At 39.9% G+C, this 57,671-nt stretch carries 49 protein-coding genes, 1 tRNA gene and 2 pseudogenes (1 of these 52 running past the window's edge); 26 read left to right on the top strand and 26 right to left on the bottom strand.

Features of this window, described 5'->3' with window-relative positions:
- The 7 genes from H6G68_RS13895 to H6G68_RS13865 form a co-directional block, all read right to left on the bottom strand.
- A protein-coding gene (locus H6G68_RS13895; protein ID WP_190907176.1) for a primary-amine oxidase crosses the window boundary here: on the bottom strand, positions 1-1,117 show its 5' portion. Its footprint begins 863 nt before the window's first position; 1,117 of the gene's 1,980 nt are visible here — the first part of the coding sequence; it begins with the start codon at positions 1,115-1,117; the stop codon falls past the left edge of the window.
- A gap of 117 nt (positions 1,118-1,234) precedes the next feature.
- Positions 1,235-1,759: a tetratricopeptide repeat protein gene (locus tag H6G68_RS13890; protein WP_190907175.1), complete on the bottom strand. Its 525-nt coding sequence runs from the start codon at positions 1,757-1,759 to the stop codon at positions 1,235-1,237.
- A 151-nt stretch (positions 1,760-1,910) separates the two neighbouring features.
- Complete coding sequence (locus H6G68_RS13885; RefSeq protein ID WP_190907174.1) at positions 1,911-2,726, bottom strand: transporter substrate-binding domain-containing protein; 816 nt, start codon at positions 2,724-2,726, stop codon at positions 1,911-1,913.
- 12 nt (positions 2,727-2,738) lie between these two features.
- Complete coding sequence (rplT, locus tag H6G68_RS13880; protein ID WP_016951338.1) at positions 2,739-3,095, bottom strand: 50S ribosomal protein L20; 357 nt, start codon at positions 3,093-3,095, stop codon at positions 2,739-2,741.
- A 21-nt stretch (positions 3,096-3,116) separates the two neighbouring features.
- The gene (rpmI, locus tag H6G68_RS13875) at positions 3,117-3,314 is read right to left on the bottom strand and encodes a 50S ribosomal protein L35 (protein ID WP_016951337.1); all 198 of its coding nucleotides are present in this window, start codon (positions 3,312-3,314) and stop codon (positions 3,117-3,119) included.
- A 103-nt stretch (positions 3,315-3,417) separates the two neighbouring features.
- Positions 3,418-4,128 carry a hypothetical protein gene (locus H6G68_RS13870; protein WP_190907173.1) on the bottom strand — a complete coding sequence of 237 codons (711 nt, stop codon included), beginning with the start codon at positions 4,126-4,128 and terminating at the stop codon, positions 3,418-3,420.
- A gap of 695 nt (positions 4,129-4,823) precedes the next feature.
- Positions 4,824-5,405 carry a response regulator gene (locus tag H6G68_RS13865; RefSeq protein ID WP_190907172.1) on the bottom strand — a complete coding sequence of 194 codons (582 nt, stop codon included), beginning with the start codon at positions 5,403-5,405 and terminating at the stop codon, positions 4,824-4,826.
- A 506-nt stretch (positions 5,406-5,911) separates the two neighbouring features.
- Here H6G68_RS13865 and lipA point away from each other — a divergent pair.
- Together lipA and psaX are read left to right on the top strand one after the other, a co-directional pair.
- The gene (gene lipA, locus H6G68_RS13860) at positions 5,912-6,820 is read left to right on the top strand and encodes a lipoyl synthase (protein ID WP_190907171.1); all 909 of its coding nucleotides are present in this window, start codon (positions 5,912-5,914) and stop codon (positions 6,818-6,820) included.
- Between the two features lie 104 nt (positions 6,821-6,924).
- Positions 6,925-7,044 carry a photosystem I protein PsaX gene (psaX, locus tag H6G68_RS13855; protein ID WP_127054883.1) on the top strand — a complete coding sequence of 40 codons (120 nt, stop codon included), beginning with the start codon at positions 6,925-6,927 and terminating at the stop codon, positions 7,042-7,044.
- Between the two features lie 102 nt (positions 7,045-7,146).
- Here psaX and H6G68_RS13850 read toward each other — a convergent pair whose 3' ends face one another.
- Positions 7,147-8,013: a branched-chain amino acid ABC transporter permease gene (locus H6G68_RS13850; RefSeq protein WP_190907170.1), complete on the bottom strand. Its 867-nt coding sequence runs from the start codon at positions 8,011-8,013 to the stop codon at positions 7,147-7,149.
- Positions 8,014-8,196: 183 nt separating this feature from the next.
- Here H6G68_RS13850 and hrmK point away from each other — a divergent pair, with 183 nt between their 5' ends.
- Positions 8,197-10,029: a hybrid histidine kinase/response regulator HrmK gene (hrmK, locus tag H6G68_RS13845; protein ID WP_190907169.1), complete on the top strand. Its 1,833-nt coding sequence runs from the start codon at positions 8,197-8,199 to the stop codon at positions 10,027-10,029.
- 438 nt (positions 10,030-10,467) lie between these two features.
- A complete protein-coding gene (gene larE / locus H6G68_RS13840; protein WP_190907168.1) occupies positions 10,468-11,310 on the top strand; it encodes an ATP-dependent sacrificial sulfur transferase LarE in 843 nt (280 codons plus the stop codon).
- A gap of 298 nt (positions 11,311-11,608) precedes the next feature.
- On the opposite strand, the gene H6G68_RS13835 is transcribed toward larE, so the two are convergent.
- Positions 11,609-12,673, bottom strand: coding sequence for an SGNH/GDSL hydrolase family protein (locus H6G68_RS13835; protein WP_190907167.1), 1,065 nt, complete (start codon positions 12,671-12,673; stop codon positions 11,609-11,611).
- A 222-nt stretch (positions 12,674-12,895) separates the two neighbouring features.
- Here H6G68_RS13835 and H6G68_RS13830 point away from each other — a divergent pair, with 222 nt between their 5' ends.
- Positions 12,896-13,108: a hypothetical protein gene (locus tag H6G68_RS13830; RefSeq protein WP_071188057.1), complete on the top strand. Its 213-nt coding sequence runs from the start codon at positions 12,896-12,898 to the stop codon at positions 13,106-13,108.
- Positions 13,109-13,848: 740 nt separating this feature from the next.
- Positions 13,849-14,133 (top strand): transposase, encoded by a 285-nt coding sequence (locus H6G68_RS27205; protein ID WP_339327863.1) that lies wholly within the window; start codon positions 13,849-13,851, stop codon positions 14,131-14,133.
- A 263-nt stretch (positions 14,134-14,396) separates the two neighbouring features.
- Here the strand turns inward: H6G68_RS27205 and H6G68_RS13820 are convergent, their stop codons facing one another.
- A complete protein-coding gene (locus H6G68_RS13820) occupies positions 14,397-14,651 on the bottom strand; it encodes a hypothetical protein (RefSeq protein WP_190907166.1) in 255 nt (84 codons plus the stop codon).
- 84 nt (positions 14,652-14,735) lie between these two features.
- Between H6G68_RS13820 and H6G68_RS27620 the strand changes: the two genes are divergently transcribed.
- The 3 genes from H6G68_RS27620 (at position 14,736) to H6G68_RS13810 (ending at position 17,707) form a co-directional block, all read left to right on the top strand.
- Positions 14,736-14,858: a hypothetical protein gene (locus tag H6G68_RS27620; RefSeq protein ID WP_277925529.1), complete on the top strand. Its 123-nt coding sequence runs from the start codon at positions 14,736-14,738 to the stop codon at positions 14,856-14,858.
- A gap of 380 nt (positions 14,859-15,238) precedes the next feature.
- Positions 15,239-17,218, top strand: coding sequence for an AMP-dependent synthetase/ligase (locus tag H6G68_RS13815; RefSeq protein WP_190907165.1), 1,980 nt, complete (start codon positions 15,239-15,241; stop codon positions 17,216-17,218).
- 39 nt (positions 17,219-17,257) lie between these two features.
- Positions 17,258-17,707 carry a YlqD family protein gene (locus H6G68_RS13810; RefSeq protein ID WP_127054890.1) on the top strand — a complete coding sequence of 150 codons (450 nt, stop codon included), beginning with the start codon at positions 17,258-17,260 and terminating at the stop codon, positions 17,705-17,707.
- A 131-nt stretch (positions 17,708-17,838) separates the two neighbouring features.
- Here the strand turns inward: H6G68_RS13810 and H6G68_RS13805 are convergent, their stop codons facing one another.
- Positions 17,839-18,363, bottom strand: coding sequence for a hypothetical protein (locus H6G68_RS13805; protein WP_190907164.1), 525 nt, complete (start codon positions 18,361-18,363; stop codon positions 17,839-17,841).
- A gap of 530 nt (positions 18,364-18,893) precedes the next feature.
- Here H6G68_RS13805 and H6G68_RS13800 point away from each other — a divergent pair.
- A complete protein-coding gene (locus H6G68_RS13800; protein WP_190907163.1) occupies positions 18,894-20,171 on the top strand; it encodes a dihydrolipoamide acetyltransferase family protein in 1,278 nt (425 codons plus the stop codon).
- Between the two features lie 271 nt (positions 20,172-20,442).
- On the top strand, positions 20,443-22,167 hold the full coding sequence (locus tag H6G68_RS13795) for a cation:proton antiporter domain-containing protein (RefSeq protein ID WP_190907217.1): 1,725 nt from the start codon (positions 20,443-20,445) through the stop codon (positions 22,165-22,167).
- Between the two features lie 128 nt (positions 22,168-22,295).
- Here the strand turns inward: H6G68_RS13795 and H6G68_RS13790 are convergent, their stop codons facing one another.
- On the bottom strand, positions 22,296-24,443 hold the full coding sequence (locus tag H6G68_RS13790; RefSeq protein WP_190907162.1) for an intein-containing RctB family protein: 2,148 nt from the start codon (positions 24,441-24,443) through the stop codon (positions 22,296-22,298).
- Between the two features lie 248 nt (positions 24,444-24,691).
- Here H6G68_RS13790 and H6G68_RS13785 point away from each other — a divergent pair, with 248 nt between their 5' ends.
- The 8 genes from H6G68_RS13785 (at position 24,692) to folP (ending at position 34,028) form a co-directional block, all read left to right on the top strand.
- A complete protein-coding gene (locus H6G68_RS13785) occupies positions 24,692-25,420 on the top strand; it encodes an HAD family hydrolase (RefSeq protein ID WP_190907161.1) in 729 nt (242 codons plus the stop codon).
- A 42-nt stretch (positions 25,421-25,462) separates the two neighbouring features.
- Positions 25,463-25,535 (top strand) — tRNA-Ala (locus tag H6G68_RS13780).
- 161 nt (positions 25,536-25,696) lie between these two features.
- Complete coding sequence (gene hsdR / locus H6G68_RS13775) at positions 25,697-28,057, top strand: EcoAI/FtnUII family type I restriction enzme subunit R (protein ID WP_190907160.1); 2,361 nt, start codon at positions 25,697-25,699, stop codon at positions 28,055-28,057.
- A gap of 49 nt (positions 28,058-28,106) precedes the next feature.
- Positions 28,107-28,721 (top strand): transposase, encoded by a 615-nt coding sequence (locus tag H6G68_RS13770; protein WP_190907159.1) that lies wholly within the window; start codon positions 28,107-28,109, stop codon positions 28,719-28,721.
- 76 nt (positions 28,722-28,797) lie between these two features.
- The gene (locus H6G68_RS13765) at positions 28,798-30,642 is read left to right on the top strand and encodes a class I SAM-dependent DNA methyltransferase (protein WP_190907158.1); all 1,845 of its coding nucleotides are present in this window, start codon (positions 28,798-28,800) and stop codon (positions 30,640-30,642) included.
- A gap of 92 nt (positions 30,643-30,734) precedes the next feature.
- Positions 30,735-32,102 carry a restriction endonuclease subunit S gene (locus tag H6G68_RS13760; protein WP_190907157.1) on the top strand — a complete coding sequence of 456 codons (1,368 nt, stop codon included), beginning with the start codon at positions 30,735-30,737 and terminating at the stop codon, positions 32,100-32,102.
- Positions 32,103-32,363: 261 nt separating this feature from the next.
- On the top strand, positions 32,364-33,089 hold the full coding sequence (gene tpiA, locus H6G68_RS13755; RefSeq protein ID WP_190907216.1) for a triose-phosphate isomerase: 726 nt from the start codon (positions 32,364-32,366) through the stop codon (positions 33,087-33,089).
- A gap of 96 nt (positions 33,090-33,185) precedes the next feature.
- Complete coding sequence (folP, locus tag H6G68_RS13750) at positions 33,186-34,028, top strand: dihydropteroate synthase (RefSeq protein WP_190907156.1); 843 nt, start codon at positions 33,186-33,188, stop codon at positions 34,026-34,028.
- Between the two features lie 14 nt (positions 34,029-34,042).
- On the opposite strand, the gene H6G68_RS13745 is transcribed toward folP, so the two are convergent.
- The 5 genes from H6G68_RS13745 to fabI form a co-directional block, all read right to left on the bottom strand.
- The gene (locus H6G68_RS13745) at positions 34,043-34,891 is read right to left on the bottom strand and encodes an SPFH domain-containing protein (protein WP_190907155.1); all 849 of its coding nucleotides are present in this window, start codon (positions 34,889-34,891) and stop codon (positions 34,043-34,045) included.
- 976 nt (positions 34,892-35,867) lie between these two features.
- Entirely contained in the window at positions 35,868-37,283 is a 1,416-nt protein-coding gene (locus H6G68_RS13740) for an SLBB domain-containing protein (protein WP_190907154.1), read from the bottom strand.
- Between the two features lie 505 nt (positions 37,284-37,788).
- Positions 37,789-38,772, bottom strand: a complete 984-nt coding sequence (locus H6G68_RS13735; RefSeq protein ID WP_190907153.1) for an ABC transporter ATP-binding protein — start codon at positions 38,770-38,772, stop codon at positions 37,789-37,791.
- A gap of 131 nt (positions 38,773-38,903) precedes the next feature.
- Entirely contained in the window at positions 38,904-39,500 is a 597-nt protein-coding gene (gene hisB, locus H6G68_RS13730; protein WP_190719167.1) for an imidazoleglycerol-phosphate dehydratase HisB, read from the bottom strand.
- A 95-nt stretch (positions 39,501-39,595) separates the two neighbouring features.
- On the bottom strand, positions 39,596-40,372 hold the full coding sequence (gene fabI / locus H6G68_RS13725; protein WP_190907152.1) for an enoyl-ACP reductase FabI: 777 nt from the start codon (positions 40,370-40,372) through the stop codon (positions 39,596-39,598).
- An 805-nt stretch (positions 40,373-41,177) separates the two neighbouring features.
- On the opposite strand from fabI, the gene ntcA reads away from it, so the two are divergent.
- The 3 genes from ntcA (at position 41,178) to H6G68_RS13710 (ending at position 44,030) form a co-directional block, all read left to right on the top strand.
- A complete protein-coding gene (gene ntcA / locus H6G68_RS13720; RefSeq protein WP_016950792.1) occupies positions 41,178-41,849 on the top strand; it encodes a global nitrogen regulator NtcA in 672 nt (223 codons plus the stop codon).
- Between the two features lie 189 nt (positions 41,850-42,038).
- A complete protein-coding gene (locus H6G68_RS13715) occupies positions 42,039-43,487 on the top strand; it encodes a DUF3084 domain-containing protein (RefSeq protein WP_190907151.1) in 1,449 nt (482 codons plus the stop codon).
- 105 nt (positions 43,488-43,592) lie between these two features.
- Positions 43,593-44,030 (top strand): pre-16S rRNA-processing nuclease YqgF, encoded by a 438-nt coding sequence (locus H6G68_RS13710; protein ID WP_190719160.1) that lies wholly within the window; start codon positions 43,593-43,595, stop codon positions 44,028-44,030.
- Between the two features lie 18 nt (positions 44,031-44,048).
- Here H6G68_RS13710 and H6G68_RS13705 read toward each other — a convergent pair whose 3' ends face one another.
- Both H6G68_RS13705 and H6G68_RS13700 read right to left on the bottom strand, forming a co-directional pair.
- A complete protein-coding gene (locus H6G68_RS13705; RefSeq protein ID WP_190907150.1) occupies positions 44,049-44,312 on the bottom strand; it encodes a DUF3146 family protein in 264 nt (87 codons plus the stop codon).
- Between the two features lie 268 nt (positions 44,313-44,580).
- On the bottom strand, positions 44,581-44,874 hold the full coding sequence (locus tag H6G68_RS13700; RefSeq protein ID WP_190907149.1) for an Ig-like domain-containing protein: 294 nt from the start codon (positions 44,872-44,874) through the stop codon (positions 44,581-44,583).
- A 145-nt stretch (positions 44,875-45,019) separates the two neighbouring features.
- Here H6G68_RS13700 and H6G68_RS13695 point away from each other — a divergent pair, with 145 nt between their 5' ends.
- Positions 45,020-45,559 carry a pentapeptide repeat-containing protein gene (locus H6G68_RS13695; RefSeq protein WP_190907148.1) on the top strand — a complete coding sequence of 180 codons (540 nt, stop codon included), beginning with the start codon at positions 45,020-45,022 and terminating at the stop codon, positions 45,557-45,559.
- Between the two features lie 271 nt (positions 45,560-45,830).
- Here H6G68_RS13695 and H6G68_RS27780 read toward each other — a convergent pair.
- The 3 genes and pseudogenes from H6G68_RS27780 to H6G68_RS13680 all read right to left on the bottom strand — a co-directional run bounded on the left by H6G68_RS27780 (position 45,831) and on the right by H6G68_RS13680 (position 49,019).
- Positions 45,831-46,250, bottom strand: a pseudogene (locus H6G68_RS27780) (putative toxin-antitoxin system toxin component, PIN family).
- Positions 46,243-46,491 (bottom strand): hypothetical protein, encoded by a 249-nt coding sequence (locus H6G68_RS13685; protein ID WP_190907147.1) that lies wholly within the window; start codon positions 46,489-46,491, stop codon positions 46,243-46,245. The pseudogene H6G68_RS27780 and the gene H6G68_RS13685 overlap by 8 nt, the downstream one beginning before the upstream one ends.
- A gap of 371 nt (positions 46,492-46,862) precedes the next feature.
- Positions 46,863-49,019 (bottom strand): polyribonucleotide nucleotidyltransferase, encoded by a 2,157-nt coding sequence (locus tag H6G68_RS13680; RefSeq protein WP_190907146.1) that lies wholly within the window; start codon positions 49,017-49,019, stop codon positions 46,863-46,865.
- Positions 49,020-49,603: 584 nt separating this feature from the next.
- Here H6G68_RS13680 and H6G68_RS13675 point away from each other — a divergent pair.
- The 3 genes from H6G68_RS13675 to H6G68_RS13665 all read left to right on the top strand — a co-directional run bounded on the left by H6G68_RS13675 (position 49,604) and on the right by H6G68_RS13665 (position 55,079).
- Complete coding sequence (locus tag H6G68_RS13675; RefSeq protein WP_190907145.1) at positions 49,604-52,819, top strand: DEAD/DEAH box helicase; 3,216 nt, start codon at positions 49,604-49,606, stop codon at positions 52,817-52,819.
- A gap of 121 nt (positions 52,820-52,940) precedes the next feature.
- On the top strand, positions 52,941-53,792 hold the full coding sequence (locus H6G68_RS13670) for an SWIM zinc finger family protein (RefSeq protein WP_190907144.1): 852 nt from the start codon (positions 52,941-52,943) through the stop codon (positions 53,790-53,792).
- Between the two features lie 273 nt (positions 53,793-54,065).
- A complete protein-coding gene (locus H6G68_RS13665; protein WP_190907143.1) occupies positions 54,066-55,079 on the top strand; it encodes a DPP IV N-terminal domain-containing protein in 1,014 nt (337 codons plus the stop codon).
- Between the two features lie 69 nt (positions 55,080-55,148).
- On the opposite strand, the gene H6G68_RS13660 is transcribed toward H6G68_RS13665, so the two are convergent.
- The 4 genes and pseudogenes from H6G68_RS13660 to H6G68_RS13645 all read right to left on the bottom strand — a co-directional run.
- Positions 55,149-55,772 carry a Uma2 family endonuclease gene (locus H6G68_RS13660; protein WP_190907142.1) on the bottom strand — a complete coding sequence of 208 codons (624 nt, stop codon included), beginning with the start codon at positions 55,770-55,772 and terminating at the stop codon, positions 55,149-55,151.
- 35 nt (positions 55,773-55,807) lie between these two features.
- Positions 55,808-55,990 (bottom strand): PCP reductase family protein, encoded by a 183-nt coding sequence (locus H6G68_RS13655; RefSeq protein ID WP_016950782.1) that lies wholly within the window; start codon positions 55,988-55,990, stop codon positions 55,808-55,810.
- 156 nt (positions 55,991-56,146) lie between these two features.
- Positions 56,147-57,535 (bottom strand): photosystem II reaction center protein CP43, encoded by a 1,389-nt coding sequence (gene psbC / locus H6G68_RS13650; protein WP_190907141.1) that lies wholly within the window; start codon positions 57,533-57,535, stop codon positions 56,147-56,149.
- Positions 57,519-57,671 (bottom strand): annotated as a pseudogene (locus H6G68_RS13645) (photosystem II D2 protein (photosystem q(a) protein)); the annotation flags it as partial. The gene psbC and the pseudogene H6G68_RS13645, both read right to left, overlap by 17 nt.

Here is a 57,671-nt window from a genome sequence, read left to right as displayed (position 1 = left end):
TACCAATTACTCCTGGCATTGTATAAGCTTCTCCTTCCCCATTAGCAAACACCGCATCAAGTAAAATACCATTTTCGGGAATTTCTTGACCTAATTCCATTTGATTCGCTAATAAACCAATGTTGTATTCACCAACATCAAAGGCATTACGAAATGACCAATTAGGATTTGTATCACCATAAGGTACTGCCATTTCTGATAAACTGGCACGATACAATACAGGACGATTTTTTTCACCGTCGTTATAACTAGCCAGGTATAAAACCAAGCCTTCACGGGGATGCATTAAATAACGAAATTTCCAACCTTGCCAAGTAATTTCATTGCCTTGAATTTGGAAACTATGACCATCAGATTGGACAATTTTTAATGGTTTGGGTGGTGAAAGTAATTTGCTAAATGACTTAATGTCATAATCCCAGTTTTCTTGGGAAATAGGAACTACACCGTTATCCACAAAACTAGCAATTTCTTCTTTATTTAAATTGACGGTAACTAAAAGCCCTTCAATGGGACGGGCGTAATAATTCCATGATTTACCTCGATAATAAGACAAGACTCGACAAAGACGATTACCTGCTTTTGTTTCTTCTTTGGTCAGTATTCCTGATGACCAACAACTGATTTGTACTTGGTTAAAATCTTTAATTCCTCTCCTGTTCATGGCTTTTTGCCAGCGAATATCAGAGGTAACTATTTCTCTAACTAGTTCATAATCTGGAGGAAGAATTGCCGGCTGAACACCCGTTTTTTCTTGCCAGGATGTTAAGCTGTTCGTGGTGAGATCAATTATGCCTTCAAAGGTTTTATTGAGTTCGCGCTCATAAACTACCAAAAAAACCTGGCGCTGAAATGGTTTGCCAGGTGTAAAATTCAAGACTTCTTTTTTATCAGGTTCTTGCAAAGCAATCATTGGGAAAAATGCTGTTTCACTCAAGGATTTTTTCTGTTTGAGTATATCTACAGCTGCGTTGATTTCAACTTCAGTTAAAGGATTTAGAGGATGAGAAATAACTGATTCCTGAGCAAATGTAGTATCAGAAAATCCTAGGGAGATTGTCAAAAAAAGAAAAATGGTAATAACTACCTTAAAAAAATGATTCAGCCTCTTAATCATTCTGCTTGACATTGTTTGATAAAAACATAGTTATTGATTCCTACGTTCTGATCAAAAAACCGCCAAATCTAAGAGGCATCTATCAATTTGAGACGTGAAATTTGAGATTGGGCAAAATTAAGCTGAAACTAAGCGGCGTAAAGATTCTGCACGGCGTTTTGCAATAGCATTGTTGGGAGAAACTTTTAGTGTTTCTTCATACATTTCTAATGCCTGAGCATTTAGTTTTTTCTTCTCGTAGGCGTGTCCAAGATTATTTAGGGCTGATACATAATCTGGTTTCAATTTAATGGCTTCTTTATATTGACGAATTGCTAAGTCATATTGCTCTTGGGCAAAGTAAACATAACCCAAAGCATTGTAAACTGGAGCAATACTCTCTTCTCCCTCTTCTTCAGCAGCTTTTAAAGCTTTTTGAAAAAGTGGTATTGCTTGAGTAAAAACTTTTTTTTCAGAATAAATACTGGCTAATTCGTAATACTCTTGTGCTGTTCCCTTTTCTTTACTTAACTTGGTTTTTAACTTAGAAAGAGAACTTTCTAGTTTGCGAGTTTTGAAAATCTGGCGAAAAACACTCACACCTGCAAATGCGAGCAACCCAACGAAGATTGAGAGATAAACTACGACTAGATTGTTATCCATTACCTACAAATACAAATATTAAAAGTGCTTTCTCTATCTATTATTCAGCTTTCTGGGACAATGGGGAAATAAAAAAATAATTCGTAATTCGTAATTCGTAATTATGCCTTCTGCCTACTGTTTTATCCTCAGGATAAATATTCACCTCTACCTATGATAATCCCCAAAATTGTGCGCGTTCTTTGAGCCAACCTGTTACTGTATAACGAGCGATCGCTTCATTCACCTTTCTTCTTAACTCATCGTACTGCAATCCCTTGGGTGTAACCACTGACAAAGGCTCGGCCGATAGCTTAGTTGGTAGTAGCCGATATTGGGAATCTTCTTGTACCCACCCACTCAAAACGCTGGTATCAGCAGCAAAAGCATCAGCACTGTTGCTTTCTATTTGCTCTCGTCCTTGAATGTAGGAGTTTACGCCTATTAATTCAGCTTTCGGGATAAAATATTTTACATAATCAATAGTGCTGGAGTTGTTGAGTACGGCTATTTTGCGTTTTTCTAAATCTTTTAGCTGATTAATTGCCGTATTTTTTGTGACTATTGCTGCACCATCAAAATAGTAAGGAACACTGAAGCTGACAATGCGGGAGCGGGACTCAGTGGCTGTGACTCTGGCAATGGTGAGATCAACTTTATTTTCTAAGACTACTGACAAGCGATCGCTATTAGCCACTGGTTGCAACTTCACAGCATCGATTTTACCTAACAAATCACCTGCCAAACGCTTGGCTAAATCAATTTCCAAGCCTTGTAAATCGCCTTTACTATCCCTAAATCCCAACGGACGCAAGTTATCTTTAATAGCTATATTTACATAGCCTCGTCGCTCAATTTCTGACAGTGGGGCAGCAGATGCAGTCAATCCTTCCCCCCCAAAGCACAGGCAGAGAATCAAAAACAAGGTAGCGGATAATACCAGATGTAACTGATTAATTTTTGACCATATGTTACATCCGTTATTCATCCGTTGCCACCTTTATCCTTTAACTGAGTTTGCCAGTTCAGCAACTTTAGCGAAACTTGTAGGATCAAGAACTGCCAATTGTGCCAACATTTTGCGATTTAGTTCCACGTTGGCTTTTTTCAGATTACCGATTAACTGGCTGTAGCTTAAGCCATGTTGTCTGGAAGCCGCGTTAATACGAGTGATCCACAGACGACGAAAATCGCGCTTTTTATTTTTGCGATCGCGGTAAGCACTGCGAAGTGCCTTCATTACCTGTTGGTTAGCGGTTCTAAACAGAGTTGAGTGAGAACCACGAAAACCTTTAGCTAGTTTGAGAATTTTATTGCGGCGTTTACGAGCTACATTACCGCGTTTTACCCGGGTCATATCTTAACTACCTGTGATGTTTTACAAATAAGGAAGCATCAAGCGTACATTGTCTTCGTCACGCTCATGTACAAGTGCAGACTGGCGCAAACCGCGCTTTTTGTTAGAAGACTTGTGTTCAAGAAGGTGGCTTTTGAAAGCTTTGCGACGGACGATTTTACCGGTGCCAGTAGCACGAAATCGCTTGGCGGCTGCTTTACGAGTCTTGAGTTTAGGCATGGGATGGCTTTGATTCGACACAATCTAATAGTATACACTAAAAAAATTGAAATGAACTAACCGCAGCAGCCCAGAGAGCGCAAAAGGAAGAAATTTAAATTTTTTAATTGTTGAACGTAGCGTTGATTTTTGGATCTAAGACAACGCTTGAGCCAGTTTTGTCAACATGGTAAGTCCAAGATTGGTTTTTCACTTTTACGGTTACTACCCAGCCTTCTACGGGATCATACTGCTGAGTACAGATTTCACCAAAGTTCAACACACAAGCATTACTGAAGGTTTTCTGGTTACTTTGAGTGATTTTTATCGCATTAATCGGTAAGCTAGAACGTTGAGCAGCATCTTTCAAAATTTTATCAGCAATACTTTTAGGTAGTTGATTAGTGCTGATTTTGGGATCTAAGATAATTTGTGAGCCAGATCTATTGACATGATAAGTCCATGATTGATTTTTTACCTTAACAACCACTTCCCAACCTGGAATCGGTCTATATTCCCTAGTGCAAATTTCTCCAAATTGAAAAGCGCAAGGATTACTAAAGGTTTTGGTTGTAACTTGAGTAATTTTCAAATCACGTGTTTTCACTCCAGAACGTTTGGATGCATCCAGTAGTAATTTTCTAGAAATACTTTTAGGTAAATTGTTTTGAGAGGTTTGTCTCTGTTCTGTATTAGGAACAGCTAACGATGGATTATGGTTAGTAATTCCCATCCCACAAGCTAGTAAACTTGTTAAGACCAGGGTGAGAATAATCCCTTGAGGTAATTTGCGGGTGCTGTTGATTTGAGTTAACAGTTTGATCATAGATTTCATGGCGATGTCAATAGACAATTAAATTAAACTTTAAGCTGTATGAACTAAGACGTTAGTTCAGAATAAAGGTTTCTTCCTATGAAATAAATCTAATACCTATCTGAAGATGAAGACGAGCAATTAATTTTTCTGCAAATGGACAGATGTGGTTTCCAAAGACGATTTTTTAATCATTCTCCTCAATGACATAAAAACCGTTAGGACAGTGTTTTTTGCTCAAAGCTTTGAAGCAACTGGGTTTATCCGGGCTAAATGACCCGCTACCGCTAACAGCACTATCAGCCGAGGCACTTTGCTATAATTAATGCCACCTTAATCTCCAGAACATTTCTCAACCCACACTAGTAGTCCGTCAAAATAAATTTGACGGGTAATGATAGGAAAAAATTCTCTTCTTCCCCTGCTTTCTTTACCTCAAGAGCGCCCCCTGCCTACCTTCACCCGTCATTTTTGGGTTGACAGACTACTAGGTGGATTTCCCCAGCCAAAAAAACCTGCCATTTTGTTAATTTATGTATAAATCGGCAGGTTTAGTCAGTCCATAACTGCTGTTATCGACCGAAGTATTTTGGAAGGCAGGGATAATAGAAAGAGCCAATAAGCTAATGTGCCTTTAATTTGCTTCCATCAGCCGCGTTGGCAAGACATTTTTACGCTCTTACGCTTCTGATGCAGTTTAATTGATGATCAGCTTACTACTTAATTTTCTGTTTAATAAATGTTACTACCTGAGTTAGCTGTTTCTTCAAGTTATCAATTTCTGCTTGCATCTTGACAATTTTTGCATTTAGTGCATCAATATCAACCGAAGAAATACTGCTCTCCACAGTAGGTTTCACCACTACTAGTTCTTTTTTAGGTGCTATCACCACTGGGGAAGCACTGTCTGTAGTACCTTTTTTAGCAGCTATAGCCATAGCTGATTTAATAGCATTAATCAGCTGTCTCTGGTCAAAAGGCTTGTTGAGAAATTCAAAATATTCAAACGGTTCAGGAATTTTTTCCGTTACCTCTTCCTTGCGACCAGACATGATCACCAAAGGAATTTTCTTTAATTCTGAGTTGGCTTGAATTTTCTGGAAAACTTCCCAGCCACTCATTTTCGGTAGTATGAAATCTAACATGATCAAGCTGACTTTTTCCTGAAGGATGAGATTATATCCTTCGAGACCGTCTTTTGCTTCCAAGACTTCAAAATTGCCCTGCTGAGGCAACATTTGTCGTACTTTTACCCTAACAACTGTGGTGTCATCAATAACTAGAATTTTGTTTGCCACGACTGATTACTCTACCAGAAAGTTTAAGTGTAGATGGCTGGTTGCCGATTGAAATGAAGAATTCTCCCACTATATACAAAATTTATGTAAATTGGGGGAGAGTATATTTCTGTATAAGTTTCAAAAACGCAAGTAGTTTATCAAACAGCTGTCTGTGCTGTGATCAATTTGTATCATAGTAATTTAATCAAGTGGAAAACTCGTACTCATGTCAGTGATCAATTATCAGTAGCTTTAAAAGTCTGATGTGACCTAAGAGGACGCGGAGAGTGTCCTGTGTCCGACGTTCGACGCAAATGGTTTCAAGCCCCCGACTACAGTCGTGGAGAAGAAAAAAGACATTCCTTGCTGGAATCCCCTGGCTTTAGACATGGGGTGTAAGAGCGTCTCCGTGTCCCCGTGTCTTCTTCAAAGGCTTTCTATCTGATTTAAGCTGATCCATTATTTCTGCCAACCTGGACTAGTATATCTTTTATCTTTATTTTTGGCTCTCACTCCTGATATCTATGATTTATTCACGACAAGCCGAACTCAAATCAGAAATTACAGCAATGCCTAGCTGGTTACGTCGTCCTCTGGGCAAAGCCAGTGAAATCTCTACTGTACAACGTATCATTAAGCAGCGGCAAATTCACACAATTTGTGAAGAAGGACGCTGCCCCAATCGGGGGGAATGCTACGCCCAAAAAACCGCTACTTTTTTACTGATGGGGCCAACTTGCACGCGCTCTTGTGCTTTCTGTCAAGTAGATAAAGGTCATGCACCAATGCCTCTAGATATGGAAGAACCGCAAAAGGTAGCAGAAGCAGTACAGATTTTGAGCTTGCAATATGTGGTGTTGACTTCTGTAGCCCGTGATGATTTGCCAGATGGGGGCGCGGGTCATTTTGTGACGACGATGGAGGCTATCCGCCAAATAAACCCAGAAACTCAAATTGAAGTCCTGACACCAGATTTTTGGAGTGGTGCAGGTGTAGCAGGACAACGCCAGCGGATAGGGATGATTATCGCCGCTCAACCAGCTTGTTTTAACCATAATGTGGAAACGGTACGCTCTCTAACTGGGCCTGTGCGCCGGGGGGCTAAGTACGATCGCTCTTTAGCAGTGCTGGCGACAGTCAAAGAAATTGATGCCTCTATTCCCACTAAATCAGGTTTGATGCTGGGACATGGAGAAACGATTGAGGAAGTAATTGAAACAATGGCGGATCTGAGGGCTGTAAAGTGCGATCGCTTAACTATGGGTCAATATATGCGCCCTTCTTTAGAACATCTGCCAGTGCAAAAATACTGGACACCAGAGGAATTTGAGGAACTGGGCAGCATAGCCAGAGATATGGGATTTAGCCATGTCCGTTCTGCCCCTCTAGTTCGTAGTTCCTACCATGCTGGGTCAGTTAACAGTGAACCGTAAACAGCCGATTCCCTGTTCTTACAAAAATATTTTTAAAGAATTTGGGCAATTGGCGCTGCTGTTTGGTATTTCTTAAAAAGTCACCAAATTTAGGAGAACTGCTAATGACAGCTAAAGGCAAAACTGCTGCTAAACCTACCTACGTCTTTCGTACAGGTTGGGCGTTGCTACTGTTGGCTATCAATTTTTTGGTAGCAGCTTATTATTTCCACATCATTGAGTAGTTAGAAGTGGACTGGTGCTGCTCAAATCAGTGAACAGTTATCAGGGATATGGTGTAGTGTTTCACATCCGCCATTTAACTGGTAACTGAAAACTGCTCACTGTTAAATCGTTCCTTTGAATAAACCTTTGGGACGAATGAGCAGCACCAAAATCATCATCAACAGGGCTACACCTTGCTTATATTGAGAACCTAGCCAAAGAGTACTCAATTCTTGTACGATGCCAATGATGAAAGCCGCTGCGATCGCACCGTAAGGATTGCCAATTCCCCCTAAAATCACAGAAGCAAATAAAGGCAAGATCAAAAACCAGCCCATATTCGGTCGTACAGCAGTAATCAAACCATACATACTGCCGCCTAAAGAAGTGAAAGTACCCGCAATTACCCAAGTCCAAAGAATTACTCTATCAACGTTGATGCCAGATACTCTCGCTAAGTCTAAATCGTCAGCAACAGCCCGCATTGCTTTACCAATTTTGGTGTTTTGGAGGAGGTAGTGTAGGAACACAATCGCCAGCACAGCTAACCCCAGTACCCATAATTGATTTTGCGGTACTTTTAATTGCCCAAATTCTAAAGCCGGGATTACAGGCAGATTATAGTCGAGGTTTTTACCGCCCCAAATGAAAATAATGCCATTGCGGAGAAATAAAGCCAGTCCAATCGAGATAATTATTAGTGTTGTCGAAGTAGCACGGATAGACCGCATTCTTGACCAGAGCAATTTTTCTGCCACTAACATCGCTGCTACTGTACCCGCAGCCGCTAAAATCATTGATAGCCAAATATTTAGACCGAGGTTATTTACCAGTAGGGTGAGATAAGCTCCCAAGGTGAGAAAGTCACCGTGAGCAAAGTTAGATAATCGTAAAATTCCATATGTAAGTGTGAGTCCAACTGCTGCCAAAGCAATAATGCTGCCCACAGCAATACCGTTAATCATTAATTGAGCTAGTTGTGTATCCATTGTTTTAAGTCTCTATTAAGAAAATTTTCGGTGTGTAATTTCCTTCAATAATGGTGCGATTAGCAGTTAAAATTGACACTATCAGTTATATTTGACAAATAGAAAAATTTTGTACGTTAATATACATAAAATCAGGTTCATATTTTCTTGCAAAGATCACTTTTTTCAGCGGTCTAGTTGACCATGCAGCAGTCTTCAAGCTTACCAGAACAGAACTCACAGATAGATAAAACGCCAGCACTTTTGACAACAATCCAGCAACTGCGGGAGCAATTGTGGTTAGAAAGCAGCTTGAACCAGTTGCAGTGTCGTCTCAACGATTGCCTGCTTTCTGCTTCTACCCAGATATCACAGACAAGACCTCCAGAAGCAGAAATTTTCCAAATCGTGGTCAACTTACTCCACAAGGCTTTAAGTGGCAGTCGAATGCAGTGTGCCGTTGGTATTGCTCTGTTTCAACCACAAGAAACAGTTGGTCAGGTCTGTTATGTTTCTGCTTCTCCCAGTTCACAAACTCTGACCTTGGAAGTAAGATCCACAAAAGGAACAAAGCTGCGATTGCGATTACACGCTGCCATTAGATTTGAAGATGTGCAGCAGATGGAGAGACAAAAACCTGCCAGCGCTTGGCCTTTGGTTGAGGATTCTAGCGGTGTGAGAGGATGGCTGATTATTGCCACAGCTAACCCCAACTCTAATTGCGAACCACTCAACCCATCCCTAAATGAACTGCGATCGCAATTAATCAAAAAAACAGTCGAGTATTGTGATCGAACCTTAGCACAACTTAAGCAAATACAATCTTGGCAACAAGATTGTCAACAGTTAGCAAGCTTCAATCAGGAACTAGAACGCACTAATCAACTCAAAAACCAGTTTCTGGCTAATACCAGTCACGAAATTCGTACCCCTCTTAGTTCTATTATTGGATTCACCCATCTGCTGCTGGCACAAGGCTACGAACCAGAGAAACAGCGTCACCAAGAGTATTTACACATCATCCAATCCAGTGGGAAGCACTTGCTAGGTCTGATTAATGATATTTTGGATCTCTCCAAAATTGAAGCTAACCAAATGGAAGTGCAATGGGATGTAGTTGATGTGCCGATACTATGCCGTAATGTTTTAGCTTTAGTCAAAGAAAAAGCCGCTAATAAAGGTTTGAAACTACGACTAGAAATAGACCCAGATGTCAAAAATTTAGTAGCAGACCCTTTGCGACTTAAACAAATGCTATTAAATTTACTCTTCAATGCCGTCAAATTTACAAATTTAGGCAGCGTCGGTTTAAGAGTAACTACGCAAGATTTATATTTACGTTTTACCGTTTGGGATACTGGGATTGGCATCTCTCCAGAAAATCAAGCTTTACTATTTCGTCCTTATAGCCAAATTGCTAACTCTGCATCTAGTAGCAATGAAGGTACTGGTTTGGGGTTAGTAGTGACTAAGCAACTGGCGGAAATTCATGGTGGTTCTTTAGAATTGGAATCGGAAGTAAATCGCGGTTCGTATTTTACCATCCTCCTTCCCCTGAAGCCAACGGGAAAGGTATTAGAAGCTATAGAAGTAAAGGCCGCAAAGGATTTAGAAATTAGTCAAGATTTAAATAATTATTCTGCATCCCTAGCTGAATCTGGTGATGTTATTAGTTCTTCAAAACAAGTTTTATTGGTAGAAGATGATTTAGCCAATGCTGAATTAATGCGAATTTATCTAGGTAGATTGGGTTATCAGGTAATTTGTGTTAATAATGCTTTTGAAATGTGGACGACACTGCCACAGATGCAACCAGCAATAATTTTAATTGATGTCAGCCTCCCAGATGCCAATGGTTTGAACTTGGTACAACAACTGCGAGAAAATTCTCAATACCAAAACATACCCATAATTGCTCAAACAGCAATGGCTATGAAAGGGGATAGAGAAACTTGTCTAGCAGCCGGTGTCAATGACTATATTTCTAAACCCATAGATTTACAACTTTTAGGTAGTATGGTAGCCAAGTATAGCTAATTGTCTGAATCAGGATTTAAGGATGTATAGGATGATGATATTTGATTATTTGTCTGAATCAGGATTTACAGGATTTAAAAATGTACAGGATGATGATTTTTGATAACTATCTGCAATCTATTAATCTTCTTGATTGATTCTTAAGTGCAAATCCTGAAAATCCTCTAATCCTGTATCCCTAACGGGAGGCGTATGGCTAACGCCACGCAAGCTAGAGCCATGCATCCTGATTCAGACAAGAAAAATTAGGCTAAAACCCTATTCCCCTCACTTAATTAAAGCTACAAATGAATCTCCTTCCGCGTAAGAGCGTCTGTCCATTTGTATCAACCTGAAAGTGAAACGGTATTACGCCCACCTACTTACCAGTTTTTTAGGGAAGATGACCTTCTGCTCTTCTAAAATAGAAGTTGTCGGGTGCTATGGGGTTTTGGCAGAATGACTTTGATAGAAAAACTAGAACAATTAAAAGCTTTATTTGCAGAAATGGAGCAGGCTTTGATTGCCTACTCTGGGGGAGTTGATAGTACATTGGTTGCCAAGATTGCCTATGATGTGTTGGGCGATCGCGCTTTGGCTGTAACTGCTGTCTCTCCTTCCCTATTACCAGAAGAGTTGGAAGACGCAAAAATTCAAGCCGCAACTATCGGGATTCACCATCAAATCGTCCAGACTCACGAAATGGAAAATCCCAATTACACTTCTAACCCTGTTAACCGCTGCTATTTTTGCAAAAGTGAATTGCACGATACACTCAAGCCTTTAGCTTTAGAGTTAGGCTATCCCTATGTGGTAGATGGGGTAAATGCCGATGATTTGCATGATTATCGCCCCGGAATTCAGGCTGCAAAAGAAAGAGGTGCGCGATCGCCCTTAGCCGAAATTAGTGTCACCAAAGCCGAAGTCCGTCAACTTTCTCAACAACTCGGTTTACCTTGGTGGGATAAACCCGCTCAACCTTGTCTGAGTTCTCGCTTTCCCTACGGTGAAGAAATTACTATCGCCAAGTTACAGCGAGTTGGTAGAGCAGAAGTTTATCTGCGAAAATTGGGTTGGGAGAATTTACGAGTGCGTTCAGCAGATGATACAGCACGCATTGAATTACCACCAGAAAAAATTAAAGATTTTGTCTTGACTACAGATTTACCCACTTTAGTTAGTGCATTTCAGAATTTGGGCTTTATCTACGTCACCCTGGATTTAGAAGGTTATCGCAGTGGCAAGTTAAATCAGGTTATAAACTACCAGATACCAAGCTTCTTGGCAAAGTCGGGTATCTGAACCTTTTGATGGCAGCAAATCAAATAGGAATGCTACGTATAACCGTGGACAGGGTGGTTAGGACATCAATTGATAATGAAACTCCCACTACAAGAGGGTTTGACTCCTGAACGGCAGTTGACGGCAGTTGCTACAAGTCGGGAAACTCTAGCCGAACACTGCCTCCTCCTGACTCCTGACTCCTGACTCCTGACTCCTGCTATATAACCTGATCATCATTTAAACTGCATCAGAGCGTTTCCTTCCGCGTCTTTCTGACACTGCGGATCATGCAACTTAAAGATATATGAGCTTAGGCTCAATTCGCCCGTTGAGCAACTCTATATTCTATTTGCTGGAGGGCTGATCGCCATACATCATATCCCTCTGGTGACAAATGCACCCCATCGGTTGTTAACTCTGAAAGTAAGTTGCCCTGAACATCTGTAAACCAATTGTGGATATTTAAATAATTAACACCTTCTTGTTTAGCAATCACACCAATTTGGGCATTGAGGTGGCGAATACGGCTGTTAGGAATTTTCGTCCGGCGAATCGGCAAAATTGATTGGACAATGATTCGACTTTTGGGGTGAGTCTGGCGTAAGCGGCGAATAATCAGGCGTTGATTATGCAAAATTGACAAGTCACTAGCACCCTTGAGTAAATCATTGATGCCCACCATCAGATAAATCACTTCCGGCTTTGTGGCTGAAAAGGCCGCTAATCTTTTGAAAACTCCTATGGAACTATCTCCAGATATGCCTTGATTTAACCACAATTTACCAGAAGGCAGTTTTTCTTTAGGAAACCACAGACTCAAAGAATCACCCACCAAGATACTCAAACGATTTGTACCTTGTCCTTGGGAAATAGCTCTGGCTTCCATAGCTAATAAGTCTTTCCAATCCTCATAACTGAGTTTCTGTTTCTTAGTGGACTTCCAGGAAGACTGTAAATCCTCATCATCCACACGGGTGTAAATTTGACCAGTTCTCAGAGACGCTAATCTCAGGTAGTAAAGTTGATTCCCAGATACGGGACTTTGGTTAGTTGGTTGGGAACTGAAGTTCAGTGATGATTTTATGGGTGTTGGCAAAACGTAGTTCTTGACTTGTGCTAACAAGATGTCAACACTAGGTATTATTTTTTTACCTGGGGTGGGCTGTAAATCCCTAGCGGAAACAGCTTGACTACTGAATTCTGGTAAAGAAATATCAACACTGGGGATAAATTTTTTACCTACTTGTAACTGTGAATCCTGTGGGAAATTCCACAAGAATTCAGTATTTTCTGGCGGGATACTCGACATCTTTGGGAGAGCCGATGCTGGTACTGCCAATCCTGTTAACAAGCTTGCTGCCAACAGATAAGGTTCCGTCATCGTTTTTTTCTTTCCTCGTAAGTACTCACTGCTTTTCCTTATGACAGCCTTCTCTGACTGAATTCAGGAAAATTTTACTTTCCTTACGCTTGTATCAAGATCCCCCGTCAGAATGGTATTTTCGCAAAACCAGTATAAATTATTACTGTAAATATTTTTATAAAAATTTTTGCTATATACAATAACTGCTTTTAACGTGCTAAAATTTATCCGAAGTCATTAATGTTTCCCTGTTCTTCCGTGGCTAGAGCTAGTACAGCAATCGGTGTAAGTCCAATTATCAAAGAGATTGTGCAAAAACAGGCACATTCTACGCGTTTAACCCTGAAAGAAGTGATTCTTATGGGGATGTTAGCAATTGATAAACTTGATGATCAAGGTCGTCAAGAGTTAGCGGATCAAGTCCATCAAATGCAGGTCAATGGTGACATATGAATTTGCCGCACCCAAGTTATTCTCAACGCTAGTTCGGGAATAGCGGCACGATCCTTTGTGCCTGTGATGGTTGATTCATTATCAATGCATTTATTTAGAAATGCCCTGCTTTAGGTAAATGTTGGTAGGTTTGTGTCAGGAAGTCTGGTAGTGTTCCTTGTCGGCTTTATCTCCGTCAAACTCGAAGTATAAATTAAATGTCTATGCTTTTTGGAACTATCTACCTTTACTAAATCCATAGCCACTACCTATTAAATAAACCTCGTTCAATTCGTTCAATTCAAAAGACATCCATTGGCATTGTTGCATCTTGGCAACAAATTCCTTTGTCTTAGAACCTGTAAAGGGATCTGAAACCAGATCCCCTTCATGACTCAGAAACTGAGTAAAAAACTCAGTTAGCCCCTAAGGATAACGTGCTGAATGGAATTTAATTCCCGCTAATTGATAGCGGTGTAAATAAAGACAAAAAAATCAGTATGGGCAATTTTTAGCAAATTCGGCGGAATTGCTCTCTGCTTATCCTTTTGGAATTTCTCCGAAATATCATGTCCACTAGGACATATTTTGGCTTTATAGCCATAGTTGTGTACTTTTTGTATACTCTGGCTATAAAGCTGTAAAATTTTTTGTTATCTGCCTTGGGATGTGATGTTTTAAATTATCACCAAATTATATTTTTTATAATTATTTAGGTTGTGAGTTAGAGAGGTACAAATCTCTATCTTTTTTTATTAAAAATTGTTATTTTAACGCAGAGGAATATAGCAGCGATTGATTTAGGCATAGATAATCTAGCAACCTTAACATCAAACCAGCCGGGATTTTTACCAGTTTTGGTTTCCGGGCGGATTATCAAATCAATTAATCGTTATTACAATCAAAGAAAAGCTAAATTACAATCTTTACTACCAAGTCATCAAAAGATACTATTCCTACTTATGGAAAAGCTGACTCGAAAGAAGTTAAATTTAGTGGTCGAAGAATCAGAACTAAGCTTTATAAAGCTGGTAATAGTAAACTGATTCACGCTGATGTGAATGGTAGTTTGAATATTTTAAGAAAAGTAGTCCCGACAGCTTTTAGCTTAGGGATAGGGGAGCCACTGCGTTGCGGGGGTTCCCCCCGTTGTAGCAAGTGGCGTGGCGTTGTAGTACGCCCTGTCGGAGTTATTCCCGGCCAACAAATAGCATGAGATATTTGTCTATGCTTTTTGGAACTATTACCCATTTCTACCAAAGCAGGTAGATGTCACATTTATGTTTCCAGCTAAAATCCCCAAATGTCACTATTCCCCTCCATTAGGAGAACACTGGGAACAGAAATGAGGGCTGAATTTACAGAACTGTCTACGAGTCAAGGCATAAGTTGTACAATAGGGGAAACTTGTGATTTCTATGTAGGTGGCTTGTAAATTAGAAACCATTGATGATGGCTCAGATAATTTAGTTTTAGGAGCCAAAAACATAGATAGAAGCTTGGGGAAAGCTAAACAAGCTGCCACATTGATGGCTGTAATTAATAATGCATCAACAAAACCCATAGGTAATCACCCCTCGATAATTAAGTGGTAACAATTCATAACTCATAACTCGCAATTAATGTCGGTAAAGAAACTTACAGCACATTGCAGGTAAATTTAGTAGAGAATATAGGCGAAAAGCCCAATATCAAACCTGTGTTACTGCTGAATCATGAAGAAATTCGGCTGGAATTGATTTCTAGAAGTCATGAACGCCAAGCGATGTGATTTTCTCTCTTCTGCATTCATGAATAGGAGAATTGCGAATTACGAATCAGCAATTATTGGGACATTGATTGGCTCTGACAGTAAAATGCATGGAACCGCCTAGAAACCAAATCATTACATTTAATCTATATAAATGCAGTTTAGCATAAATTTATGTAAATATAATCCTTGAAATTGCAGCACTGTCATCCACACAAGATGTGCAACTTTCTAAAATAGAACAAGGTTTTCAGCCTCTTTTGTATAAAATCCTGATCCTCAAAGCCTCTATAATGGTGAGCTTGAAAAAAGTTGCACATGAGGTTATACAGGGTAGACACTGTAAATATTAAATACTGTTAATACAAAGAACAACCAAATTACTTTTCAAACAACCTATTATGACAAACTCCCAACCTGCGTATTCTTCGTTATCTAATCTACCTGAGCGTGAACGTCAGGCATTAAAAAGTTTGGTAGATTATACAAATGTGGAGTCAGTGGCAGAAATTTGGCCTTTAGCTGGCAAGCAATTTGGTAGCACTGTTGCCCTTCATAACCCCCACAGTAAACCAGAAATTAAGATTACCTATAGCCAGTTAGCAAGCCAAATTCAACGATTTGCAGCGGGGTTGCAGGCCTTAGGGGTAAATGTAGGTGAATGCATTTCCCTAATTGCGGACAATAGTCACCGCTGGTTTATTGCCGATCAAGGTATCATGACGGCAGGGGCAGTGAACGCGGTGCGTAGCGCCCAAGCAGAACAAGAAGAATTACTTTTTATCATTGCTAATAGTGGTAGCACTGCGGTTGTACTCGAGGATATCAAGACATTCCAGAAACTAGAGGAACGTCTGAAAGACTTACCCATTAAACTGGTAATCTTACTTTCCGAGGAAGCAGCACCTGCGGCAGAAAATTTTCAAGTGCTGAACTTTTCCCAATTGCTGGAAATTGGTAGCAACCACACTTTAGTCGTCATCAAACAAAGCAGCGACACATTAGCAACGCTAATTTATACTTCTGGTACTACAGGAAAACCCAAGGGTGTAATGCTGTCTCACAAAAACTTGCTACATCAAGTCATAACCTTGGGAACAGTCGTACAACCACAAAAAGGAGATATAGTCCTGAGCATTCTCCCCACATGGCACAGCTACGAACGTAGTGGTGAATATTTTTTACTATCTCAAGGTTGCACACAAATTTACACAAATTTACGTGCTGTTAAAGAAGATTTAAAAAAATTTAAACCCCATTACATGGTTGGTGTACCCAGGCTGTGGGAATCAATTTATGAAGGCGTGCAGAAGCAATTCCGCTCACAACCAGCCAAAAAACAGCAATTAATTAAATTCTTACTGGAAATGAGCCAGAAGTACATCCAAGCGCGGCGAATTGCTCAGGGATTGAGTTTAGATCACATCAATGCGTCAGTCATTGAGCGTTCAGAAGCTAAAATAGCAGAATTGGCTTTGTCACCGTTTCATGCCCTGGGAGAAAAATTAGTTTATGCTAAGGTGCGAGAAGCAACAGGCGGACGCATTAAGCAGGTAATTAGCGGTGGGGGTGCGCTTCCCAGACATATAGATAACTTTTTTGAAATTATTGGGGTAGAGATTTTACAAGGTTATGGTTTGACAGAAACCTCACCGGTAACTAATGCACGTCGTCATTGGCGGAATTTGCGTGGCTCATCTGGACAACCAATTCCTGGCACAGAAGTAAAAATTGTGCATCCTGAGACTCGTCAGCCCCTAACAGTAGGAGAACGAGGTTTAGTGTTGCTCAAAGGGCCACAAATTATGCAAGGCTATTACCAAAACCCAGAAGCGACAAAAAAAGCAATAGACGCGGAAGGTTGGTTTGATAGCGGTGACTTGGGTTGGGTAACTCCCGAAAATGACTTAGTGCTGACTGGTAGAGCCAAGGACACGATTGTATTAACCAATGGCGAAAATATCGAACCGCAGCCAATTGAAGATGCTTGCTTGCGATCGCCCTACATTGATCAAATCATGCTGGTGGGACAAGACCAGCGCAGCACTGGTGCTTTGATTGTTCCCAATATTGAAGCCTTGGAAAAATGGGCAGAAAGTCAAAATCTGAATTTCAGTACCAAGGATGATAATATTACTACCTCAGGCAGTCAAAAAGTTAACATAGAGAGTAAAATAATCCAGGATTTATTTAGGCAAGAGTTGAATCGGGAAGTGCAGAATCGTCCAGGCTATCGAGCCGATGATCGCATTGGACCCTTCAAACTAATTATGGAACCGTTTTCGATGGAAAATGGTCTGATGACACAAACCCTCAAAATTCGACGACACGTTGTCACGGAACGGTATCACGATATTATTGACGGAATGTTTGCCAAATAATTCCACTTGCAAACTAGTAAGAGTGAACGTGAAATTTTTATGGATGTCTCCAACCCGCAATTGCTTTTAAAACGTGGCGTTAATGTGAAAGTTATCGTCACTCCCCTCTGGAAAGAGGAAGTGCAACAGCAGCTACAGGCTCAGATCAATCAACTAGATCAACAACTGCAACAACTAGACGTTGAAGGACAAAGAGCAGTTGCCGCAATTCAAAAGCAGAGTTTACAACCACCAGGCCCCCAGACCCTCCAACAAATTGACAATATCCAACTCCAAGTCAATCAAAAGAAAAGTGAACTGCTAGAGCAGAAAAATCAGTTACTACAAAATCTTCAGCAAGTACAGTTTTTGGAGTTAGATCAGGAAGTCAACCAATTTCAAATGGAAGGCTTTTTCCGGGTAGAACCGGGTGATAACTTAATTAGCAAAATGCAGGTTGAAGTTGTGCTGCGTGATGGCATTGTTGAAGAAATTCGCGGTGATATCTAAGATTTAGTCATTAGACATAGGAGTGAAAAAGATTGTAGAGACGAGAATCCCTATCCAGGTCACGTCTCTACAAGGGTTCTGGATAACGCATATTTAAAGAAAGGTCGATGTCTATTAGTCATGAGCAATGACTAACGACAGGAGTTACTAAATTTATTATGGGCTGGACTTCTAGAAAAACATTGTACCTGGGAGCCAGCCCAGATAATTTCCCAGATGGGGGGTGAACTCACTAAAAGCGATCGCCCAAAGCGGCTCATTTCTATGCGATATCTAATGGCACTCCCAGAATTATCTTTAGCCTGCTTGACTTGTGTAATGGTCACTAAGGCTTGATTAGGTTGAGGATAAGCCACCTCTACTTGACCTATTCTCGCCCCTGATGCCACCTCATCAAGAGCATTCAGAGCTAGAGTTGCAGGATCACTGCCTTGGAGTGCAGAATTGATACTTTCTAAAGGTATGGTTTGATAATGAGAACGCTCAGGGTAAGCCGGGAATTCTGAAGATTGCTTTTCTACAGACAATTTTTGCTGTTGCCCATTGGCAGTTCCAGTAATTAATGCTGGTGGCTGATGCTGGATTACATACACTCCAGCAGCAGTGGCAAAGACGCTGAGTATCAAAATTAAAAACAATTTGAACTTTGCCGACATAATACTATTAAAGGGGAATTTCAAACAGGTTAACGACCAATTTTGAATTCTAGATTTCGCTTTCACCCCTAGCAACTGCTAATAAGCAGCTTTTGTATCTTCCAAGTGGTGAGGAACATAGCTATTACCGCTTTGCGGAATTCGTAATAATGCCTCCGGTCCCGCTAGGGATACGTAATAGTGCTTCCGGTCTCGCTAGGGATACGTAATTCGTAATTACCATTCCGTCAGGGTTTTAGACTTTTCTAATGGGTGGCTTATTTACACCGTACTGTACTATATAGCAATAATTTTAGTTGCTATTGACTAACTATCAATAATTGCTATGTATATAGACATCACCCGACCATTTAGGTTCCAATTGGAGTCGGTGACGCTGGAATCCCTGGGCTTTTAGCCGTGGGTAGTGTCAATTGATTTGTCACCAATCCCCAGACCCGTTTATAACCTAAAATTCTCGTGCCAAGATACAATTCGATCTGGCAACAGCTGTTAAAGTCCATAAAATTATTGATTCTGAAACCACCATTATGAGCATTCATGAAGTATTTATGCCGGCGCTGAGTTCCACCATGACAGAGGGGAAGATTGTCTCTTGGGTAAAATCGCCAGGGGATAAAGTGGAAAAAGGCGAAACAGTGGTGGTTGTGGAGTCCGATAAGGCAGATATGGATGTGGAATCCTTCTATGAGGGATTTCTAGCCCATATTATAGTCCCCGCTGGTGAAAGCGCCCCAGTTGGAGCAGCGATCGCTTACGTAGTAGAAACAGAAGCTGAAATTGAAACAGCAATATCTCAAGCTAATCCAGGAAGCACTGCTGCTGCTCCTGCTACACCCGCTCCCGTACCCGTCGCCGCTGCAACTGTCGCCACACCCGCCGCAGTCTCTCAAAATGGTTCTAACCACCGGGAAGGAAGGCTAGTAGCTTCACCCCGCGCCCGCAAATTGGCAAAAGAACTGAAAGTAGATTTAAATACCCTCAAAGGTAGTGGTCCCTACGGTCGGATTGTCGCTGAAGATGTGGAAACATCTGTTGGTAAAGTTACACCAACTCCGGCTCCTGCTATTACCCCAGTGACACCTGTAGCAGATACAAAACCATCTCCTGCGCCTGTGGTCAACAGTGCTGTTCCTGGTCAGACAGTACCATTAACTACTCTGCAAAATGCAGTGGTACGGAACATGATGACCAGCCTATCTGTACCTACATTCCATGTCGGTTACACAATTACCACTGATGGATTAGACAAACTTTACAAGCAAATTAAATCTAAAGGGGTGACGATGACAGCGCTATTAGCGAAAGCTGTAGCGGTGACATTACAAAAACACCCTTTATTGAATGCCAGTTATTCAGACCAAGGAATTGTCTATCATTCTAGTATCAATATTGCCGTTGCAGTAGCGATGGATGATGGCGGTTTGATTACACCAGTATTACAAAAAGCAGATGCAGTAGATATCTATTCTCTATCTCGCAATTGGAAAACTTTGGTTGATAAGGCTAGAGCTAAACAACTACAACCAGAAGAATACAACAGTGGGACTTTTACCCTGTCTAACCTGGGAATGTTTGGTGTAGATACATTTGACGCAATTTTACCACCTGGACAAGGTTCAATTTTAGCGATCGCCGCCTCTCGTCCACAAGTAGTAGCCACTGCTGATGGTTTATTTGGTGTGCGTCAACAAATGAAAGTTAATATTACCTGTGATCACCGGATAATTTACGGCGCTAATGCAGCAGCATTCCTGAAAGATTTGGCTAATTTGATTGAAACCAATCCTCAATCTTTGACACTTTAAGGAAAAACTTTAGAAACCAATAAATCTTACTTAATTTCAGACTTGGAGTTTTTTAAATTCCAAGTTTTTTTTATAGCAACGGACAGGGCGGTTAGGACACCAACTGATTATAAAACCTAGACACCAAAATACTCTTCAGACTGTCACCTGTCACCTGTCCTCTGTCACCTGCTATATCAGCTATCGCACTGTAGATGTTGACTACTGTCAACTCAAGTTACTCTGAAAAGTAAGTGACAAAAGTTGACAACAAAATAAAACCAAAGACAACATCATGACAGAGCATAGTTTAATTCTAGATTTAACAATCGTTTTAGTAAGTACAGCACTCGGCGGATTTTTAGCACATCGGTTGCATCAACCTGTGATACTTGGTTATTTAGTTAGTGGCTTTGCTATTGGCCCTTTTGGTTTCAAGTTATTAGGCAATGTTTCTGACATTAAATCCTTAGCAGAAATTGGTGTCGCTTTTCTGCTGTTTGCGCTGGGTGTAGAATTTTCCTTAGCAGAATTAAAACGAGTTAAAGAAATTGCCATCAAAGGTAGTTTACTGCAAATTGGATTGACAATTGCCTTAGTAGCAATAGTAACTGTAATTACAGGTTGGGCTGAGGGAATCACACAAGGAATCTTTTTAGGAGCAGTTTTATCTCTTTCTTCCACAGCCATAGTATTAAAAACACTCACAGAGAGAGGTGAAACTAATACAGTGCATGGGCAAATTATGCTGGCAATTTTAATTACCCAAGATTTAGCCTTGGGTGTAATGTTAGCAATACTTCCTGCTTTGAAACAACCAGAAAATATTGCTATAGCACTAGGATTTGCTCTACTCAAAATCGCACTCTTTGTAATAGTCGCAATTATCTTGAGTCGGTGGATAATACCTCATGTTTTAAGTAATATTGCTGCTACCGAAAGTAATGAATTATTTCTGTTAGTTGTAATTGCCTTATGTTTAGGAGTTGCGTTAATAACTGCACATTTGGGTCTTTCAATTGCCATGGGGGCATTTGTTGCTGGTTTAATGATTTCTGAAATTGATTATGCTGATCAGGCATTAGCAAAAATTTTACCGTTGCGAGATACATTTGCAAGTCTGTTTTTTGCATCAATTGGAATGCTAATTGATCCGGCTATCCTTATTAATAATTTTGGGCTAATTTTAGGATTAGTGACTTTAGTAATGCTGGGTAAAGCAGCAATTATTTTAGGAATCGTTTTAAAATTTGGTTACTCTCTAAAAACTGCCGTTATTGCGAGTTTTGGTATCAACCAAATTGGAGAATTTTCTTTTGTATTAGCCTTAGTAGGTTTAGAATTAGGACTGATATCTCAACAAACCTATTCTTTATTATTAGGAACTACAGCAATTACACTTCTACTCACTCCTTTATCCCTCCAAGTTGCACCTTTAATAGCAAATAGTTTAAATCAAACACCTTTATTAACAAAATTATTACAACGCTTTTCCGCGCCAAAATATTTATCTATGCCAGAAATAATAACTGGTCACGTAGTAGTAGCAGGTTATGGTAGAGTGGGACAAGTAATTGTCAACATATTGCAAAGCGAAGGATATCCAGTTTTAGTAATTGAAAACAGCGAAGCATCTGTACAAAGACTGCGAATGCACCAAATACCTTACATTTTTGGAGATGCCGATTCTGAATTAGTATTAGAAAAAGCACATTTAGAAACTGCCAAAGCTTTAGCAATTGCCCTTCCAGATCCTGCCAGCACTCGCTTACTTTTGAAAAATGCTCTGACTATTGCACCTCATTTAGATGTAATTGCTCGCTCACACAATAACAAAGAAATTGACCTCTTAACCCAAATGGGTGCTAAAGAAGTAGTACAACCTGAATTTGAAGCAGCATTAGAGTTAGGAAATCATTTACTAAAAACCTTGGGTGCAGCAGAAAGTTACATCCAAACTGTTATCACCACTATTCGCAAAGATAGATATTTAAGTGTTAGGCCTGAGAAAGAATAGATATCTTTTAAGAATTATCAGCTATAAACTCCCCAATTTTATCTCTATTCTCAGCGTACCTCCGCGCTAACCTCCGCGTACCTCTGCGTTTAAAAATAAAAAAGGTGGGCATTGCCCACCCTACAAATTTAACCTTTTACACAAAGAACTTGTTTAAGAGTTGCCACTATTTCCACCAAATCAGCTTGATTTTCCATTACCTGCTCAATTGGTTTATAAGCACCAGGAATTTCATCAATAACACCTGCATCTTTACGGCATTCTACACCCTGAGTTTGTTCAATTAAATCATCAAGTGTGTAGACGTTCTTTGCCTTACTTCTGGACATTAAACGCCCAGCACCATGAGAACAAGAACAGAAACTATGAGCATTACCTTTACCTTTGACAATGAAAGATTTGGCTCCCATGGAACCAGGAATAATCCCATAATCTTCTGTTTGAGCGCGAACTGCACCTTTACGAGTTACATACACATCTTCGCCAAAATGTAATTCTTTTTCGGCATAGTTGTGATGACAATTTACCTCTAATAAAGGTTTAGTGACTTTCCCTCCTGTCAGATGTTTTTCGACAATTTTTTTAAATCGTGACATCATCACATCACGGTTAAAATGGGCATAATTTTGCGCCCATTGCAAATCTTGCCAATATGCTTGGAATTCTGGTGTACCAACTACAAAGTGAGCTAAATCTGGATCTGGTAATTTGTTACCTGCCATTTTTGCTAATTCTTTGGCGGTATTAATATGGCATTGGGCTAGTTTATTACCAATGTTACGGGAACCAGAATGCAACATCAGCCAAACTTGGTTTTCTGTATCGAGACATATTTCGATAAAGTGATTCCCTCCACCAAGAGAACCCATTTGTTTCATTGCTTTGCTTTCTAAATCTTGCACACCACGATGCAAGTTAGAAAAATCGCGCCAACGTTGCCAGTTAGTTACTGCTTTTTCTACATCTTTGTTTTCATTGAATCCTGTGGGAATTGCAGCTTCAATATCTAGGCGAATTTTCTTGAGTTTGCCTTCTAGTTGTTCACCTGTAAATTGTGTTTTGATGGCACACATTCCGCAGTTATGAACAAATACCCCTGCTTTCAGAGCAAAGTTATGATACTCCGGTACTGTCAGACAATACACATTTTCCGTGTAATTTAGGGGAATGACTGCGACAACTTTGTGATTACATTTGTGTTCTTTGCGACGGTGGTTATGCAGTCCAATTGGTGTCTTAACTTCTGCACCACAGATTTCACAGGTGTAGTAACGATTGGCAATTTCTTGAGACTTTGCCCTCCCTTTTTCACTTGTGTTATATGTGATTAGATATTGCTTACCCCGAATTCCATTATCTGCAACTGCATTTCTAAAATGTTCTGGTTGCTGTTGCATATACTGAAGAATATTTTTAGTGCCACGCTCGGCATAATATTGATATCCTTCTGGAGTTTGTGCTTTTCGCGCAATAGCAGCTTTTCTATTTTCTTCAAATTCGGGAGATTGCCAGTGTTGATTACTTTCTAGTAAAGAACGGTGATAGGCAGAATGCTCATTAGCTCCCATAAATTCAAGATTTTCTGGACGATTATCTGATTCATGGAAATTGCGATGATGAATAACTGTTCTTTGTCCCTCAAATTTGGGAATTTTACCTAGTAAACCAGAACGAGCAATCATCCAATGTGCTTTTTGCCATCTCCCAGAGTATGGTTGAGATATGAGTGTATAACCATCTTTATCAACTTGGGAATAAAAAGGCATTAAGGAAGTACCTGTTTCTAGTAATTGCGCTTCTTGGTAGCTGCCATCTCGAAGCATAAATTGATGATCTGGAGTACAGATAATCTCTTCACTGTTATCTAAAATTACTTTCACCAGAGGAGCATTTTTTCTTGTTAATCGAGCAGTGGCTTTGGCAGCTACAATTTTTCCTGTTGGTGTACAAGCATAAACAATAAATTCTCCATTCTTATCTGCTAATTCTTTGATTGGATAGGATTTTCCATCTATTAAAGGAATTAAAGTTTCTCCCACAAAGCAACCAATATCTACTCCGACAGCAGCAGGAATAATGGCATCTTTGGTGGCAATAACTGAACCAACTAAAGCACCTTTTCCTAAGTGAACATCGGGCATTAAGGCAACGTGTTTAAATACAAATGGCAAGGAGGCAACATTCTTGGCCATTTTGGTTTCATCTGAGCCTAATGAATGATTTGCCCAAGATAAAACGGGTGATGGTGTATTAATTCCTAATTGTTCGTAGGGCATAATTTGAGTTTGGGATTTGAGATTTTGGATTGGGAAAATTCATAGATAGACTATTTGCGGAATTGCTAACACAATAGTGTATATTCTTGGTATAAATTTAGACGTTACATAGAATATTTCCAGATTTATGTAATTTAGTTGTAATACAAAAGTAATATGCTTGTCAAGCGATCGCTCACATTAACAGACACCAGAATGGATAATAATAATTTTCAGGATATTGCTTTCCTAGTGTTTGGCATAGTGGCATGAGTTTAAAGGCAGTTCTGTTCGATTTTAATGGTGTGATTATTAAAGATGAGCCGATTCATCTGAAACTGATAGATGAGATTCTGGTGCAGGAAAATCTCCAACCCCAAAGGGTGCAAGAGCGTCAAGCTTCTCTAGGAAGGAGCTATCGCGCTTGTTTTCAAGACTTGCTGAAAAATCGTGGTAGAGTTGCAACCGAGGAGTATTTGATTCAGTTGCTCAAACGCAAGGCTCAGGCTTATGTGCTGGAACTGGAGAAATTAGAAAAACTGCCTTTGTATCCGGGAATAGATGACTTAATTTTTCAGGTGCGATCGCAAAATATTAAACTAGGGTTAGTTAGTGACGCTCTCCGTCAAGAAATAGAATTTGTACTAGAACGTGGCAAACTGGCTGAATACTTTCAGATTATTGTTACTGGGGATGACACCACCACCACTAAACCCCAACCAGAAGGTTATCTGCTGGCGGTAGAACGCTTTAACCAAAAATTTGTAGAATTAAACTTGCAACCCCAAGAATGTTTAGCGATTGAAGATACTCCAGCGGGTATTCAAGCAGCAAAACGCGCCCAGATGCAAGTAGTTGGTGTAGCCCATACTTACCCTTTTCATATGCTTCAGCGTCAAGCCAACTGGACTGTAGATTATTTAACTGATTTGGAATTGGAACGGGTACAGGAGGTTTATTTGCAAAAAGATGTAAAATCTGCCGTGCCTGAGTGTTAAGATAGAGTACGTCTGTCAGAGCTTGCTACTCTGCACTCACAAGGGGAATTAGCTCAGTTGGTAGAGTGCTGCGATCGCACCGCAGAGGTCAGGGGTTCGAGTCTCCTATTCTCCATTGTACATTTGTCACTTGCCAAATTATTTGACCGCGTTGACAAATGGGTGTCCGTGTTGCCAAATTAGTTGTCTATTTGACTTATTTTTGTCTTTAAACTGGTGTTAACAGATTAATTGTCCTTAAAATAATTGACATATTAAGCGATGAACTAACTAGTCATGAGTAATGAAGCGAATACCTGCCGTAAGTATGTAGAACCAAAATTAAATCAAGCTGGCTGGGATACAGAACCTTATAGCTATTACGAGCAGTATTACTTCACTGATGGTAAAATTAGACCAAAAAATCAGCGTCAACCCCGTGGTAAAAAGAAATTTGCAGATTATTTGCTTTTAAAAGGTGATTTCCCTCTAGCTGTAGTGGAAGCGAAACGGAAACGCAAAACTCCTGATGAGGGATTAGAACAGGCTAGAGAATATGCAAATATTTTAGGGGTAAAGTTTGCTTTCTCAACTAATGGAGAAGGAATTGTTGAGTTTGATTTCATCACAGGTAAACAGTCTGATGTGATGGAGTCGTTTCCTAGTGGTGATGAACTTTGGCGGAGGTTAAAAGGTGAATCACAAGAACAAATTAGAGAAAATATTGCTGAAAAATTATTAACTCCTGCTTATCCAATTCCTGATAAACCTGTACGTTACTATCAACGAAATGCTATTAATGCGGCACTAGCAGCAATTTTTAAAGGTCAAAAACGGTTATTATTAACATTAGCAACTGGAACGGGAAAAACTACCGTTTCTTTTCAAATTGCTTGGAAATTGTCAAGAATTGAATGGAATACTTTGGGATACTTTCGCTCACCAAGAATTTTATTTTTGGCAGACCGGAATATATTGGTAGATGATCCGATGAATAAAGATTTTTCGGCTTTTAATGAGGATAAAATCTACAAAATTCAAGGTGAAGCTAAAAAAGGACGTGATCTTTATTTTGCTATTTATCAAGCAATTAGTGATACTCAAAATCAACCAGGACTTTATAGAGAATATAGTCCTGATTATTTTGATTTGATTATTATTGATGAATGTCATCGAGGTAGCGCCAGAGATGAAAGTAACTGGCGACAAATTTTAGAATATTTTGCACCTGCTTATCAATTGGGATTGACTGCGACACCGTTACGGGATGATAACGTAGATACCTATCGCTATTTTGGTAATCCTCTTTATACTTATTCTCTCAAGCAAGGGATTAATGATGGTTTTTTAGCACCATATCGAGTCTATCGGGTGACTACTCGTTCTGATAAAGAAGGATGGCGGCCTGGTGCTGGAGAAATTGATCGTTATGGGAGAACTATTCCTAATGAAGTTTATCAAACTCCAGATTTTGAGAGGAAATTAGTTAGAGAAGTGCGGACAAAGGCAATTGCTAAACATATTACTGATTTTCTGAAAGATACAGATCGTTATGCCAAAACCATTGTTTTTTGTGTGGATGAACCTCATGTAAAAGCAATGGTGAAAGAGTTACGCAACCTCAATACTGATATTACAAAAACAAATCCTAATTACATATCTCGCATTACTTCTGATGCTGGTGATGTTGGTAAAGGACATCTCGATAAATTTAAAGATGTTTTAGATGAAACTCATATTATTGCGGTTACTTCTAAACTGCTGACTACTGGAGTAGATATTCCCACTTGTAAAAATGTGATTCTTGCCCGTGTTATTCGTTCCATGACAGATTTTAAACAAATCATTGGCCGAGGAACTCGTGTCCGAGAAGAAAAAGGAAAAATGTCTTTTAATGTAGTTGATTATACTAATAGCACTGTACTCTTTGAAGATAAAGATTTTGATGGTGAACCTACTTTAATTAATGAATCACAAATTGATGATGAGGGAAAAATTATCGTAGAGGTAATTCATGAATTGCCTCTACAAGAAGATGTAGGGGTAATTCACAAATTACCCACACCAGATGATGATGACGCACCACCTCATAAATATTATGCTGACGGGGGTAGTGAGGAAATTGTTGAGGAAAAAATTTATGATTTAGATGTAGATAATAAACTGCGTTTGTCTAAATTAATTGACTATACGAGAGAACAAATTAGGATTCTCTATCGTTCTACTATAGAAATACAACAACGCTGGGCTGTTCCTGAAGAACGGGCAGAAATTATTGATTTGTTGGCAGATAAGGGAATTGATTTTGATGAGTTAAAAGAAGTTACAAATCTTTCCGAAGCTGATCCTTTTGATTTATTATGTCATATTGCCTTTGATGCTCCCGTGTTGACTTGCAAACAACGCGCTGAAAGGTTACGTCGTCATAAATCTGACTTTTTTGAACAATATGGGGAGGAAGCAAGGGCTATTTTAAAAATACTTTTGGATAAATATGCTGAAAAGGGGGTTGAGGAGTTTAATATTCCCACGACTTTTAAGGCTAATAGGGAGTTTGATAATTATGGTAATGTAATTGAAATTGCTCAACAGTTTGGGGGTGTTCAGGAGTTGAGGGAAGCGGTAAATAATTTACAAAGTTTATTATATTCGGTGTAGGGGTAATTCATGAATTACCCCTACATGATGATATGTAAATTTGATGGTTATGGAAAATAAAACTAAGCTTTTTTATCGTCGTTCTCTTCGGTTACGTGGATATAATTATTCTCAGGCTGGTGCTTATTTTATTACAATTTGCACAAATAAAAGGAAGTGTTTATTTGGGAATATATTTCAGAATGAAGTCCACCTTAATGAACTAGGAAATATAGTATTAAATGTTTGGGATTCTTTGCCTAACAAATATTCCAATATTGAGTTAGATGAATTTGTAATTATGCCTAATCATCTACATGGAATTATTATAATTACAGACGTAGAGGCAATTCATGAATTGCCTCTACAGGAATCAATTAATGTAGGGAAAATTCAGGAATTGTCCCTACGGGAACGCCGGAATATGCTTTTACCTAAAGTTATTGGTTATTTCAAGATGAATTCGGCGAAAATTATTAATCAGAAAATTTCATCTTCAGGTACATCACTTTGGCAACGAAACTATTATGAGCATATTATTCGTAATGAATCTGAATTAGATAGAATCAGGGAATATATTGTTAATAATCCAATAAAATGGACACTGGATTATGATAATCCTGATAGTAAACCTGATAAAGAAGAACTCCAATTTTGGCGTGATTTCGGTCGTAAGGATTTGTAGAGACAATTCATGAATTGTCTTTACAATTAACAAGATTTAGGGCAATTCGTGAATTGCCCCTACAATAGAGGGATAAATGCCAAAACGCACTACCAAACAAAACGATAAACCCGTCACCACCGCCCAAAAATTAGGCAGCGTGGTAAAATCAGCCCGTGATATCATGCGGACAGATAAAGGATTAAATGGGGAATTAGATCGACTTCCGCAGTTGACTTGGATTATGTTCTTGAAATTGTTGGATGATTCCGAGAAACTGCATGAAGCGGAAGCAGAATTAGAAGGAATTGATTATAAATCAACCATTAAACCGCCTTATCGCTGGCGTGATTGGGCTGCTAATGAAAATTTTACAGGAGACAGATTAAAAAGTTTCATTAATAATGATGAAGCAGTTTTACCAGATGGTAACAAAGACGCAGGGTTATTGGCTTATTTGCGGAATCTCAAAAGCAAAACTGGTAATAACCGCGCTGATGTTATCGCTAAGGTTTTCAAAGATGTGAATAACCGCATGATTAGCGGGACTTTGCTATGGGATGTTCTGAATAAGGTAAATGAAATTCACTTTGATAAATCGGAAGAAGTGAACCTCCTCAGCACGTTGTATGAGTCCATGCTAAAGGAAATGCGGGACGCTGCGGGAGATTCAGGAGAATTTTATACTCCTCGTCCGGTAGTGCGGTTTATGGTGCAGGTAATGAACCCACAATTAGGAGAAACGATTTTTGATCCTGCTTGCGGAACAGGTGGTTTTTTGGTTGAGGCTTATGAATACCTGAAACAGAATTGTAGCGCCCAAGATTGGCAGATATTACACAAAAGTCTGATTGGTGCTGAGGCGAAATCTTTGCCTTTAATGTTAGCACACATGAGTTTACTATTACATGGATTTGAATATCCCGATATTGATGATGGTAATAGTTTACGGTTTACTCTGTCAGAAATGGGTGAAAAAGATTGGGTTGATGTCATTCTCACTAACCCACCCTTTGGAGGTGAGGAAGAAGACAGAATTAAAAACAACTTTCCCAAAGATAGACAAACTAAAGAAACGGCGTTGTTATTCCTTCAGTTAATTATGCGTCGTCTTCGACAAAGACCAAAACCCCGCGTAGGGGTAATTCCTAATGGGGTAATTCATGAATTACCCCTACAAACTGGACGCGCTGCGGTTGTATTTCCTAATGGGGTGCTGTTTGGGGATAATATGTGCGCCAAAATTAAGGAAGATTTGCTGAAAGATTTTAATTTGCATACTATTGTCCGTCTTCCTAATGGGGTGTTTGCACCATATACCAGCATTCCTACAAATTTGTTATTTTTTGACAGTTCTGGACAAACAGATGAAATTTGGTATTATGAAATTCCGTTACCAGAAGGACGAAAAACTTATACTAAAACTAAACCAATACAGGATGAAGATTTTGCTGAATGTGTAGCATGGTGGCAGAATCGAGAAGAAAATCAAAATGCTTGGAAGTATAATTTTAGGGAAGTTTATCATCAAGCTAGAGCAGATGCACAACCTTTTTGGGATGCTGGTAATCAAGCAGAAGAAACTGCTAATAATCTGGCTAAAAATGTCAAAGAATTAATTGAAAAAATTAAAAATTTAGAAAATTCAATTTTGGATTTTTCTCCACCGAAAGAAGTTACTAAAATTAAACAGCAGATTCAAGAAATTAAGTATGAGGTAAAACAGGTTCAAACTGAAGAACAAAATCAGCGTGAAATTGCTAAGGATGAAAAAGCGAAAGGTGATGCTATTTACTGGGTAATTTATAATCTTGATTGCAAAAATCCCAATAATCAGACGGATTTTGAACATTTACCGCCTGAGCAACTGGTAAATGATATTTTAGAGAAAGATCGGCGAGTTGCTGAAATTATGTCTGAGATTAAAGCAATTTTGGGGTAGGGGTATTTCATGAATTATCCGGTGTAGGGGCAATTCATGAATTGCCCCTACAATAATTTAGTTAAAGTATTATTATGAACCAAGTCTAGTTTATGTTAAAGCTTCCATTTAAACAAACGTCAGCAGAATTAATGGTTCGGGCTGCTTCAACTATAATTTTTAATACACTTAACAAAACTGGCTGTTCAATTGTATCTTTGTTAGAACTTGCCGAAAATCCACAATACGGTTTTACTGCTAGTGCATCACTTGAAGAAGTAGGAGTAAAATTTGTTCGTATTACTGATTTAAAAGATGGAGGAATCAGTTGGGATACTGTACCATATTGCAAATGTGATGAACCAGAAAAGTATCTAATTTACCCTAATGATATTTTGTTTGCAAGAACAGGTGCGACAACTGGAAAAACGCATCTTGTTAAAGAAGCGCCTCACGCCGTTTTTGCATCCTATTTGATACGAATTCGCCCAAAACCACTGGTAGAACCTGAGTATCTTTATTCATTTTTTCAATCTGACTCTTACTGGACACAGATTTTAGAGGAAAAGGAAGGTTCGGCACAGCCTAACGTCAATGGACAAAAATTGATGAATATTTTAGTGCCAATGATTGATAGTAAAATTCAGGTTGGTATAAGTAAGTTTCTAGAGGTTGTGAGAAAACGACAAGACGGTAGTTTTGAAGAACTACCAGAACTCCCACCACCACTAGAGGAACAACGGCGGATAGTGGCGCGGGTTGAGGAATTGGTGGGGAAAATTGAGGAAGTGCGATCGCTTCGTCAAAAAGCACTTGAAGAAACAGAAGCTTTAGTAAACTCATCTGCTGCAAAAGTTTTTGCTGAACTTGATACTGCTGATTTTTATCAAATTGATGATATTTCTGAAGTCAAAGGTGGTATTCAAAAAAGTAGTGCTAGAACACCGGGTGCAAACCCACGACGATATATTACAGTAGCGCACGTTCAGCGTAATTCGATAGATACTGCTGATCCACGTTACTTTGAAGTTTCAGATGAAGAGCTTTATCGCTGGAGGCTTATAGCAGGTGATGTTCTCGTTATAGAGGGTAACGGTAGTCCTGATCACATTGGTAGAGCGGCTTTATTTAGAGGTGAAATTGAAAATTGTGTTCATCAAAATCATGTTATTCGTATTCGCCCTAATACAGTGTACATAACACCGGAATATCTCAATACTTACCTTAATAGTCCTATTGGCAAAGACCAAATGCTTGAACTAAGCAGAACAACAAGTGGATTATTTACTCTAAGTGTTGGTCGCATTAAAAGTATTAAAATTCCAGTTCCACCCCTCCCCGAACAACGCCGCATCGTTGCTTACCTCGATGAACTCCAAACCAAAATAGACACAATAAAACAATTCAGAAAAGAAGCAATAAAAGAACTTGATGCCCTTTTACCTTCCATACTCGATAAAGCATTTAAGGGCGAATTGTAAACCAAATCCGTAGGGCGTAAAATATCGGTTTAGTAAAATGCGATATCTACGATGAGCTACGCTAACGCTTTCCAAATCCTCAATTTTTTTTCTGACATTCTACCATCTCCCCAAACCCCACAACATCGGAACTGTAAACCTAGCCCGACAGTTAGGACACTCAGACAGCAGCCTTTACCCTCTCGGTAGACAAGGAGTGTCCTAAAAAGTAGTAGAGTGAAAAATGCATCTAGTAGCGTTAGCATCTTGACAAAATCACCTGTGCGAAAAATAGTTATAGCCGGCAACTGGAAAATGTTCAAAACCCGGTCAGAGTCCGAAGACTTTTTACGCGGATTTCTGCCCCACTTGGAGGAAACACCCTCGGAACGAGAAGTGGTACTGTGTCCTCCCTTCACTGACTTAAGCGTCATGTCCAAATATTTGCACGGTAGCCTGATCCAACTGGGCGCGCAAAACGTCCATTGGGAAGAAAATGGAGCCTACACGGGTGAAATTGCCGCTCCCATGCTCACAGAAATTGGTGTGCGCTATGTCATCGTTGGTCATAGCGAAAGACGGCAATATTTTGGCGAAACGGACGCAACCGTTAACCTACGCCTCAAAGCCGCCCAAAAGCATGGACTTATCCCCATTCTCTGTGTTGGTGAAACTAAACAACAACGGGACGCAGGGGAAACCGAAAAACTGATTACCACTCAGTTAGAAAAAGACCTAGTGGACGTTGATCAAAATAATTTGGTCATTGCTTATGAACCAATTTGGGCTATAGGAACAGGTGACACCTGTGAAAGCAAAGAAGCGAATCGGGTAATTGGCTTAATTCGCTCTCAGTTGACAAATCCTAATGTCTCCATTCAATACGGCGGTTCAGTCAAGCCGAATAATATTGATGAGATCATGGCTCAACCAGAAATTGACGGCGCTCTCGTGGGAGGTGCAAGTCTAGAAGCTGATAGTTTTGCCAGAATTGTCAATTATCAGTAGAACGCCATTTACAACTTTTTAACAAATCAATTTAGTTCGTTAAAACGGACTTTGGCTATTAGCCTCGGAATTCATTCCGAGGCGGGATTGTAACTTATGTCAAACCAATTAATGATTCGAGAACGCTGTTTTATCTGGGGACAGCGAACTTATCTCATGGGCATTTTAAATGTCACCCCTGACAGCTTTAGTGATGGTGGTCAATTTAACACAGTTTCCGCCGCTCTAGCCCAGGCGCAAGCAATGGTAGCCGCTGGTGCTGACATTATTGATATCGGTGGTCAATCAACTCGACCAGGTGCAGAACAAATCACCCTCACAGAAGAACTTGATCGGGTGCTGTCGGTTTTGCAAGTAATTCGACCAGAGATTGCAATTCCTATATCAGTAGATACAACTAGAGCCGATGTAGCTGAGGCTGCTGTATTATCTGGAGCTGATATCGTCAATGATATTTCTGGCGGTACATTTGACCCAAAAATGTTGTCAACAGTAGCTAATTTAGATGTACCAATTATGTTAATGCACATCCGGGGAACTCCCCAGACGATGCAACAACAAACTGATTATCAGGATTTGATAGGGGATATTTATAGCTTTTTATCTCAGCAAATAAATGCCGCAATTGCTGCGGGGATTCAACACGAAAAAATCATTATTGATCCGGGGATTGGCTTTGCTAAAAACTATGAGCAAAATTTAGAAATTTTTCGCCGCTTGCAAACCTTAAAAGCACTTAACTGTCCAATACTGGTAGGAGCTTCTCGTAAAAGTTTTATCGGTAAAATTTTAAACCAACCAGATCCCCAAGCCAGAGTTTGGGGAACAGCAGCGGCTTGTAGTGCGGCCATTTTTAATGGTGCTGATATCCTCCGAGTTCACGATGTCTCAGAAATGCGTGAAGTTGCCCTAGTTGCTGATGCTATCTACCGACATTAAACTCCACCCAACTATTAATTAGCACCATTACCGTTCCCAGCAGTTTTGCCATGTTCTTCGTGAGTTACTGACTCAGCAATCAACTCCTGAAACATATCTGTGGAGTTAGCTGGATCTACAAAAACAATTTTGGCGTTATTACTGGCACTAAGCTTTTGGCTGGCTTGTACGTAATCTTGAGCGACAAGATACCGAAGAATTTCCTTAGTTTCAGGATGAGAACGTAAGACTTCACCAATAATTTCCATAGAAGTCCTGGTTCCTTCAGCTTTTTTAATCGCTGCTTGTCGTTCCCCTTCTGCTTCGGAAATCAAGGCATTTTTCTTAATTTCTGCTGCTTGTTGCTCTTGCATTGAGTTTCTTACACTTTCCGGCGGTGTAATTCTCTGAATATCTAACCGGATAATTTGGACTCCCCAATCGTTTGTAATTGGATTTAACTGGTCTAATATGGTTCTGTCCATGTCGGCTCTGGACATATTGGTAGCGTCTAAGGTGTTTTGGGCAATAACTTCCCGTAGTGTAGTTGTAGTTAAGTTTGACAATGCTTGTTGAAGATCATCAATTGCATAAAAGCTTTTTTCAATATTTGTGATGCGCCAATACACAACAGCATCTACTTCTAGGTAAATACCATCTTTAGTAATTACATTCTGAGGCTTGATGTCTAAAACTTGCTCCCGTGTTGTATCTTCCATGACAATTTGATCAAGGAAGGGAACAATAAAGTTGAGTCCAGGTTTAAGTTTGCGATGATACCGCCCTAAGCGTTCCACAAGGGCTTCATTCCCTTGATTAATCATTTTTGCAGATCCCAAGGCATAACCTATAAGCGCTAAAACTATAGCAATAATTGGCTCCATATATGCTCCTATTCAGCGTTGGGCAAAATTAATTGTTGAGGTTATGCTAACAGCGTATATTAACTGTAAGTAAAATGGTTTGAAAGCGTAATTTTTTAACAAGCAGGATCAGCAAAAGGTCATACTATAAGCGATCGCTATTAAAGCACTTTACTCACCAGCTGGCAATATACCAGTTCTCAATTGCATCCCATACATCCGTGACCTAACCCCCTTCCCTTGTCGAGTAGTTATATCATGTCTGGTTGAATACTTATCATTTAGACTGACGCTGAGACAGGGAAACGTGGGGACGGGGAGAATTTTTTTGATAAGTGATTAGGCGGACATGATATTATCGTGTAAACACAAGGACACCTGATCTCTTAATTTGCAAACTAGATGTGTAACAGTTTACTCAACATGGCTTAATCGTTTGATTATATAAGTAATAGTGATTATATTAAGTAATAGGGGTTTAGCAGTGCTAAACCCCCTGCAAATCTGGTTTTTTCGCAATCTTATATATAAAAGTTCAAATCTCAGCCATTTTGAGTATATCTTACACCCACCTGACTTGAAAATAAGACCCCCCTCCTAACCCCTCAAGCGAGGAGGCGAATAAGAAGTTTTTTTTCATGTGTTCTGGTGTACGCAGTTCATGATGGCTACTTAAATCTCCGTTACAAAACTTAATTATAAACTACGTTGGCGGTAGCCTGCGGTCGGCATTATTACGAATTACGAATTACGGGCGTTGCATAATTGAAGTATGAATTAGCCTCACGCAAAGACGCACCAGCGGAGCGTATCCCTTACGGGAGCCATAGGCTTTAGCACGAAGTGTGTTAGGCGCAAAGATAAGAGGTTTAAAAATTCAAGCAAGAGAATTTCATACCTGAATTCAGCAACGCCGAATTACGAATTACAAATTACACCATTTTATTTAATCAAAAGGGGGAATTAATCAGCCCCCTCTTTACCGACTTAAATTAACTTAAAGTCCAAAAAACCTGAGGAAATTAAAGATAATACCTAAAGGACCAGCTACAACACCCAATGTATCACCAGACTTAGCAAGACCAGAACGGCCAACTACTACAACATCATTATTGCGAAGTATAGGATTGGTGTCATCATTAATGCCTTTTGAGAAATCTATCTTCACTACACGCTTAGTCACAGTACCATTGGCATTAAGACGAATTAAATCTACAGCAGCACTACTAGCTCTAGCATCATTAAAGCCACCAGCAGCCAACAACGCCTGATTTAAAGAACTATTTGGCTGTAAGTCTGTTAATCCAGGTTTTTTAACTTCTCCAACCACACCAACTTGAATTTTGGTCGGTGACAAAGTAGTAGTAGCTAATTGAGTTGCTTCTGCTGTGCTAATCTCTGTTGCAGTGGGAACCACAATCGTATCTCCATCTTGCACAACCGCGTCTTGATTAAGATCACCAGTCTGCAATAATTCCCAAAGATTGATATCTATAGTTTGTTCTGTGCCAGTTCGCGTCGGTCGGCGTAACTTTATAGTCCGAACATCGGCTTGTGACGTAATTCCTCCGGCTAGTTGCAGCGCCCGCATTACCGTTGGTAAACCCGTTCCCGCTCCCTCTGTACCGCCTGCGGTGACTAGATAAGAACCAGGACGGTAAACTTGACCAGTAATTGCAACTGTGCGGGGTGCAGTTTGACTTGCAGCAAAGTTCGCAGAAAATAAATTGCGTGCTTCTGCAATGTTGAATTCTGTAGCAGTGGGTACAACTAAGGTGTCTCCATCCCGTAAGGTAATATCCTGGGGGATTATACCTGTTTGGGTGAGTTCCTTTAAGTTGAAACTGACAATTTGCTCGCCCGAAAGTCCTATCTTACGCCGTAATTGAACTTTAGTCACATCGGCTGCTAGTGTTACCCCTTGGGCTGTAGTTAATGCAGCTAATATAGTTGGATATTGTACTCCTGGGGTATTTCCACTGCCTCCTTGTAAGTTGAGAGTGTAAGCCCCTGGTCTTGTCACCTCTCCAGCTACAAAAACATTGATGGGACGAGGTGACAACAAATTGACGGAAATCAAAGGACGTTTAAGAAAGCGAGCATATCTTCTGGCTATTTCGTCCGCTGCCTGTTCTGTTGTTAATCTGAGAACGGATACACTGCCTATCAAAGGTAGGTTAATCGCCCCACCAGGAGGAACTTGGTATTCTCCTGTATATTCTGGTACTTCAAATACATTGACGCGGATAACATCGCCGCCGCCTAATAAGTAATCTGTAGAGATGTTGGAGCTTGATGAGATTGGTGATTTTTGAGCTAGACTAACAGATGGCAAAGCGGTATTGAGAGTTGTTAACAAAACTACAGATGTAGCTGAATGAGTAAAAAATTTCCACAAACTTATATTAAGCATCTTTACCTGAGATTATGAAACTACTATCTGTGAAGTACTGTCTAGACATTTTAACGTTGACTATACTTAAATATTCAAGTTCCCCGACACTGTTCTTTTCTGAAAAATCCTGGATTTTCCGGATATAACTTAGGGATTTATTTTGAAATTTTAGTAAAGTTAATTTAAAGCCAAATGAGTTTGAAGCCATGGATTGTCAATGATTAGACCAAGGATTGTCAAAATAGTCAATGCTCAAGAATCAAAATTTCCCAAAAGTTGATTTTTAATTTTATGAAGATATTTTAAAAGTCTAATTTCACACTTTAATAAAGCGATTATAAGTCGCGGTTACATCGTAATATTCTCATACCAATTTGGACAAGAATAGGGACTAATGAAATACTCAAAAGCTTGTATAGTAAGTTTTTGACAATCCAAAATCTCAAATTCCAAATGGTATCAGCAGTTGTGATGATCGTACTTGGAAAAATTTTTACTCTTTAATTGTTGATCTCAGCCTCTACTAGTTAAGCGAATGATTTTGTTTTTGGATCTGTTGGATAAAAAACTCTTCTAGAGATTGATGAGATAAATTCATGGCGATGATTTCTCCTCCCATTAACCGGAGACTGGCAATAAAATCATAGTAGTCATCTTGTAGTATGCCTTGCCAAGAACCATCAGGCTCAAATTTTAGATCGGATATCCTGGTTTTGAGAATTTCTCCGTCACCCCCTTGACCTTTGATATGATATGTGTATTCTGTGCCTAAGAGTTCATTAAGGGAACCAGAGCAAATTAACTGTCCTCGATCAAGAATAGCTACGCGATCGCAAATTTGTTCTACTTCACTCAAAACATGACTATTGAAAAATATGGTTTTCCCAGCAGATTTGAGAGAAAGGATAATCTCGCGCATTTGGTAGCGTCCCAGAGGATCAAGTCCAGACATTGGTTCGTCTAGAAATACCAAATCTGGGTCATTAATTAATGCTTGAGCCATACCAACACGCTGAAGCATACCTTTAGAATAGCGGCGCATCAGCTTTTTGCGAGCATCAGCTGGGGATAAACCAACTAATTCTAGTAATTCGGGAATACGTTGACGTTGTATCCGTTGGGGAATTTGGAATAACCCAGCAGCTAATTCTAAAAATTCCCAACCCGTGAGATAGTCGTACAAATAGGGATTCTCTGGTAAATAGCCAATACGTTGCTTCACAGAGCGATCGCCTAATGGCTTACCTAATAATAAGCCCCTCCCAGAGGAAGGACGGATAATTCCTAATAACAGTTTTAACAGCGTTGTTTTACCAGCACCATTAGGACCAAGTAAGCCAAAGGTTTGCCCTGGGTAAACTTGTAAAGAACAGCTTTTGAGAGATACAACTTTTTGATTCAGCCAAAACCCAGTGCGATAAACTTTTCGCAACTCAGAAGTGAGGACGACTGGTGGTTGTTCTACAGGATTGAGTTGGGGTTCAGGGGTATCTGCAACAGCATTCATTGCGGTTAAATGACCAATTCCCGGCTATGTGTGATTAATTACAAGTTGCTCGGTAGGACGATAATAACTGTCTCTATTTAATGTGTTAATTATCGTCAACCGAGTAGCTGAGTGAAACTTTCAGTAGTAACTTATAGCACACCTTTGGAACTAGGAATAGTCTCCTCACGGCGTGGATCAATTGCTACTGCCATTCGCATGGCTCTAGCAAAGGCTTTAAAAGTTGCTTCAATAAGATGATGGGAATTAATGCCATCTAGTTGGCGAATGTGCAGCGTCATTTGGCTATGATTGACTACAGCTACAAAGAATTCACGCACCAATTGAGTATCATAGGTTCCCACCCGTTGAGTAGGAAGTTGCAAGCCATAACTGAGGTGAGGTCGTCCAGAAAAGTCTAATGCTACTTGAATTAGAGCTTCATCTAAAGGTGCGAGAAAATTACCAAAGCGGACAATACCTTTTTTATTCCCCAGTGCTTGATGTAAGGCTTGTCCCAAGGTAATACCGACATCTTCATTGGTGTGGTGATCATCAATTTCCCAATCCCCTTTGGCTTGAATATCCAAGTCAAATAGTCCGTGGGAGGAAATTTGATGCAACATATGATCCAAAAAGGGAATACCTGTCGAGGCTTTACAGATACCTGTACCATCGAGGTTGATGGTGACATGGACATCAGTTTCACCCGTGGTGCGGTGAACTGTGGCAATGCGGTGATTGGTCATTGGTGATTGGTCATTGGTGATTAGTCATTAGTCATTAGTCATTAGTCATTAGGTTTCTAATTTTGACTTTTGACTTTTGACTTGATTTGTCCCTATTACATTCCCATGATTTCATATCCTGCATCTACATACAGGATTTGCCCAGTAATACCGCTGGCTAAATCACTGCACAAGAAAGCTGTTGTATTGCCGACTTCTAACTGAGTGACAGTACGACGCAGGGGAGCGACTTGTTCAACATGATGAATCATATCCAAAATCCCACCTACTGCTGAAGATGCTAAAGTGCGGATGGGTCCTGCTGATATCCCATTCACCCGAATATTTTGTTGACCTAGTTCAGCAGCTAAGTAACGTACACTTGCTTCTAATCCAGCTTTAGCAACTCCCATGATGTTATAGTTGGGAATGGCTCGGACTGCGCCCAAATAGGTGAGAGTAACAATACTACCTCCTTCTGTCATCAAAGGTTTAGCAGCACCACTTAACTGCACTAGTGAATAAGTGCTAACTTCCAAAGCTTTATTGAAACCAGAACGGGAAGTTTGACTAAAATCTCCACTTAAATCATCTTTGTTTGCAAACGCTAGGCAATGAATGAGGATGTCTATTTTCCCCCATTCTTGTTTGATTGTCTCAAAGGTCGATTTAATCTGCTCGTCATTTTCTACATTGCAAGGGAGGAATAAGCTGGGTTGCAGGGGTTCTACCAACTCCGCCACTTTTCTCTCCATCTTACCTTTTTCATCTGGCAAGTAGGTAATACCCAAGTTAGCCCCTGCTTTGTGGAGTTGTTGAGCAATACCCCAGGCGATTGAGCGGTTATTGGCAATACCTGTTACTAAGGCGTTTTTTCCAGACAGATTCAGCATAGAAATTGTTAATTTGATCAACCAATAGGAGCATACTAGAATCTGAGCCTATTTTGACAAAGAAGTAGTTTAGGTGTAAGGAGTTATAGGTGGAGAGGAGAGATTTATGCTGCGATTAGCTGATAGTGATTTTCATCTGCCGCCCCATTGCACAAAATGTGTCAAAAATTCTTTTTTGGCTGAAATCTTATCTCGAAGGAGGTCACGTAATTGATGGTATTGGCAATTAGGAATCGCCAAGAAGCACTACTGTATTCTCAATTCCTTTAATTTTGTTGACTACGGGATTGGCGAAAATTCTCATTAAGTCGTACAGGTTAGGAGAAATGAAGCACATACTTAGAAGCGCTAAAAAGCTTGTTGAATAAGCTTTTTTAATTTTTTTAATTTTTTTAATTTTTTTAATTTTTAATTTCACTAAGAGTTAGTAGCCCTCTGGAACTACGTCACCGGAATACATCAAAAAACTTAGTTCCTTCTACCTGTTGCTTGTGTCCGTTTGCCGGTTGGCTTGTTTTCAGTCAGGGTGTTGAGGGCAACAAAATTGCTGCTGATTGTTTAAGAAGTTATAAAGATATGGAAAATTTTTAGAGAAAAAACCTCTTTATTTGAGTTTATGAAACCACTTATCAACAACTCCTGGCTAAAAATAACAATAATTATGTATCATAATAAACAAATAACTATGAAGAATTAAATTTGAGTATAGGAAAAAACAAAAAGGTTGACGGTGCTTTCTTGATTTTTCAGGTGTATTCTTAGGTAATCAGTTTTTGTTTTTCCGGCATTGGGTAGGGGAAGGTAGATGATCGTGACACAAGATAAAGCCCTAGCAAATGTTTTTCGTCAGATGGCGACCGGAGCGTTTCCGCCGGTTGTGGAAACGTTTGAACGCAACAAAACTATCTTTTTTCCCGGCGATCCTGCCGAACGAGTTTATTTTCTTCTCAAGGGTGCTGTGAAACTTTCCAGGGTGTACGAGGCAGGAGAAGAAATAACGGTAGCGCTGCTGCGGGAAAATAGTGTGTTTGGTGTGTTGTCACTGCTAACGGGTAACAAGTCTGATAGGTTTTACCATGCAGTCGCTTTTACGGCTGTAGAATTGCTTTCAGCACCAATTGAACAAGTGGAGCAAGCTCTTAAGGAAAATCCCGAATTATCCATGTTGATGTTGCGGGGTCTGTCTTCACGGATTCTCCAGACAGAGATGATGATTGAAACCCTCGCTCACCGAGATATGGGTTCTAGGTTGATAAGTTTTCTGTTAATTCTTTGTCGAGATTTTGGTGTTCCTTGTGCCGATGGTATCACTATTGATCTGAAGTTATCTCATCAAGCGATCGCTGAAGCAATTGGTTCTACTCGTGTCACCGTCACCAGGTTACTCGGAGATTTGCGTGAGAAAAAAATGATTTCGATTCACAAGAAAAAAATTACTGTGCATAAGCCTGTCACCTTGAGTAGACAATTTACTTAAAAGCTACTGGGGGAATGAGTTGGGACAGGTTTTGTTTTCAGAAAGGACACCCACAATCGGAGGTAAATCTAAAAATTGAGTAATTTCTGGCCTTGCCAATCTCTATCCCCCACCAGAACAGGGTTGAAAGTAGTAGGCTGTATCTGGAAGCATTATGCCTCCGACACACTACGTGAACGGTAGCTGAAGATGACCACCGGGTACATCCTCATCGCAGCAATTTTAATTTTGGGAGGCGTAATTGCCACCGTGGGCGATCGCATCGGCACACGAGTTGGCAAAGCACGTCTCTCACTATTCAACCTTCGTCCCAAAAAAACGGCAGTACTAGTCACTATTTTTACAGGTGGTTTAATTTCCGCCTCAACTCTAGCGATTTTATTTGCCGCTGACGAAGGATTGAGGAAAGGGGTTTTTGAGTTAGAGGATATTCAAAGAGACCTCAGAAACAAGCGGGAACAACTAAAAACGGCAGAAACCCAAAAAAGCCAAGTAGAAAATCAGCTAAACCAAGCTAGAAAAGACCAAGCTCAAGCACAGCAAGATTTACAGGAAATCAATAAGTCATTGCAAGCGGTCAATGCCAAACAACGAATCACACAAGCACAACTCAACCGCACCATTAGCCAACAAGCTAAAACTCAAGCTCAACTCCAAGGAACTCAAAGCCGACTGGGTGAAGTAGTTGTTCAGTACCAAAAATCCATAGCTGAACTACAGAGTCTTTATAATCAAAGACAGACATTGCAAGCAGCTGTTGAACAATTAAAGACAGAACGTCAGCGACTATATACAGAGGCAAAAAAAGCAATTGATGAAGCGAAGACAGCTATTGAAAAACGCGATCAGAAAATTGCCCAGTTAGACCAACTTATTCAAAATCGTAATCTAGAAATTCAAAAGCGAGAGCAAGTAATTGCTACAAGGGAGTCTCGCCTCAAAGAATTGGAAAAACAGCAAGAATATTTAGAACAGGAAGTAGCAAGGCTAGAAAAATATTATCAGTCTTACCGTGACCTACGTTTAGGTAAGCTGGCTTTAGTTCGCGGACAAGTCATAGCATCTGGTGTAGTTCGCGTCACTCAACCGGCTGCGGCTCGTCAGGTAGTTATCCAAATTCTACAGGAAGCTAACCGCACTGCTAATATTCAATTAGCTGAACCAGGGACAACTACTGGAAATACGGAACTATTGCGTTTAACCCAAGACAAGGTTGAGCAACTGATCAAGCAGATTGATGATGGTCGAGAATATGTGGTGCGGATTTTCTCTGCGGGTAATTATGTTAGAGGAGAAAAGCAGATAGAATTTTTTGCTGATGCATCTCGAAATCTGCTGGTATTTTCCACAGATCAGGTATTGGCGACAACCTCTGCTGATATGAAAACTATGACATCTTATCAACTGCGCCAACGAATTGATTTACTGATTTCCGCTTCTCAATTTCGCGCCCGAAATGCTGGCATAGTCGAAACTGTGCAAATAGATGGTACTTTTTTACGCTTTTTTAACCAATTGCAGCAGTTTGAACAACCTGTGGAAATAAAAGCAATAGCGGCGGCTGATACTTATACAGCGGGTCCGCTGAGAGTCAAACTAGTAGCAATCTTTAATGGGCAAGTTATTTTTAGCACGTAAATTAGGTGACAGGTAACAGGTGACCAATGGAGAGACGCGGAGACACGGGGAGATGGGGAGATGGGGAGAGAATAATTATTACCAATGACCAATGACTAATGACCAATGACTAATACACAACCAGCAATTTTAGGCTTTGATCCCGGTCGAGATAAATGTGGTGTGGCAGTGATGGGACTGGATCGGCAACTGTATTATCATCAAGTTGTGCCTGCTGCCGATGCGATCGCTCACATTGAATCACTGCGCCAGAAATTCCCAGTTTCTTTAGTCGTAATGGGCGACCAAACAACTGCCAAGAAGTGGAAACAGCAATTAAATCAGGAATTAACAGACAAGCTGAATATAATTTTAGTCGATGAGCGCTATAGCACTTTAGAAGCACGCGATCGCTATTGGCAGATGTTTCCACCCACAGGAATCACCAAACTATTACCCAAGGGTATGCGACAACCACCAAGACCAATAGATGACATTGTGGCTATTCTCTTAATTGAACGCTACCTCAATCGCTTAACTGCCAATAGTTCTAATGACCAATGACTAATAACTAATAACTAATTACAATTCAGCCCGAATAGTAAAAGCATAATCTCCCCCTGGTTCTAGCTGGTAATCTTGTTTTTCCAAAAAGCGGCCGAGAGGTTCTTTAATTAAAGCACGACCCTGGGAAGGCTTCACAGATAGTTCTCCCCGGCGGAAATGCCATTCAAAATGCCATTCAAAATCACCTGCGCTCACTTCACCTTCAAGAAAGCCATGTTGCCAAGATTGGCGAGTGATTCTGACATTGGCGGTAGTTTCTGGTAGACGTTTAGCACTCACTATGCTTTATGTCGAGTATGGGATAACAGTCAACCATGTAGGTTACTTAATCTTTATGTACCAAAAATCCCTGAAATTGACAAATTGGCAAAGAACCTGAAACTCTCATTTCTTAAGGATGTCGCTAGTTATTTGCAGTAGTGTTCGATTAGACCAAGCATTATACAGAGATCGCATTCCACTCACCACAAGCGATATCGCACTAATAGAGTACCAAAAAATAAATTATTCAATTTTTTAGTGCTATGCCAAATGAGGTTTAGCAATGCTAAACCCCTACATCTGTACTACAAATCGGAATATTTTTTAACTGGAAGTCCCTAACTGTTGCTTCGTTGGAGATGGCGTTGTTGTCTAGGACGATGTAGGTGAATGTATCTGTACCGACGAAGTTGTTGTTGGGTGTGTAAGTAAGAATGCTGTCGGGGTTAATGATGTTGCTGCCATGTGCTGCTGTACCCAGTTCTACTCTGCCGTTGGGGGTGGGATCGATGAACCAGCCGATTCCATTGGCATCAGTCGATGAGGATTGTGCCACCGTTGGGGCGACCTTGGGGGTCATAATTAGTGATTTGGGCTTCGGCTAGTTGTTCGGTGGGGAGGTCGGTGATTTGGAGGGTGTGGTTGAAGCTGGGGTCATCAAATAGGGTAGACCATAGATTAGTAGCACTATATTTGAAATTAGAAAAGAAATTGGAGGTTAAATCATGGTTTGGGAAATTACCACTGAAGAGTTGTTGAAAAAATATGCTTCCGGTAAGCGAAACTTCGCTGGGGCTGTGGTAGTTAGAGACAAAAACTGTGGGCGAAACTGGATTGACCTCGGAGGTGCCATCTTGCGAGATATTAATTTCCGTGGAGCCGATCTGAGTTTCGCTTGTTTGAGTGAAGCCGATCTGACTGGAGCCGATCTCTTTGGTGCTTCCTTGATAGAAGCTCGGTTAGATGGTGCGATTATCAGGGATGCTAATTTGGAATGTGTTAATTTGTTTAGGTGTTATTTGATTGGTGCTGATTTGGTTGGAAGTCACTTGTATCAGGCTAGTGCCATTGGTGCTATTTTTCGTAAAGCTAGATTTTTGTATGGTGGTGAGCATAACGTTTTCATTCGTGCTGATTTCCGAGATGCTTCCATTGCCCACGACGCTATATGTCGAGCCATGAATGTAATTTGGGATACTATCATGCCCGATGGCACTGTCCAAAGCGGACCCTATTTCGGAGAGTGGAAATCCATCAGTAAGTAAAGGAGTAGTGGAATCGCAATTCCTCGTAGGTTGGTTTGTGGAACGTGAACGTATCCCTGCGGGACACTGCGTGAACGCGGAGCAATGGAACAATACCCAACATTAATGAACTATAATTAACCGTATAAATATTTCTACATCATCAATATCCGCAATATCCGCTGGAAGCAAACACAATATTTTGCTATTGCTAATTCACTTCCCACATCGTTTGCAAATTTTAATTTGATAACAGTGTAATGAATGCTAAGTAATGAACGCTAATCTTGTATCAACCAACATTAATTTTATCTAAGAAATTCTGACCTGTTAAAATATAAATTTGTTGAAAGGGATTGAGGACAAGCAAATCTTCATCGCCTGTAATAATACATTCCGCTTTTCCACTTACAGCTAATTCTAAATATTTATTATCTTTAGGATCTCGGCATTCATTTACCTGTTCAGTGATGTTAATAAACTCGGCAGTTTCTGCTAAAATTTCTAGAAATTACTTGCGTTTTGACAAAGTTATATAACGGTCAAATTGAGGACGTGATAAAACTTCTTGAGCTTCTGTAAAAACAGAATCACTCAACAAAATAATTCCTATATCTTGGGATTTGTCTAGTGCCTGACGTGGCTTACTTTGACTAAATAAAAATGCACTCACCAATACATTTGCATCAAAAATAAATCGCCGCTCATTCATCATCTTGTAAAATAGAATCTAAAATCTCAGGGGTTAAACCTTTTGCTTGGGCTTCTTTACTAACTTCATCCATAGTTTTCCTAAGTCTTTGAACCGCATCTTTTCTAGAGTTGAAAAAATTTAACTGCATAATTGATGCAAACTTTAACTGAATTTGTTCCTGTTCTTCCTTTGTCGCTCTGCGATAAGCTTCGGCGATATCGGACGGCACTTTAATAGTAATTTCTTCTCTAGTAGCCATATCTTGCTTACCTCTAATCCTTCTATTTTATAATCATAATCTCATCTTTTAATTCTCGGTAATTTAGTGCGATTGATTTAATCTGGCGCTGTACTATTACGCAAAGTATGCCATTAAAATATGTAGGCTTAGTTCACGTAACCGCCAGTTAAATACAGCAGATTTCAGGTTGTAGGATTTACAAAATTTAAGAACAAAGCTTTATAAAAAGAGAGTTTCAAGCCTGTTCCCTGTTAAGAGTTCCCTATTCCCTGTTGTAACTCTATTCATAATAATTAAAAAAATCATACAGCGATGCCTGCTGTAAAAGGCATCGCGGATTTTAGATTTGCGATTCATCCCTAATCCAAAATCTAAAATCCTTAATCGATTTAACGATTCACCGCCGCAGCTTCCCGCGCCGCAGCTGCTTGATCTGGGTGGATACCCAAGCGTGTCAGGTTAATTCTACCTTTATTGTCAATTTCGCGCACTTTGACAATCACTTCATCACCAACGGCTACTTCATCTTCAACTTTACCAACACGATAGTCAGCTAGTTGAGAAATGTGAATCATGCCTTCTTTTCCTGGCAAGAATTCCACAAACGCACCAATAGGTATAATCCGTGTTACACGTCCTACGTAAACATCTCCCTCATGCAACTTGCGAGTCATGCCTTGGACAATGTTACGCGCTCTCTTGGCTCTGCTTTCATCAACTGCGGAAATGGTAACTGTGCCATCGTCTTCGATGTCAATTTTTGCACCAGTTTCTTCAGTGATGCCTTTAATCGTCTTCCCACCGGGACCAATGACTAGACCAATCATGTCGGGATCAATCTTGATAGTCAACAGGCGTGGGGCATAAGCTGAAGTTTCAGCACGTGGGGTGTCAATAGTCTGGAGCATTTTGTCCAGAATATGCAACCGAGCCGCTTTGGCTTGATGAACAGCTTGAGCAATAACTTCCAAAGACAAACCAGATATTTTCATATCCATTTGCAAAGCAGTGATACCAGTATCTGTACCAGCGACTTTGAAGTCCATGTCACCCAAAAAGTCTTCAATACCCTGAATATCGGTGAGGATTCGCACTTCGTCCCCTTCCTTAATCAGACCCATTGCTGCACCACTAACAGGTTTAATAATGGGTACACCAGCATCCATGAGAGCTAATGTAGAACCACAGACTGAACCCATTGAGGTGGAACCGTTAGAAGAAAGTACTTCTGAAACTACGCGGATGACGTAGGGGAATTGTTCTTTTGTGGGTAGAACAGGTAAAATTGCTCTTTCTGCCAGCGCCCCATGTCCAATTTCCCGTCTTCCTGGCGCACGCATAGGTTTGGTTTCGCCAACGGAGAAAGGAGGGAAGTTATAATGATGTAGGTAGCGCTTGTGTTGGTCAGCTTGCAAATCATCATTGAGGTTTTGAGCATCTCCCGGTGTGCCGAGAGTGCAAGTGGATAATACCTGAGTTAGACCCCGGTTAAATAGACCACTACCATGAACCCGCTTGGGTAAAACGTCAACTTGACAAGATATAGGTCGAACTTCATCTAGTTTGCGACCATCAACGCGAACGTTGTCTTCAACGATTTGACGGCGCATAAAGTATTTAGTAATGTCCTTAAAGGTATTACCAAGGGCTTTACTATTTGCAGTTGCGGCAGTGCGAATCGGATCTTCTTCTGGAAGGGCTTGAATTTCGTCTTTTATCTGATCCTTGACTACATCTAAAGCGGCATCGCGTTCTGGTTTAGTTAACTCAAATTGCGACAAGATTTTTTTAATTTCAGCACTAGCGCGATCGCGGATATAGTTTTCTAGTGTTTGGTCTACTTCCGGTGGTGCTTCATGCACTATCTTTAGACCCAGTTCTTCTACTAAATCTAACTGCGCTTGGATTAAATCCCGCACTGCTTCGTAACCAAAATCAATCGCCTCGATAATATCGCGTTCCGGCAACTGATTGGCTCCCGCCTCTACCATGATTACACCATCTGGTGAACCAGCAACTATGAGATCCAAATCTCCGGCTTCAATTTCTGCATAGGTGGGGTTAATAATGAAATCATCACCCACTAAGCCTACCCGTACTGCTGCCATTGGTCCATTAAAGGGAATTTGGGCAATCAGGGTAGCAATAGAAGCGCCTGTTACAGCTAATACATCAGGTGGTACTTGCTCATCCATTGACATGGTGAAGGCAATTACTTGCAAATCATCCCGCAACCATGAAGGAAAGAGAGGACGTAGAGGACGGTCGATTAGACGGCTGGTAAGAATCGTTCTTTCTGGTGGACGACCTTCTCGGCGCATGATACCACCGGGGATTCTGCCCGCTGCATACAATCTTTCTTCATAGTCTACAGTCAGGGGAAGAAAATCAATGCCTTCTCTGGCTTGCGATCGCGTAGCTGTCACTAAAACAGCTGTATCTCCCGATTGTATCAACACAGACCCACCCGCTTGGGGTGCTAATAGTCCAACTTTGAGTCGAATATCCCGTCCATCAAAGGATATTGACTTATCAACTTCTGCCATTCAGTTTTTTTTCCTTCTATGCACGCTATTCTCTCTCTGTGGCAATCCTAACATTTATGCACTATGGACGGCTTCTGTTGAATACAAAGATAAACAAGGTTAACCACTCAGTCAACACAAAGCCCAATACATGATCAGCGCATCTACCCCATCTCCACCCACTAATATTGTGTCCGGTTAAAGACTTATAATTAGATCTGACGCTTCAGATGGGGAGACGCGGGGACGGGTCGAGTTTTTTTGATAAGTAATTAGTCGGTCTTGGTATAATACCCTTTCACTTTCAGGTTGATACAGATGGACAGACGCTTTGACACGGAGATTCATTTATATAGCAGGTGACTCTTGACAGCGTGAAAAGTCTTTTGGTGTCTAGATTTTATAAATGGCTTACGCCAACCTGCGCTAACAGTTGGTGTCCTAACCACCTTGGCGGTTGCTATAGATTAGTTACAAACACCAAATTGAACATTACAGCCTCGTACCCAGCAGGTTAGTCGCATTCAAGGACGCGAGGAGTAGGAAATGCAAAAACGAAATTCAAATTCAATCTTGATTTAGTCAATCATTTTTAAATTTAAAACATGGCAATTTTACACGGTAGTTGGTTACTAAAAAATCAAAATAATTGTTTATTTATTTGGGGAGAAACTTGGCGAAATTTACAGGTTAATCTTGAATCTATTACATCAGGAGAAATTCCATCACATCCCTTGGCAATGACACCAAATGAGTTAAGTGATTGGTTGGAATCGCGTAATTTAAAAATTTCCAATTATATCCAAACAATATCATCTGCTGTTAGCACCGTCAAAGGACGTAAAGCTACAATTAAGGCAGAAAAAACTTTACCTATACATTCCCAAGTCATTGATTTAACAACAATTTTTATAGAAAAAGATGCTTTAATTTATCCAATACATTCTGCTAGTTTAGATATTGATATCAGCTCGCACAAATACCTACAACCTTGGAGAGTAGAAGGTTTTTGTCTCAAACCCAACGCAGCCATTAAATTTCTCACTTCCTTACCCTTGAGTTCAACTGATGGCAAAGATGCCTTTTTAGGAGGAGATTTACGTTTTTGGGTACAAGTAGCGCGTTGGAGTTTAGATCTAATCTCGCGCTGTAAATTTTTACCCACTATTAAAAACGACTTAGCTGGTTCTTCAGTTGCTCAATGGCAGGTACTTTTAGATAGTGCTGTAGACGTTACTCGTCTAGAAAATTTTGCCGCTAAAATGCCCTTAGCTTGTCGTACATATCAGCAAAATCAAGAAGATATTAAAAGTAACTTAGCAGTTGATTTACCTATAGAACCACAAGAATTAATTTTTGGTTTTCTCAACAGTATAATAGATGCCCAACTGCGCGATATGCTTGGTTCTCAATCTTCAATTGAAACTAGAGAAATGATGTCTTTACCATCTGCGGTACAGCATTGGTTACAAGCATTAACTGGTGTATCTAATACAATTAATGCAGATGCAATGGGAGTGGAAAGACTTGAAGCCGCGCTAAAAGCTTGGACAGTGCCATTACAATATCAATTAACAGGAAAAGCTTCATTTCATACTTCTTTTCAACTGCTTCCTCCAGAAACTGGAGAAACAAATTGGGTATTGGCTTATTTTCTACAAGCCGCAGATGATTCTGAATTTTTAGTAAATGCACAAACTATTTGGGCTAACCCTACAGAACAATTAATTTATCAAAATCGCACCATTGAACAACCCCAAGAAATATTTTTGCGAGGTTTGGGTTTAGCTTCTCGATTGTATCCAGTTATAGCCCCCAGTTTAGAAACTGAATCTCCTCAATTTTGTCATCTTACACCCATGCAGGCTTATGAATTTATCAGGTCTGTAGCTTGGAGGTTAGAAGATAGCGGTTTAGGAGTGATTTTACCACCAAGTTTAGCCAACCGTGAAGGATGGGCTAACCGCTTAGGTTTAAAAATTAACGTAGAAACACCTCAGAAAAAACAAGGACGTTTGGATTTACAAAGTCTGCTCAACTTCCAGTGGCAATTAGCAATTGGTGGACAGACAATTTCTAAAACTGAATTTGATAAATTGGTAGCTTTAAATAGTCCACTAGTAAAAATTAATGACGAGTGGGTAGAATTGCGTTCCCAAGATATTAAAACAGCGCAAAACTTTTTTGCATCTCGTAAAGAACAAATGTCTTTATCATTAGAAGATGCTTTACGTATTAGTACAGGGGATACACAAGTAATTGAAAAATTACCAGTTGTTAGTTTTGAAGCTTCCGGTGCATTACAAGAATTGATTGGGGCATTAACTAATAATCAAGCAATAGCACCTTTACCTACACCTGCAAGTTTCCGGGGACAATTACGGCCTTATCAAGAAAGAGGTGCAGCTTGGTTAGCTTTCCTAGAACGTTGGGGTTTAGGTGCTTGTCTAGCAGACGATATGGGATTGGGCAAAACAATTCAATTTATTGCTTTTCTACTCCATCTTCAAGAAGAAAATGTACTAGAAAATCCAACTTTGTTAGTTTGTCCCACTTCTGTGATGGGAAATTGGGAAAAGGAAGTGAAAAAATTTGCACCAACACTCAAGGTTTTTGAATATCATGGTGATAAACGCCCTAAAGGTAAGGCATTTACGGAAATAGTACAAAAGCATGATTTAGTAATTACTAGTTATGCATTAATTCCCCGCGATATTAAATTATTTCAAAGCATTAATTGGCAAATAATTGTTTTAGATGAAGCCCAGAATGTCAAAAATTCAGACGCAAAGCAATCTCAGGCAATTCGGCTAATAAAAACTACTTTTCGTATTGCTTTAACAGGAACACCTGTAGAAAATAGATTGCAAGAATTATGGTCTATTTTAGATTTCCTGAATCCTGGTTATTTAGGTAATAAACAATTTTTTCAACGCCGATTTGCCATGCCTATTGAAAAGTATGGTGACACAGCTTCTTTGAGTCAATTACGTTCTTTAGTTCAACCTTTTATTCTGCGACGTTTAAAAACTGACAAAGATATTATTCAAGACTTGCCAGAAAAGCAAGAAATGACAGTATTTTGCGGACTCAGTGCCGAACAAGGGCAACTATATCAAAAATTAGTCGATGAATCTTTAGTTGAAATTGAATCAGCAGAAGGTTTGCAGCGCAGGGGAATGATTTTAGCATTATTAATTAAGCTAAAACAAATCTGTAATCACCCAGCACAATATTTAAAATTGGCAACTTTAGAAAAACATAATTCAGCTAAATTGCAACGATTGGAGGAAATGTTAGAAGAAGTTTTAGCAGAAAATGACCGGGCTTTAATTTTTACCCAATTTGCAGAATGGGGTAAATTACTCAAGCCGCATTTAGAAAAAAAGCTGAATCGAGAAATATTGTTTTTATATGGTAGTACCACTAAAAAGCAACGTGAAGAAATGATTGACCGTTTTCAGCATGATCCTGAAAGTCCACCAATCATGATTTTATCATTGAAAGCTGGTGGTGTCGGTTTGAATTTAACTAGAGCAAATCATGTTTTTCACTTTGATAGATGGTGGAATCCAGCAGTAGAAAATCAAGCTACAGACCGAGTTTTTAGAATTGGACAAACCAGGAATGTCCAAGTGCATAAATTTGTGTGTACGGGAACTTTGGAAGAAAAAATTAATGACATGATTGAAAGTAAAAAACAATTAGCAGAACAAGTGGTTGGTGGGGGTGAAGACTGGTTAACAGAAATGGACACAAACCAACTTCGCAATTTACTATTACTTGATCGAAATGCAATAATTGATGAAGATGAAGAATAGACCTATGGTAAAAATATTGTCTAGAAGATATATAACCGTAGCTAGATATAGAAAATACACATAAATAATTTATCTGCGGTTTATTTTTCAATAATTATCTGTCACAAAGTTTAATTTATTTATGACTAACGATACCTTGCAAGCAAGTCGAGAATGGTGGTCACAACAGTGGCTTGATTTACTAGATGCCTATCGATTCAAAAAGCGTTTAGAAAGGGCAAGAACCTATTCTAGACAAGGAAATGTTTTGAGTATTGAATTTAAAAGAGCAAAAGTATTAGCAAGAGTTCAAGGTAGTGAAGCCGAACCTTATAAAGTTTCTCTTTCTCTTGACCCTTTTAGTGATGAAGAATGGGGTTATGTAATTGAAACTATGTCCAAAAAGGCAATTTATGCTGCTAAGTTACTAGCAGGAGAAATGCCACAAAATATAGAAGAAGTTTTTACAAGTAACGGCCTTTCTTTATTTCCTTTTACTCTAGGTGACGTTCACAGCAAATGTTCTTGTCCTGATAAAGTCAATCCTTGTAAACACGTAGGTGCTGTTTATTATCAGTTAGGCGACCGTTTCAGTGAAGACCCATTTGTTTTATTTCAATTACGAGGACGGACAAAAGAGCAAATTATCAGTGATTTACGCCATTTACGCAGTGCGAGAAATTTAGAGAAATCGGGAACAGCATCTCTAGAACAGGAAAAACCTGGTGTTCCAGATTTAGCTGCTTCTAACCAATACTCAATTAAAATTGACTCTTTCTGGCAATATGATGAGCCTTTAGAGTCTTCTTTGGTAGTGATTGCACCATCAGGTAGTGAGACAGTATTAGATGTATTAGGCCCAATTCCCCTAGCCAAAGAAGAGGAAAATGTAGCTTTACCTGCCGGGGATGTGGTGACGAAATATTTAGATACTGTTTACAAAGATGTGAGCCAAAAAGCTGTTTTAGCAGCGATGAATGTGGGAGGAAGTTAACTGAAAATTAAATAATTTCTTTTTTCTATCCATACCAGTAAGTAGCGACTAATTTTTTATCTTATAGCAGGAGGCAGAGGGCAGGAGGCCTCCTGCTATATTAGAAATGTAAGTATAGGTATGAAATTTAACTAGCATGATTTTAGTTTAAAAGTCCTACTTTGAATTTACCAGTTAATTTATGGTGATTAATGAATGAAGAAAAAATTCTCCTCTAGAAATAAACTATTTAGTCTTATTTATGCTTGCCTACTACTCTCATTTTTAGGGATTTTGAGTAGTAATTTTCTTTTCAGAAATAGGGTCATAGCTGAAGAAAAACCATCAATATCGGGAATAACAAGCAACCCATCTGGTAATAATTTCCCTATTTGGTCACCAGATGGTAAGAAAATTGCCTTTGTCTCTGGTCGTGATGGCAATCAGGAAATTTACGTCATGAACGCTGATGGTTCCCAACAGACTAATTTAAGTAAGAATCCAGCGAGAGATTATCAACCAGCTTGGTCACCAGATGGCAAGCAAATTGCTTTTGTTTCTGACCGTGACACAGACAGGTTCAACACAAGAATTTATGTCATGAATGCTGATGGTTCCAGGCAGACTCTTTTAACACCGAAGGTAAACCACAATAATTACAATTATTTCCCTGCCTGGTCTGTAGATGGAAAAAAAATTGCTTTTAGAAATGAGCTTACCACTTATGTAATGAATGCTGATGGTTCGGGACTAATTCAACTGCAATACTCGTACTCAAATCCAGTTTGGTCACCTGATGGGAAACGAATTCTGCTTTCCAACAGTAATTGTGATTTATCGAAGTTTAATATTTTCTCTGTCAATGCAGATGGTACAGGAGAAATTAGCCTGTTAAAAGGTGTAACTAAACATTTTCTTAGCGACCTAGCTTGGTCACCAGACGGTAAACAGATTTCTTTTTTATCTAAGGCTTGTAAGGGTTTCTCAAGCCAGCTTTATGTAATGAATGCTGACGGCTCAAAGTTACGTCATTTGGTAAACACTGAATCTTTTAGTTATCCTACTTGGTCACCTAATAGCAAACAAATTGCTTTTGGATCGATGGATAACATCTACATAATTAATGTTGGCACTTCAAAACTAATTAATATCACCAAAAATCGACGTAATTCCAGACGCTCGGATGGTAGCCCTGCTTGGTCACCCAACGGTAAAAAAATCGCTTTTGAATCTCCTACTTTTATCTCTAATAGCAATATTTATGTAATCAACTCAGATGGCTCAGGTACGACTAAACTCACTAAATAAGAATGCTTGATTTAGTAGATATAGCGTTGAAACTAGTCAATGGGTTCTGATAAGACTCACTTTATTAGCTTAATTTCTCCTCACCCACTCCCGTACCGCCTTCCGAATTGCCCTCCTACCATTTGCTCGATTTTGCTCAATTAATTTTGGTAATTCCCGAATTTCTAAGCTAGGAAATACCAAACTTTTCTCCGACTCCACATATTCCCCATCTTGCAAAAGATAAATCTTTAATTCACCAGAATCATAACACCAAATTTCTGGTACACCCAAACGAGCATAAATTGGCAACCGATTTAAAGACTTACTAGTAACATCAATTTCTAATACTAAATCAGGAGGGGGATCTCGGCGTAAATCTAAATCTAACCTCCCCCTAATTAATGCTTCATTTTGAAAATAAAAACAATTATCAGGTTCTACTCCTGCCATTTCGCGTTGTTTTTTCCAGGTAGTTGAACCCAAACTGGTGTAGTCTAAATCCAACTCTTCACCGATATCCTTAACTGCATCACTAATTACTTCTTTATAATATTCGTGTTCTGGTAAAGGTGTCATAATTTCCAAAGTTCCATCATCATAAGCCACTCTAGCAGCGCGACTTTCTCCCAAATCTTGCAGCAGATTTTCAAACTGTTGCCAACTGATGTTGTAAAGCATCACTCTATCAGCACGATGTCTGGCTATTGTCATTTTTATCAACTCCAAAAAGCTCTAGATATTCATTTTTACTGTCCCAACTCTAATCTAGCCTTTTCAACCAGTTCCACTGTCACTACTTCTTGATCTGCTTCTCGTGCTAACTGCTCAATTCTTGCTTGAGCTTGGGTGCGAACAAAAAAAGGAATATTCTTTAACTTTACTTGGGCTTCTGCTGTCCATTGCAAAGTATCAAAATTTAAGTTTTCCATAATAATTTGCCTCCTCTTTTATATATTTTAGAAAGAGTGTTAATCATTAAATTGTGTCATATTCAAAGCCAAACAAACCATAAAAAAAGCCCTTGCTGTAAAGCAAGAGCTATAAAAACATTATATTGTCAGTGATGAAATAAATCTGAACAAAACCTAGTCTAGGTCGCCCATAAACATAACTGGTTCATTTTCGCGGTTAATACCTCTCTCAAATCCACCAGAAGCGGCGCGGGCGCGACCAGAATGCCAAAGGTGACCAATGAGGAAGAAGAAACCTAACACGAAGTGAGAACAAGCTAACCACGCACGAGGAGACACGTAGTTGAAGGAGTTGATTTCAGTAGCCACACCACCTACAGAGTTCAAAGAACCCAGAGGAGCATGAGTCATGTATTCAGCAGCGCGACGAGCTTGCCAAGGCTGAATATCATTCTTGATTTTTTCTAAATCAAGACCGTTAGGACCACGTAAAGGCTCCAACCAAGGGCCACGGAAATCCCAGAAGCGCATGGTTTCTCCACCGAAGATGATTTCACCAGTAGGAGAGCGCATCAAGTATTTACCCAGACCGGTAGGACCTTGAGCAGAACCGACGTTAGCACCTAAGCGTTGGTCACGAATCAAGAAGGTTAAAGCTTGTGCTTGAGAAGCTTCAGGACCGGTAGGACCAAAGAATTCGCTGGGGTAAACTGTGTTGTTGTACCAAACCATGATGGAAGCAATAAAGCCCATCAAGGACAAAGCACCCAAGCTGTAGGATAGGTAAGCTTCACCAGACCAGATGAAAGCGCGACGCGCCCAAGCAAAAGGCTTAGTGAAGATGTGCCAGATACCACCGGAAATACAAATTAATGCAATCCAGATGTGTCCACCAATAACATCTTCCATGTTATCGACGCTGACAATCCAGCCTTCGCCACCGAAGGGGGCTTTAATCAAATAGCCGAAAATGATAGCTGGGTTCAATGTGGGGTTAGTAATCACCCGAACGTCACCACCACCTGGGGCCCAGGTATCATAAACTCCACCGAAGAACATAGCCTTCAGTACCAACAGCAACGCACCACTACCCAAGATGATCAGGTGGAAGCCGATGATGTTGGTCATCTTGTTCTTGTCTTTCCAGTCATAACCAAAGAAAGAAGAGTATTCTTCTAAGGTTTCTGGACCACGAACGGCATGATAAATACCGCCAAAACCTAGTACAGCAGAGGAAATTAAGTGCAGTACACCAACTACAAAGTAGGGGAAGGTGTCGAATACTTCACCACCTGCACCAACGCCCCAACCTAATGTGGCGAGGTGAGGTAGAAGAATCAAGCCTTGTTCGTACATAGGCTTTTCTGGAATGAAGTGAGCAACTTCAAATAAAGTCATTGCTCCAGCCCAGAAGACTATCAAACCAGCATGGGCTACGTGAGCGCCAAGCAGTTTACCGGATAGGTTAATTAAACGTGCGTTACCGGACCACCAAGCAAAACCGCTTGATTCTTGGTCACGTCCACCGCCTATGACTGATGATCTATTAGAGAGCGTTACCACGTGGTAGAACCTCCTCTGGGAATACGAACTGTTCGTGGGGTTGATCTTGAGGAGCCATCCAAGCGCGGATACCCTCGTTCAGCAAAATGTTTTTGGTATAGAAAGTTTCAAACTCTGGGTCTTCTGCTGCCCGTAA

Source organism: Anabaena catenula FACHB-362 (genome assembly GCF_014698735.1).
GTDB classification, from domain to species: domain Bacteria; phylum Cyanobacteriota; class Cyanobacteriia; order Cyanobacteriales; family Nostocaceae; genus Anabaena; species Anabaena variabilis_A.
The sequence above is the reverse complement of the archived record's forward strand: the minus strand, read 5'-3'. Positions and strand labels throughout refer to the sequence as shown.

Excerpts from the sequence above, each read along its gene's own strand:
- H6G68_RS13890 (WP_190907175.1), bottom strand. The coding sequence starts at position 1,759 with ATGGATAACAATCTAGTCGTAGTTTATCTCTCAATCTTCGTTGGGTTG.
- H6G68_RS13885 (WP_190907174.1), bottom strand. The coding sequence starts at position 2,726 with ATGAATAACGGATGTAACATATGGTCAAAAATTAATCAGTTACATCTG.
- rplT (WP_016951338.1), bottom strand. The coding sequence starts at position 3,095 with ATGACCCGGGTAAAACGCGGTAATGTAGCTCGTAAACGCCGCAATAAA.
- rpmI (WP_016951337.1), bottom strand. The coding sequence starts at position 3,314 with ATGCCTAAACTCAAGACTCGTAAAGCAGCCGCCAAGCGATTTCGTGCT.
- H6G68_RS13870 (WP_190907173.1), bottom strand. The coding sequence starts at position 4,128 with ATGAAATCTATGATCAAACTGTTAACTCAAATCAACAGCACCCGCAAA.
- lipA (WP_190907171.1), top strand. The coding sequence starts at position 5,912 with ATGATTTATTCACGACAAGCCGAACTCAAATCAGAAATTACAGCAATG.
- psaX (WP_127054883.1), top strand. The coding sequence starts at position 6,925 with ATGACAGCTAAAGGCAAAACTGCTGCTAAACCTACCTACGTCTTTCGT.
- H6G68_RS13850 (WP_190907170.1), bottom strand. The coding sequence starts at position 8,013 with ATGGATACACAACTAGCTCAATTAATGATTAACGGTATTGCTGTGGGC.
- hrmK (WP_190907169.1), top strand. The coding sequence starts at position 8,197 with ATGCAGCAGTCTTCAAGCTTACCAGAACAGAACTCACAGATAGATAAA.
- larE (WP_190907168.1), top strand. The coding sequence starts at position 10,468 with ATGACTTTGATAGAAAAACTAGAACAATTAAAAGCTTTATTTGCAGAA.
- H6G68_RS13835 (WP_190907167.1), bottom strand. The coding sequence starts at position 12,673 with ATGACGGAACCTTATCTGTTGGCAGCAAGCTTGTTAACAGGATTGGCA.
- H6G68_RS13830 (WP_071188057.1), top strand. The coding sequence starts at position 12,896 with ATGTTTCCCTGTTCTTCCGTGGCTAGAGCTAGTACAGCAATCGGTGTA.
- H6G68_RS13820 (WP_190907166.1), bottom strand. The coding sequence starts at position 14,651 with ATGGGTTTTGTTGATGCATTATTAATTACAGCCATCAATGTGGCAGCT.
- H6G68_RS13815 (WP_190907165.1), top strand. The coding sequence starts at position 15,239 with ATGACAAACTCCCAACCTGCGTATTCTTCGTTATCTAATCTACCTGAG.
- H6G68_RS13810 (WP_127054890.1), top strand. The coding sequence starts at position 17,258 with ATGGATGTCTCCAACCCGCAATTGCTTTTAAAACGTGGCGTTAATGTG.
- H6G68_RS13805 (WP_190907164.1), bottom strand. The coding sequence starts at position 18,363 with ATGTCGGCAAAGTTCAAATTGTTTTTAATTTTGATACTCAGCGTCTTT.
- H6G68_RS13800 (WP_190907163.1), top strand. The coding sequence starts at position 18,894 with ATGAGCATTCATGAAGTATTTATGCCGGCGCTGAGTTCCACCATGACA.
- H6G68_RS13790 (WP_190907162.1), bottom strand. The coding sequence starts at position 24,443 with ATGCCCTACGAACAATTAGGAATTAATACACCATCACCCGTTTTATCT.
- H6G68_RS13785 (WP_190907161.1), top strand. The coding sequence starts at position 24,692 with ATGAGTTTAAAGGCAGTTCTGTTCGATTTTAATGGTGTGATTATTAAA.
- hsdR (WP_190907160.1), top strand. The coding sequence starts at position 25,697 with ATGAGTAATGAAGCGAATACCTGCCGTAAGTATGTAGAACCAAAATTA.
- H6G68_RS13770 (WP_190907159.1), top strand. The coding sequence starts at position 28,107 with ATGGAAAATAAAACTAAGCTTTTTTATCGTCGTTCTCTTCGGTTACGT.
- H6G68_RS13765 (WP_190907158.1), top strand. The coding sequence starts at position 28,798 with ATGCCAAAACGCACTACCAAACAAAACGATAAACCCGTCACCACCGCC.
- H6G68_RS13760 (WP_190907157.1), top strand. The coding sequence starts at position 30,735 with ATGTTAAAGCTTCCATTTAAACAAACGTCAGCAGAATTAATGGTTCGG.
- folP (WP_190907156.1), top strand. The coding sequence starts at position 33,186 with ATGTCAAACCAATTAATGATTCGAGAACGCTGTTTTATCTGGGGACAG.
- H6G68_RS13745 (WP_190907155.1), bottom strand. The coding sequence starts at position 34,891 with ATGGAGCCAATTATTGCTATAGTTTTAGCGCTTATAGGTTATGCCTTG.
- H6G68_RS13740 (WP_190907154.1), bottom strand. The coding sequence starts at position 37,283 with ATGCTTAATATAAGTTTGTGGAAATTTTTTACTCATTCAGCTACATCT.
- H6G68_RS13735 (WP_190907153.1), bottom strand. The coding sequence starts at position 38,772 with ATGAATGCTGTTGCAGATACCCCTGAACCCCAACTCAATCCTGTAGAA.
- hisB (WP_190719167.1), bottom strand. The coding sequence starts at position 39,500 with ATGACCAATCACCGCATTGCCACAGTTCACCGCACCACGGGTGAAACT.
- fabI (WP_190907152.1), bottom strand. The coding sequence starts at position 40,372 with ATGCTGAATCTGTCTGGAAAAAACGCCTTAGTAACAGGTATTGCCAAT.
- ntcA (WP_016950792.1), top strand. The coding sequence starts at position 41,178 with ATGATCGTGACACAAGATAAAGCCCTAGCAAATGTTTTTCGTCAGATG.
- H6G68_RS13715 (WP_190907151.1), top strand. The coding sequence starts at position 42,039 with ATGACCACCGGGTACATCCTCATCGCAGCAATTTTAATTTTGGGAGGC.
- H6G68_RS13710 (WP_190719160.1), top strand. The coding sequence starts at position 43,593 with ATGACTAATACACAACCAGCAATTTTAGGCTTTGATCCCGGTCGAGAT.
- H6G68_RS13700 (WP_190907149.1), bottom strand. The coding sequence starts at position 44,874 with ATGACCCCCAAGGTCGCCCCAACGGTGGCACAATCCTCATCGACTGAT.
- H6G68_RS13695 (WP_190907148.1), top strand. The coding sequence starts at position 45,020 with ATGGTTTGGGAAATTACCACTGAAGAGTTGTTGAAAAAATATGCTTCC.
- H6G68_RS13685 (WP_190907147.1), bottom strand. The coding sequence starts at position 46,491 with ATGGCTACTAGAGAAGAAATTACTATTAAAGTGCCGTCCGATATCGCC.
- H6G68_RS13680 (WP_190907146.1), bottom strand. The coding sequence starts at position 49,019 with ATGGCAGAAGTTGATAAGTCAATATCCTTTGATGGACGGGATATTCGA.
- H6G68_RS13675 (WP_190907145.1), top strand. The coding sequence starts at position 49,604 with ATGGCAATTTTACACGGTAGTTGGTTACTAAAAAATCAAAATAATTGT.
- H6G68_RS13670 (WP_190907144.1), top strand. The coding sequence starts at position 52,941 with ATGACTAACGATACCTTGCAAGCAAGTCGAGAATGGTGGTCACAACAG.
- H6G68_RS13660 (WP_190907142.1), bottom strand. The coding sequence starts at position 55,772 with ATGACAATAGCCAGACATCGTGCTGATAGAGTGATGCTTTACAACATC.
- H6G68_RS13655 (WP_016950782.1), bottom strand. The coding sequence starts at position 55,990 with ATGGAAAACTTAAATTTTGATACTTTGCAATGGACAGCAGAAGCCCAA.